This is a genomic window from Mesorhizobium sp. M1A.T.Ca.IN.004.03.1.1, assembly GCF_003997555.1.
Lineage (GTDB): Bacteria > Pseudomonadota > Alphaproteobacteria > Rhizobiales > Rhizobiaceae > Mesorhizobium.
Window position 1 is genome coordinate 113,852 of the sequence record NZ_RZTV01000006.1, and the last position, 55,435, is coordinate 169,286.

Below are 55,435 nucleotides of genomic sequence, written 5' to 3' on the forward strand. Positions count from 1 at the left end.
GCAGCTCTATGGCCGTCTGCTCGGCAACGATGCGCCCGACGCAGCAACCAAGGCCACGCAGTCCTACCGCTACGGCAAGGGCAACTTCCAGCTCCACTACGCGCTGAACAAGCCGCCGGCCTGGCGCGGCGAGGGCCTCGACAAGGTGGCGCTGCTGCATCTGACGCCGGGACTCGATGGTGTGTCGAAAGCCTGCAACGAAGCGGTGCGCGGCCTGTTGCCGGAAGTGCCGACGATCTGCGTCGGCCAGCCCCACGCGCTCGATCCGTCGCGCTGTCCGCCGGGCAAGGCAATCCTGTGGCTGCAGCTTCCGGAAGCGCCGCGCCACATCAAGGGCGATGCCGCCGGCAAGCTCGAGGCCCCAGCCGATGGCCGCTGGAGCGAGGCGCTGCGCGAGCCCTACGCCGACCGCGTCGAGGCGATCCTCGCTCATCACATCGATGGTTTTCGCGACAGCATCATCGCGCGCCGCGCCTATTCGCCTGCCGATCTGGAAGCGATGAACATCAATCTGGTCGGCGGCGATCCCTATGGCGGCTCGTCCACCATCGACCAGTCCTTCCTGTGGCGGCCGTTCAAGGCCAGCCGCAATCACGAGACAGGCATTAAGGGCCTCTACCATATCGGCGCCTCGACGCACCCGGGCGCGGGGCTCGGCGGCGGCTCCGGCTTCCTGCTGGCGGAGAGGCTCTGATGGAACAGAAGCTTCCGGAAAAGCGCCAGCGCATCTCGACCCTCGGCCAGATCGGCCTGCAGCAATTCGCGCCCTATTTGATGAACCGCATCATGGGCCGCTACAACGCCACCCTGCGAGAAGACTTTCGCAAGCAGGGCCTGACCATTCCGCAGGTGCGCACGTTGGCCGTGCTCTCGGTCACCGACGGCATCACCGTCAACGACCTCTCGGTCTATACGGTGATCGAGCAATCGACCTTGAGTCGCACGCTCGACGCGCTGGAAGGCCAGGGCCTCGTGCGGCGCGAGCAGGGCGTCGCCGACAGCCGCTTCCGCCATGTGTTCCTGACCGATGACGGCCGGGCGCTTTTCACCCGCGCCTGGCCGGCCATGCATGATGCCTTCGAAGCGATGTTCGACGGCGTCGACGATGCCGAATATGCCGCGCTGATCGCGATTCTGCAGAAGATGCTGAAGAACATCCGCAAGCACGACATTTGAGTTTGACGTACGCGCCGCCGTCCAAACGGCGGTACGGAAGGAGGCAGAGATGGCCGAACGGTCTTTTGCCAAGGAAGTTGAAAAGCTGAGGCTTGGCGCCGGCCAGGAATTCGCGGGCGAGGGCATCCTCGCCATCACCAAGGCGCTGCTGCAATGCGGCGTCGGCTATGTCGGCGGCTACCAGGGCGCGCCGATCAGCCATCTGATGGATGTGCTCGCCGACGCGCAGGACATTCTGGGCGAGCTCGGCGTGCACTTCGAGGCGAGCGCCTCGGAAGCAACGGCCACCGCCATGCTTGCCGCATCCGTGCACTACCCGATCCGCGGTGCCGCCACCTTCAAGTCGACGGTGGGCACCAATGTCGCCTCGGACGCTTTGGCGAACCTCGCCTCGGGCGGCGTCACCGGCGGCGCGCTGATCATCGTCGGCGAGGACTATGGCGAGGGCTCCTCCATCATGCAGGAGCGCAGCCACGCCTTCGCCATGAAGAGCCAGGTCTGGCTGCTCGATCCGCGCCCGAACCTGCCCTCGATCGTCAAGGCGGTCGAGGATGGCTTCGAGCTGTCGGAGGCCTCCAACACGCCGGTCATGCTGCAGGTGCGCATCCGCTGCTGCCACGTCCATGGCCACTTCATCGCCAAGGATAACAAGCGGCCGCCTATGTCGGTTGCCGATGCGCTGTCGGCCCCGCGCCGCGACACCGGCCGCATCGTGCTGCCGCCTGCCTCCTTCCTGCACGAGAAGGAGAAGGTCGCAAAGCGCTGGCCGGCGGCGGTCGATTTCATCAAGAGCCGCAAGATCAACGAGGTCTTTGGGCCGGACAATGGCTCGATCGGCATCGTCATGCAGGGCGGCATGTACAATTCGGTCGTCCGCGCGCTGCAGCGGCTCGGCCTTGCCGACACCTATGGCGACACCGACGTGCCGCTTTATGTGCTGAACGCCGTCTATCCGCTCGTCGATGACGAGTTCCTTTCCTTCTGCGAGGGCAAACAGGCGGTGCTGGTCGTCGAAGAAGGCCAGCCCAACTATATCGAGCAGGCCTTTGCCGCGATGCTGCACAAGGCAGGGCGCGGCACCAAGCTGGTCGGCAAGGAGCATCTGCCGATGGCCGGCGAATATACCGGGCAGGTGATGCTGGACGGCATTGGCTCCTTCCTGCGCGCCTATGCTCCGCATCTGCTGCCCGGCGAGGTTCGCGCGCCGAACAAGCTGGGCGAGGGCGTCGACACGGCCGATCTCATCAATGTCGTTCCCGGCCGCCCGCCGGGCTTCTGCGTCGGCTGTCCGGAGCGGCCGATCTTCGCTGCGACCAAGCTGGTCGAGCAGGAGCTTGGCAAGCACCACATCGCTTCCGACATCGGCTGCCACCTGTTCTCGATCATGCCGCCCTTCGAGCTCGGCGCCACCACCATGGGCTACGGCCTCGGGCCGGCCTCGGCTTCAGCCTTCAATTCGCCGGAAGCGAAACGCCGCTCGATCTCCTTCGTCGGCGACGGCGGCTTCTGGCATAACGGTCTCACCTCCTCGATCGGCAACGCCGTCTTCAACAAGAATGACGGCGTCATCGTCATCGTCGACAATTTTTACTCGGCCGCCACCGGCGGCCAGGACATCCTGTCCTCGCGCGCCTCGAACCGCACCAAGTCCACAAAACATCCGATCACCGAAGCGGTGAAAGGCATGGGCGTCAAATGGCTGCGCCACATCGACCGCACCTATGACGTCGGCAAGATGCGCGACACGCTGCGCGAGGCGCTGACCACCGAGGAGAAGGGGCCGAAGGTCATCGTCGCCTCGTCCGAATGCATGCTGAACCGCCAGCGCCGCGAGAGGCCGCTGGTCGACAAGGCGGTCAAGGGCGGCGAGCGGGTCGTCAAGCCGAAATTCGGCGTCGACGAGGACGTCTGCACCGGCGACCACGCCTGCATGCGGCTCTCCGGCTGTCCGTCGCTCTCGGTGAAGTCGCTCGACGATCCGCTGCGCGACGATCCGGTCGCTTCGATCGACCAGAACTGTGTCGGCTGCGGCAATTGCGGCGAGGTGGCGGATGCGGCCGTGCTCTGTCCCTCCTTCTACCGCGCCGATGTCGTGCACAATCCGAGCCGCTGGGACCGTTTCCTGGAAAGCGCGCGCCGCGCCGCGATCGGCCGGTTGCAGCGCCGCCGCGAGAGTCGCCGTTTGATGTTCGCCGATGCTTGAGCAGGCTTCACCGCTGCGCCCGAAGCCGGGCGCCTCTGATGACGAGCGGGTGATAAAACTCGCCGTGCTTGCCGTCGGCGGCCAGGGCGGCGGCGTGCTCGCCGATTGGATCACCGACGTCGCCGAGCGCAGCGGCTACATTGCGCAATCGACGTCGGTGGCGGGAGTCGCCCAGCGCACGGGGGCCACGATCTATTACATCGAGATGGCCCGCGACACCGGCCGGCTGCCGGTCTTCGCGCTGTCGCCGTCGCAGGGCGACGTCGACATCTTGATCGCCGCCGAGCTGATGGAGGCTGGCCGCGCCATCATCCGCGGTTTCGTCACGCCCGAGCGCACGACGCTGATCGCCTCCTCGCACCGCATCGCCGCCGTCTCGGAAAAGATCGAGCCGGGCGACGGCCGCGCCTCGTCGGAAAAGGTGCATGCGACGGCCGAGGCGGCCGCCAAGCGCTTCATCGCCTTCGACATGGAAAAGATCGCCGCCGAGCACGGCACGATGATCTCGGCCAGCCTGCTCGGCGCGCTGGCCGGTTCTGACGCGCTGCCCTTCGCGCGCGAAAACTACGAGCAGGCGATCGGCGCCGGTGGCCGTGGCGTGAAGGCCAGCCTTTCCGCCTTCGGCGCCGCCTATGACCGGGCGCGCGGCATCGCGGTCGCGACAGCCGGGGATAACGCAACCGGGAAGCCTGCCGCTCCCGACACCACACCAACGGCGAAGATCAGTGGTCCCGAAACGCTGCTGAAGGGCTGGCAGGAACTCGTCGCCCGCGTTGCGGCGCTGCCCGCGCCGGTGCGCGACATGACCGAGCGCGGCCTGAGGAAGGTCGTCGACTTCCAGGACATCGCCTATGGCGGCGAATATCTCGACCGGCTGGACAAGGCGATCGCGCTGGACAATGCGGAGCGTGGCCATGCGCTGTCGGTCGCGGCGGCGAAACATCTGGCCAACGCCATGTGCTATGACGACATGATCCGCGTCGCCGACCTCAAGACGCGTTCGACCCGCGACAGGCGCGTGCGCAAGGAAGTCGGTGTCAGGGAAGGCTTGGTCCTGCAGGTCACTGAATATTTCCATCCGCGCATCGAGGAATTCTGCGGCACGCTGCCGCTAGCAATCGGCAGTTACATCGAGAACCGCCCGAAGCTCGCCGCCTTCCTTGACCGCCGCATCAACCGCGGCCGCCATATCCGCACCGACAGTTTCACCGGTTTCGCCATGCTCTGGTTCATCGGCGGCCTGCGCCGCTGGCGCCGCCGCCTGCTGCGCCACAAGGTCGAGGTCGAGCATCTGGAGCGCTGGTACGGCTTGGCGCTTGCCCATGCGCGCGAAAACTATGCGCTTGGGCTGGAGATCCTGAATTGCCGCCGCCTGATCAAGGGCTACAGCGACACCCACGCCCGTGCCCAGTCGAAATTCGACCGCGTGCTCTCGGCGCTTGTCATGCTCGAGGGCCGCGAAGACGCCGCCGACTGGATCCGCCGCCTGCGCGAAGCGGCGCTGAAGGACGAAAAGGGCGACGTGCTCGACGGCGCGCTGAAGACCGTGGCGACGCTCGACGACGCCGCCCGATAACGAGGATGTGATCCATCCTCCTCCGACGGATTTCGACCCTGTCGTCCGTTTCACGGCGGTAGGGATGAATCACGGAGACGAACTTTATGCTCACCAAATATTTGCTGCCGTTCGCATTGGCCGCCGGCACTTTGATGCTCTCCGCCGGCGCGCAGGCCATGCCGATGGCAAAGCCCAGCGCTGCGCCGCTGCCGGTCGAGACGATCGGCTGGCGCTGCGGTCCTGGTTGGCACGTGAATCACTGGGGCAGATGCGTGCCGAACGGTCGCCGGTTCATCCGGCCCGTGCGCCACTGGCATCCGGGCTTCCGGTATCACCACCGCTGGCATCCCGGCTATTGGAGCTGGTGATCGCTGTCGGATCGCCATCGACGCCCGCGCCGGCAACGGCGCGGGCTTTTTCGACTTACACGAGGCAGTCATGTCGGAGGGCTTCCCGAAAGCGGTCCTAGACTAATTTGCTGAAGTCCCTCGGCTTCGTCATCCACGGGCGGAGCGGGAGCGAAGCGGACGCGGAGACCCATCCATGCCGTTACCTTTAATCGTAGAATCCAGCGGAGCAGAATTCTGCCTCGCAGCGACGCCTCAACTTCACAGGATGGATGCTAGGATCTGCATGCGTCGCTTCGCTTCCTTGCTCCGCCCGACAATGACGAATGACAGCAGACGCCGCACCTGTCACCGATGGGCAAAGTCGAGGCTCACGCCACCAAATCCCGCATCGGCTTCACCCCTCCTGACTCCGGAAACACCTTGTCGCCGAGCACGGCGGCGGAGAGCCCGAACTGCTCGGCAAGCAACCCCTTCAGCACCGCGCGCACATCGCTGGTTGGCGCGAGGTCGCGGCCTTGGTAGAGCTGAGCCGGCTTCAGCCCCGGCCAGTCGGCGATGACGCGGCCACCTTTGATCGCGCCGCCGGCGAGCAGCACTACCGTGCCGGTGCCGTGGTCCGTGCCGACGGTGCCGTTGACGCGGGCGGTGCGGCCGAATTCGGTGATGGCGACGATCGCGGTGTCCTTCCAGCGCTCGCCGAGCCCTTTCTCGAATTCCTCGAAGGCGCCATCGAGGCCGCCGAGCAGCTTGGCGAGCCGCCCGGTGGCGCCGCCCTCGTTGACATGCGTGTCCCAGCCGTCGAAGGCCAGCGCCGCAATGCGCGGCCCGTCGTCGGCCGCCATCAGTTTCGCCGCGCCTTGCGCGGACTGGCGCATGCCGGCAGCGTTGGCGAGGCCGCCGCGGGGTTTCATCGTGCTGCCATCGAGCTGGTCGCTCATCGCCATGCGGTCGGCGTCGAGGCCCTTCTGCAGCACCGCTGCCAGCACCGGGTCGCGATGGTTGTAGAGGTCGAGCACACGCTCCGCCAGCGCATCGCTGGGCGTCGGCAGCGCCTGCGGCGCCCAGCCGAGCACGGGTGCTGCGCCACGGATCACCAGCGGCATCGATGGGCCCACCGCCAGCCCGCCGAGCTTGGCCACTCTTTCACCTGCCGGGAGGCTGGCTATCGCCCGATTCAGCCAACCGGTTGTGGCGTTGCCAGGGCCCGGCAGGCCGCTCTCCAGCACATCCTGGCCGTCGAAATGCGAGCGGTCGCGGTAGCCGGTCGCGGCCGCGTGCACCGCGGCCGCCTGACCTGCCTTGAACAGCCGCGCGAACACCGGCATCGCGGGATTGATCGCGAAGAAGCTGTCGAGCGGCAGCGCCGCATTGGCGCCGGAGAGCGACAGCGCGATGTCGCCATGCAGGCCGGCATAGTCGGGGTCACCGAGCGGGCCGATCGTCGACAGCCCATCCAGCGCGCCGCGCAATATGATGACGATCAGGCGCGGATCGCGATGGTCGGCGGCGCGGGCGAAGCGTGGCAGACAGGCCCAGGCAAACAGCGCGCCGCCTGTCGTCAGCACGGCGCGCCGAGATGGATTCGGCGTTTCACAAAGAAGACTCATGCCGCTTCTCCATTGTTCACCGGCGTTGAAATTCCGGCGCCATCAGCAGCAGCGCCAGGCCTTGCTGTTTGGACTCGGCGCGCGCGATCGCTTGGCGCGTCTCGGCCGAGGCGGAGGCGCCGATCACGGCGGAAAGCATGTCATCGGGATTGCCGATGTCGCTCGCCTGACGAGCCGCTTGCCAGGCGATGTCGAGGCGCGTCTTGAGGTCTTCGGCGGACGCCCAGCTATCCGTCCGGTCGGAAAAGCGTTCGGCCCGGGCGGTTGCCAGAGCGGCTCGCCCAGCGCCCTTAGCCAGCGCAGCGTTCGTTGCGGCTCTTTCCCGGTGGTGGAGCCGATCGCCCGCCGGACCGCTACGGCATAGTCCAACGGCGAGCGCAATTTTGTCAGCGGCAGCGACCAGGCTTCAGGCAGATCGACCAGTGCAAGCGCGAGCGCGCGCAGGTCGCCGTCCGTCTTGGTGAAGATCTCGGCAAGGCGGTCGACTACAGCCGCCGGCGGATCGTCGGCAATGAAATGGCGGGCAAGCTTGGTAGCGATGTGGCGCGCGGTCGCCGGCTGGCGGGCGATGTCGTTGAGCGCGGCCTCGGCCTGGACCATGCCGCCGGCCGGGTAGGTCTTGCCGAGCAGCACCGCCTCGCCAGGCTGATGCGCATCGGGGTCGAACACAAATGTGCCGGGCTCTCCGAGGCGGCCCTTCCGCCCGGCCATCGTCCAGCCGGTGAGCGCTCCCGCGAAACTCGTGACATCCGCCTGGCTATAGCCGCCGTCGACGCCCAGTGTGTGCAATTCCAGGATCTCGCGGGCGAGGTTCTCGTTGAGGCCGCGGCCGCGCCTTTTTCCGGCGCGCGAATCCGGTCCGGCCGATTGTCGGTTGTCGAGGTAGAACAGCATCGCCGGGTGATGCTCGACGGCCAGCAGCATGTCGGCGAAGCGGCCGAGCACGAAGGGGCGGACAGCCTCGCGCTCGAAAGCGCCGGCGCAGGCCCGCACGAGTTGGCCCTTGGCGGTCGAGACGCAGAAATGGTTCGACCAGAAACCGACCAGTCTTTCGACAAAGCCCGGTGCGGCACCGAGCGCCTTGTCGAAACGGGCTTGCGCTTCATCCCGATAGATATCGGCCTCGACCGGCGGCACGCCTGACTTGCGTTTTGCCTCGGCTGAGCCGTCCGAAGTGTCTGCCGCAGGCTGCATGGCGGGCGCTGGCTTCTCCCGCGCTGCCTTGCGCTCCGCGGCGGCAGCCATGCTGGCCTGGATCGCGGCGGTGCTGTCCAACAAGCCGGCATTTTTTGAATCGTCGGCCGAGACAAGCGCGACATCCAACAGCTCGAGCTCGGCCTTCAGATAACCGCTCGCATCGGCCGCAATCTTGCCGAGATCGTCACCAGGTTTCGCGCCAAGCCCGAAGCGGTTGAGCGCGACCAAGGCTGGATCGGGCGGAACGGCATTTGGAACGGATAGAGCCAACAGAGCCTCCGTCGGGGACCGACGCAGGTCGCGTCGGCGGCAATATCCACGGTCGAAAGGCCTTATGACGCCGGAGTCGGCATGATGAGGCCGGCAGGGGCTTACCAGCGGCGCCAGTAACGATCGCCGTGCCACGGACGCCAGGCCGGGCCGATATAGACGCTTGGGCCACCCCAGTAGTAATAGCCCGGATAGATCACGCGGCGGTTGGGCACGCAGCGACCCCACCGGTTGGGGTGCCAGCCGGGGCCGCAGCCCCAGGCCACATGCTCGACAATCGCAGGCGCCGCAGGCGCCGCAAGCGGCATTGCCGAGGCTGCACTTGCCGCGGCAGTCCCGCCGATGGCAAGCGCAGCCGCAACAGAATATTTCGTCAGACCATTCATGGGATACTCCGAAGTTTCTCGAGGTTGAACCGGCCACGTCGCGTTCGCGTGGCGGCAGGCGTGTCCCTCTTTTTCTTTGAACGGAGACGGCCGGCGCTTTCCGTCGCTCTTATGGCGTATTTTTTGCCGGGATGGGCCGCTGCCTGCCGACATGACGCAATAGGGCGTCGGCCAGCAGCTTACGGTCATCTAGCGGGCTCGACGCGGCGAATTCGACGATGCGCTGTTCCAGCCGGCTGCGGATGGTGGCGTCGGCATTGCGCGCCCGCTCCAGGGCTGCGGCCAGAGCGTTGGCGTCGAGCGTCGGCTGCTGCAAGAGGTTGGCCGCCTCACGCCGCGCCTGCTGTCCGTCGAGGATGACTGCGCGCGACTCGCGCCGAACCTCGCGCAGCGCCTGGCGGAATACCTTGCGGTCGCTGGCGGGAAGCTGACCGCCGGCCGATTCCAGCGAATAGCCGCCTCCGGAACGGCCGATCAGCCAGCCTGCACCGCCGGCGACGGCACCGATCAGGAAGACGTTCAGCACCAGCGATGCCGCGAAAAGACGAGCGCTCATAGGTCCTCCGTGTCGGCGTCGGGACCGGCATCGCCGAACGACGTTGCGTTGGCATCCATCACATAGTGGTCGGACGTGGCATCTGGCGTGACAACGGTGACCAGCGCCAGCCCGACCACGGCGCCGGCAAGGCCGACGCCGGCAAGTCCAAAGCCCAGCCACCAAAACCGGCGGCGCCGCCCCTGGCTGAGCTGCGTGGTGGCCCGTGCGACAATCTCGCCATGCAGCGTCCGGCTTGGGGCCTCGACGTGATGACGGTCGAGAATGGCATCGAGCCTGCCGGCGGTCGCCAGAATGGCGCGACCCTCTTCGCTCTCCGCAAACAGCGTGGCGGCAGCCTGGTCGGCCCGCGGCCAGCGATGCAGGGCGCTGCCATAGGCGTCCGCAAGTGCAGCGAAGCGTTGGACACTCATCGCCCCGTCAGCGGCCTTTCTTTCGTCAGCCATCTCGTTTCCCCTTCCACGGGTCCCAACCGCCGCCAGCTGCTCAGTCATCGCCATCTCCGATGAGCATGGCTTGCAGCGAGCGTCGACCCCGCGCGAGCAGGCTTTCCAGCGCATCGACGCTGACCTGCATGGCGCCGGCGGCCTCGATGTTGGACATCTCCTGATAATAGACGAGCACGATCGCCTCGCGCTGGCGCGGCGCGATGCGCAGCAGCGCCTGCTGGACGCGCCGGCCTTCGTCTCCGGCGTCGGGAAGCGGTGCCTCATCCGCCGCCTCCGGCAGTTCGTCCGTCACCCATTCGCGGCGCCGCCGCAGCCGGTCGTAGCAGAGGTTGAGCGCCACCCGGTGGACCCAGGTGTCGAAACGCGCATGACCCTGGCGCCAGCCCGAGGCATGACGCCAGATGCGCACGAAGGTCTCCTGGGCGACGTCCTCGGCCTCGGCGGCATCGCCGAGCATGCGGGTGGCGAGCGAAAGCAGGCGCGGCAGCTTGCGCGCCACCATCGCCTGCACGGCGGCTTGATCGCCGGCACCGATGCGCCGTACCAGTTCCTCGTCCGGATCGGCGCCCATCAATCGGGGCGCTCCCAATGATCATCGTGCTGCATAACCTCTCGGTCATTGCTCCTGATTGGGAGCGGTTTTGTGGCCCGGCCGTTCCTCGGCGCTCATCACGCCATCGCCGTTCTTGTCGAGCCTGGCGAAGCGCTTGGCCAAGAAGGCGTCGAGCTCCGATTTGTCGACGAAGCCGTCCTTGTTGGCGTCCATCCGCGCGAAGGATTTGGCCGGATCGCCCTTGGCCTTGCGCTGGGTCTGGAACGCCGTCCACTCGGCGAGGCTGACCTTGCCGTCGCCGTCGGTGTCCGCCCGCATGAAAGTCTTTTCCCGGCGCGCCTCGAACTTTTCCAGGGTAATGCCGGGCCTGGCGGAGGCGGACGCGATTGGCGCCGGCTGCGCCGGCGCGGTGGCAGGCGTCGCTGTCTGGGCGGCCGCGGCGGCCTGCAGGCCAAGGGCAACGACAAATATCGAACGGCGGATCATGCTCTCGTCTCCGGTTGCGCATGGCCATTGGCGGCCACGCTTCAGCCGTTAAACGCGGCAACAGGGAAAATCCGTCGGTCGTTTCTGACGAGACAATTAGCAAGAGTCCGGCAAGAAGCCGGGCCGGAGCCGATCGGGAACGAGGGTGAGCGAAACTATTTCCGTTCGTCGACCACCATCAGCTGATCCGGCTTGAAGCCGGCATGTTGCGGGGTCCAGACGTCGCCGTCACGGTTGAACCAGTGGCACAGATACGTGCCCGAGGCAGCGCCATCACTCACCGTCATCTCCGGGCCTCCGGATTTTAGCCTGACGATGTCACCGGTCTTGAAAGTGTTGGGCATTTTGGCCTCCTTGCTAGAGACCGGGAGTTTCCCACCAACAGCGATTCTCGACAATGCCCGAGATTCGCTGCAAAGCCCGGAAGAGCGTGCGTTCCGCTTTCAGCCTCTGGATAAAGGAGGTCGCCTGGCCGCACGCGGCGCGCAGGAGAGGGCATCGTTGCAGCCGCTGCGATCACTCCGGCACGCCGGCGATGCCCAGCGCCTCGACGTAGCGCTCGGCGAACACCTTGTCCAGCCACGGGTTGATCTGTCTCTGCAGGGTGAGCGTGAAGGTCGGGAACGCCTCCATCAGGCGGCGCGCCGCGGCCTGCGCCTCGTCCAGCCGGTTGAGCTTGACCAGCGCCATGATCACCACGCGGTGCGAGGAGCCGTAGTTCGGCATCTCGTGCAGCGCGCGTTCTCCCCATGCCAGCGCTTCCTCGTAGCGCTCGAGCATCAGATAGCTCATCCCGATGCCGGAGAGCGCGATGCCTTTCTCGGGGTCGACCGGACTCAGCCGCATCGCCCTGTGAAAGTGCTCGATCGCCACGAGCGGGCGGCTGGAATGCGCGTTCACCCAGCCGCTGCCGGTATGGCCCTGCGCCGAGTTGGGGTTGAGCAGCAGGGACCGTTCGATCGTGCCCAGCGCCATCTCGTATTCCTTCGCGCTATAGGCGATCACCTGCGCCGCGAAGCGCAGGCTCGTGGGGTCGTCGCGCGCTTCCGCCAGCACCTCGCGCGCCATACGCGCGGCGACTCGCACATCGTCGGGTTCGTGCCAGCACTGGCTCACGGATAAGCTGCGGATATAGGCGCCGAGTGCCTTCGCCAAGGTGAAGCCCGGGTCGATGCTGAGCGCCTCGTTGGTGAGTCGGCGTACATCGGCAAAGCCTTCGCGCGTCATGCTGTAGAAGCGCGGCAGTGCGCGAAGATAGAGGTCGTAGGCGCTGATGTAGTCGGTCGGCTTCATGCGCGCCTGCTTGATCTCCTCCAGCCGGATGCTCGGCTCGACAGCACCGACGACGCTCTCGGTCACCTTGTCCTGCAAGTCGAAGATGTCGCTCACGTCGCCTTCGAAGCGGCCGGTCCAGACATGGTGACCGCTGATCGCGTCAACCAACTGCCCGCTGATGCGCACGCGAGATCCGGCTCTGCGGATGCTGCCTTCGAGCACGTAGCGGACGCCCAGCTCGCGCCCGACCTGGCGCAGGTCGACCGCCCGGCCCTTGTAGGTGAAGGACGAGTTGCGGGCGATCACGAAGAAGGAGTTCACCCGGCTCAATCCCGTGATGATGTCCTCGACCAGCCCGTCGGCGAAGTATTCCTGGTCAGGGTCGCCGCTCATGTTGGTGAAAGGCAAAACCGCGATCGAGGGCTTCTCGGGCAGGGGAGGCGGTGCAGCCACCGAGGCGCTGGCGTCGGTCTCGACGCGGTAGGCGCGCACGGGCCGCTCGATGTTCTTGAGGCGCAGGTTGCCGAGCGGCGTGAAGCCGCAGTCGAGCTTGCCCTGGAGGTGGTCGTAGGCGGTGCCCGAGACGACCACGGTCCCGGGATCGGCGGCGCTTTCGAGGCGGGCGGCGATGTTGACCCCGTCGCCGTAGAGGTCGCCGTCCTCCTCGCAGACCACGTCGCCGAGATTGACGCCGATGCGCAAGCGAATCCGCTCTTCCTCCGGCGTTTCCGCCTCGTGTTCCGCCACAGCCTGCTGGATCGCCACCGCCGATGTCACCGCATTGACGACGCTCGCGAATTCGCAGAGCATGCCGTCGCCGGTGAGCTTGACGATGCGCCCCTGGTTCTCGGAAACCAGCGGTTCGAGGAGGTCCTTGCGGTAGGCCTTCAGCCGCTCGAGCGTGCCGCGTTCGTCGCGCTCCGTCAGGCGCGAATAGCCAACCACGTCGCAAGCCAGGATCGCTGCGAGGTGGCGCTGCGTGCTCATTGCACGGCTCAGCCAGGCGCCTGCACGCGGGCCGTCCCGCGTCCATGTCCTGCCGGTTTCCATGCGCCTCACCTGCACGCTATCCATCTTTCCCAATCTCCGCCCGTCGCTGGAACGGAGAGCAACCTGACCTTGCCCTCACGAGATTCCGCTATCCAGCTTGCGAAGCGTGGAGCGTTCAGTCGCGCGCTACAGCCAACCAACGACCCGCCCACGCAGCCTCTGGGGACGCTGACGCCACTTCCAGAAGGCCGGGGATGTTGGCTGCCCTATGTAACCGGTTGACGCCACCGTGGCGGCGCTTTTGTATCGGCATCACACCGAACACTCACGCTTGGAGGTGCTGAGGTCGGCAAGCGGCGAAATGCTGCCGTACGACGCCGCAGCGTTTCGGCTTAGGGCGATCTTGGGTGGGTTTATGGGCGAACCCAATCCACCCGACAGGTATGGTATTGGAATTACACGCTTTTAGGAAACTGGTGCCGCTTGCGTGACTCGAACACGCGACCCCATCATTACGAATGATGTGCTCTACCAACTGAGCTAAAGCGGCCCGGGAAGCCGCTGGGCTTCCAAGATGCGCCGGTTGATAGACTCAACCGCCAGCTAATTCAAGATGGCTGGCGGCGAAATCCTGCCCTCATGCGCGGCAATTCCGTCGCTTGCCGCTGCGCGACAGCCTCAAGCGCCGCGCCAGCACGGCTTGCGGGCCCGCGCCGGCAGGCGTCCGATTCCGTTGCGGGCCGGTCGGACGGCGGCGACAAAAAATGTTGATTCTTCAACAAAAAACGCCGAAATGGGCATTGGATGCGTCGGCAAGGCAGCCGCCCGCCCGTTGATTGACTGGTCGCCTGCGGCTAACGATCGATAACTGTGAGCGAACGCGCAGAGGGAGCTCGCTTGGACGCCATCGAGAAAGCGATCCGCAACGCCTTCGAGAAAGGCAATCCCGAGGACCGGGCGTTTCGCGAGAAGGTCTATCGCTCGGCCTTTGCCGCGCTCGATCGCGTGCTGCAGGCCAACCCGAATGTGACGGTGGAAGCCGCCATCAACCGCCGCAAGGCGGTGCAGGCCAAGATCACGGAGATCGAATCCGAATTCCTGCCGGCTGTCCAGGCCGTTCCTGACGTGACGCTTCCGCTGGACAGCGGTCCATTCGTCGGCAACGCCGCGCCGGGGCCGGCGGTCGACACGCCGAGCCAGTCTCCCGCGCCGCCGGTGGATGCCCCGCGGGGCCCCGACCAGGGGGCACCGTCGCCGTCGATTACCGTCGACGGTCCGGTGCAGCCCGACACATCGGATGCGCCGCGCTCGCGCGTGCTGCCCCGCGTGCCCGACATCATGCCGGACGAGGCGCTTCCGAACGCGCCGACGCTTGATGACTCCCCCGGAGCGTCCATCGGCAACGGCGCCGAAGTGGCGCCGGATCGCGATGAACGGCGTATCCGTGGCCGACGCCTGCCGCTCACCGCCATCTTTGTCGCGGCGACTCTGCTGGCGGCTGCCGGCATCGGCCTCTATTTCGCCAAGCAGACCGGCGTCTTCAAGACGGCGGCTGAACTCAACACCGGTCCGCCAGAGCCGACCCCGACGCTGGAAGACGAAGACTCCTCGCAGCCAGCCGACACCGGTTCGCCGCAAAAGCCCGGCGAGGCGGATCAGTCGAAGAACTGGATCAACGTCTTCTCGCCCAGCGATCCGACCCATGTCAGCACACCGTCCGACGCCGCCGCAGATGTGATGAAGGACGACACCGGCCAGTTCCTGCGCGTCCGCTCGGGCGCATCCGGCTCGGCCATTGCCTTCGATGTCGGCCAGGGCGTGCTGGAAAAGCTCGCCGGCAAGCATGCCATGTTTGACATCATCGCCCGCTCGGAAGAAGGCAAGGAGACGCAGATCTCGGTCGACTGCAATTTCGGCGAGCTCGGCGATTGCGGCCGCAAGCGCTATGCCGTTGGCCACGAGCGCAACGAATACCTGTTCGACGTGCAGTTCCCGAACAAGCACCCGGGTGCGGCCGGCACCATCGCCGTCAACTCCGACTTCGACAAGCAGGGCAAGTCCGTCGACATCTACGAGATCCGCGTATCGATCGCGGAGTGACCTCGGCATCGGCAGCGAGGGGCTATCTCCAGGGATGCGACCGACCTCCCCTTGATGGGAAGGTCGGCGCGAAGCGCCGGGTGGGGTGAAGCGTCGGCAGATTTCTAGCTGTCGAGCAACGCCTGCAGCGTCTCGATCCGGTCGGCCTCGGCGGAGGGCTTGTCCCAGCGCAACCGTGAGATGCGCGGAAAGCGCATCGCGACGCCAGATTTATGGCGCGTCGAGCGGTTGAGCCCTTCGAAGGCCACTTCCAGCACCAGCCCATTCTTGCGATCGGCGCGCACCGAGCGCACCGGCCCGAACCGCTCGATCGTATGGTCGCGCACATATTTGTCGATTTGCCGCAGCTCCTCGTCGGTGAAGCCGAAATAGGCCTTGCCGACCGGCACCAGCTCTTCCGATCCCTCCGGGCCTGACCAGACCCCGAAAGTGTAGTCGGAATAGAAGCTCGATCGCTTGCCGTGGCCGCGCTGCGCATACATCAGCACCGCGTCGATCGTGTGCGGATCGCGCTTCCACTTGAACCAGGGGCCTTTCGGCCGGCCGGCAAGATAGGGCGAATCCCAGCGCTTCAGCATCACCCCTTCGATGATCGGATGCGGCGGCGCCTGGCGCAGCCGCTCCAGCGTCTCCCAATCCGAAAATTCGACCAGCGGCGAAAGGTCGAAGCGGCTGGCATCGAGCGTCTGGACGAAGGCTCCGAGCCGGGTGCGGCGCTCGGCGAAGGGGAGGCTGCGCAAATCCTCGCCGTTGATTTGCAGCGCGTCGTAGCAGCGCATGAAGGCCGGATATTGCTGCTGGATTTTTGGCGAGACGCTCTTGCGGTTCAGCCGCTGCTGCAGGTCGGAGAAGGTTCCGGTCGCCTCGCGCGGGTCGCCGACCAGCAATTCGCCGTCGAGCGCCGCCTCGAAATCCATCGTCGCGGCGAGGTCCGGGAAGGCGCCGGAAACATCGTCGCCGGTGCGCGAATACAGCCGGCGGATGCCGCCCTCGCACACCGCCTGGACGCGGATGCCGTCCCATTTCCACTCCGCCGCATAATCGGCCGGTTCGAGCTTTTCCAAATCGCCGTCATCGACCGCGTTGGACAGCATCACCGGCCGGAACAATGCGAGCGCCGCGCTTCTCGGTTTTTCCGCCCGGCCTTCCAGCCACGCAAAGAGCGCCGTGTAGGGAGGCGTCAGCCCGTGCCAGAGCTCCTCGATCTCGACGACATCGACTTGGCCGAGATCGGCCAACGCCTGCTTGGCAAGCCGCGCCGACACGCCGATGCGCAACCCGCCGGTAACCAGCTTGATGATGGCGAAGCGCGCAGAGATGCTGGCGCTGTCGAGAAGCCTGGCGAGCACCTGCGGCCCGTCGGAGCGGCTCGCCGCCTGGAGCTTGCCGACCACTTCGGCGAGCGTTGGCGCGTGGTTCGGTATGTGGCCGGCCGGCTGCGGCCAGACCAGCGACACCGTCTCGGCGAGATCGCCAACATAATCGTAGGAATAGCCGAACAGCACGGGGTCCATCCGCTCGACCACCAGCCCGCGCAGCATCGCCGGCTTCACCGCCGCGATCGACAGATCGCCGGTGATCGCCGCCAGCGCCAGTCCGCGGTCGGGATCCTCGACGCTACGGAAATAGTCGGTGAGCAGCGTCAGCTTGCCGTTGCGCGAAGGCGTCAGCACCAGCCGGTCGAGGAGCTCGGCGAAGCGGTTCATCGTTGGTTGCGCCATGCCAATCGCGAGAGCAGGCGCAAGGCGCCCCCCTCTGTCCTGCCGGCCATCTCCCCCTCAAGGGGGGAAATCAGATGCCGCGCCGGCTTTCGCCAATCTCTCGCGTCGCGGGAGATGCGTCGGCGCTGAAACTGCCAATCTCCCCCCTTGAGGGAGAGATGTCCGGCAGGACAGAGGGTGGCGCCGTAGAACTCGGCGGCGGCGATTGGCGAACACTGTTCCATCAATCGCCCTCGTCCTCATACCCAACAAGATGCAGCGGCCGCGCGGCGATGCCCTCCAGCTCGCACCAGCGCACCAGCGCTTCCTCGCGGCCATGCGTCACCCAGACCTCCTCGGCGCCCGTTTCCTTGATCGTGGCGATGAGCTCGTCCCAGTCGGCATGGTCGGAAATGATCAGCGGCAGCTCGACGCCGCCCTGCTTGGCGCGCTGACGGATGCGCATCCAACCTGAAGCGAAGCAGGCGATCGGGTCGGGGAAGCGCCGCGCCCAGCGGTCGGCGAAGGCGGCCGGCGGCCCGACGACTATGGCGCCTTCGAAATCGGCCTTGCCACCGCTTTCCACCGTCGCCGGTTCGAGTTGCCCCAGATCGATGCCCTGGCTCTGGTAATATTCGCTGAGCTTGGCGAGCGCGCCGTGGATATAGATCGGCCTGTCATAGCCGGCCTCGCGCAGCAGCCGCATGACGCGCTGCGCCTTGCCGAGCGCATAGGCGCCGATCAGGTGCGAACGCTCGGGAAATTGCATCGCCGATTTGAGCAGGCGCGCGATCTCCTCATGGTCCGGCGGGTGCCGGAACACCGGCAGTCCGAAGGTCGCCTCGGTGATGAAGACATCGCAAGGCACCGGCTCGAACGGCAGGCAGGTAGCGTCCTTCTGGCGCTTGTAGTCGCCGGAGGCGACGATGCGCAGGCCCTGATGCTCGACGACGATCTGCACCGAACCCAGCACATGCCCGGCCGGATGGAAAGTGACGGAGACGCCGTTGATATCAATCGTCTCGCCAATGACTGCTGCCTGCGTGGTTTCGGCGAAATCCTCGCCATAGCGCAGGCCCATGATGTCGAGCGTTTGCTGTGTGGCAAGCACCGAGCGGTGGCCTGAGCGCGCATGATCGGAATGGCCGTGCGTGATCAGCGCGCGGCTGACCGGCCGAACCGGATCGATGAAGAAATCGCCTGGCGGGCAGTAGAGCCCTTCGGGTCGTGGCTTGAGCAGGTCGCTGGCGCGCATGGCCTTGAACATAGTGGCTGAATTCGACGCGGGAAGCCTGTTGCAACAGACTGCTGACTCGTCCTACAGCCGGCCGCCGGTTCGCACACCGGCGGGACCAATGGAACCATGAAACCACTTCAGGCCTCGTCCGGCTATTTGACCGCCGACCGTCGCGCCGACTTTGCCGAGATGCTGCTGGCCTCCGGCGAGCCTGCGCAGGCGGCGGAGCTTTTGCTTGGCGCGCTGGAGCTGGCGCCGCAATGGGCGGCGGGCTGGTTCCGGCTCGGCGAGATGCAGGAGGCCGCACGTTTTCCCGACCAGGCAGCCCAGGCATGGGCGATGGCCTTGAAGCTCGATCCCGCGGACCGGCTGGGTTCCGCGCTCAAGCTGCAGCTGATCGGCCATGCGCCGGTGGCAGCGGCTCCGCCCAGTGCTTTCGTCGAGACCCTGTTCGATCACTATGCCGACAATTTCGAGCAATCGCTGGTCGGGAAACTCGGTTATGGAATGCCAGAGTTTCTCGATCGCGCCATTCGCGCGGCGAGCCCGGGCCGGTTCCGGCTGGCGCTCGACCTCGGCTGCGGCACCGGCCTGATGGGCGAAAGGCTGCGCCCGATCGTCGACCGGCTGGAAGGCTATGACATTTCGAGCAGCATGTTGCGGAAGGCGCGCGCCAAAGGCATCTACGACAAGCTCTCCAAGTCCGATCTCCAGCATTTCTCTCGACCTGGCTCGAAAGCCGACCTCGTGGTCGCCGCCGACGTGTTCATCTATGTCGGGGCGCTCGAACGCATTGTTGGAGCAGTTGCCAACAGTCTGGTCGATGAAGGCCTCTTTGCGTTCTCGGTCGAGACACTTGCCTGTGGCGATGACTTTGCATTGCTGCCCTCGCGGCGCTACGCGCATTCCGTGGCCTATGTGCGGCGCGTTCTCGCCGACAGCGGGTTTGCGATCCTGTCGCTGGAAAGCACGACCATCCGGCATGACCGCGGCGAGCCAGTAGGAGGCCTTGCGGTGATAGCCCGTCGCAAGCCGGCGGAATGAGGGCGACGGCTGCTCGCGAAAAAGCCCGAATCGCGTGTCGGCTTAGGGGTGGCGATACGGCACGGAGAATTACCATGCGCTGGACCATGGCTGTGTTGGCATCTTGCCTGATGACGGCCGGCTGCGTCGGCGGCACTTCGATGGCGGAGCGCCAGGACGAAAACGTCCAATCCTCGCTGCAATATGACAGCGTGCCCTGCGACCAGCTGCTAGCCAATCGAAACGCGCTGGCGCAGCAATACAATCTGCCGGTCACCGCAAAACCGGCTTTCTCCAATCCGGCGATGGGTTTTGGCCCGTTTACGCCGGACATGCGCTCCAGGGCGCAGCGCGACAGCGACAAGGCGAGCGGCGAGATCGACGCAATGAACCGTTCGATCGAACGGCGCGATTGCGGCAAGCCGAAGAAGAAGGACAAGTTCGCGCTGCCGGGCTCGAAGCCGGCGTCTACTCAGTAACCCGCTTCGCGATCGACGACGTTTTCGAGCTTTTCGCCGCGCTCGAAGGCGGCCATTTGCCGAAGCATGATCGGCACCAGATGGGCCGGGTCCGAGGTCGCCGCCGCATGCGGCGTCACGAACACTTTCGGATGGTTCCACAACGGGCTCGTCTTCGGCAGCGGCTCGACCTCGAACACGTCGAGGCTCGCTTCCTTCAGCGTGCCGTCGTCCAGCGCGCGCAGGATGTCGGCATCCTTCTGCAGCCGCCCGCGCCCGGCGTTGATCAGCACCGAGCCGCCGAGGCCGTTGCGTTTGCGCAATTCCTTCAGAACGGCGTAATTGACGATGCCTTGCGTGCGCGGCGTCAGCGGCAACAGCACCACCAGGATGTCGGTGGCGTTGAGGAAGGGGATCAGCCCGCCTTCGCCGGAATAGGTCGACACGCCCTGCATCGGGTGCTCGGTGCGCGACCAGCCGTTCACGGCGAAGCCTAGCGCCAAAAGCACCGATGCCGCGGCGCGGCCAAGGTTGCCGAGACCCATGATGCCGACCGAGATGTCGCCGGCCGGGCGTTGCGGCGGCTCGTGCCAGGTCTTCTTCTGCTGTTGCGCTCGGTAGAGCATGCCCTGGCGATGGTGGTCGAGCACGCGCCAGACGACATACTCGGTCATGTATTGCGTGAGATTGTCGGCAACGACCCGGACGATCGGCACCTCGGGCAGGCCGGGGTCGGCGAAGATATGGTCGACGCCTGCGCCGATCGAAAAGATGGCGCGCAAATTGGGCAGCGACGACAACAGATTCGGTTTCTGCTTCCACACCACTGCATAAGCGATCGAGGGATCGCTCGGACCATCAGGCTCCAGCACCACCTCGCGCTCGGCCGCGAGCAGTTCGCGCCAGCGCTGCGGGTGAAAGCCGGTGAGGGCAAGCAGAACTTTGCCTTTTTCCATTCGCGCAGTGTCTTTCCTGTATTTCCAGCCTACTCGCTGACGACCCCGGTCGGTGCCGTTTCGATCCGGAACGCGGCCGAGATCAGCGCCCTCGTATAGTCGGTTTGCGGGCGGTCGAAAATCTGTTCGGACGGCCCGGCTTCGACGATCTGACCATTGCGCATGACGATCACGTCATTGGCAAGGGCGCGGATGACCTTCAGGTCGTGGCTGATGAAGAGATAGGCGAGATTGTGCCTGGCCTGCAGGTTGCGCAAGAGATCGACCACTTGCGCCTGCACGCTCATGTCGAGCGCCGAAGTCGGCTCGTCGAGCATGACGAAGCGCGGGTTGAGCACCATGGCGCGTGCGATGGCGACACGCTGGCGCTGGCCGCCCGAGAATTCATGCGGATAGCGGTGACGCGTCTCCGGGTCGAGACCGACTTCCTTCAACACCTCGACGACCTTGTCGTCGCGCTCATCGGGCGAGAGTTTCGGCGCGTGGATCTTCAGCCCTTCCTCAATGATCTCCGCGACCGACATGCGCGGGCTCAAGGATCCGAACGGGTCCTGGAAGACGATCTGCAGCTCGCGCCGCAGCGGCCGCATGGCGCTGAAGGAAAGCTGGTTGATGTCGCGCCCGTTGAAGTTGATCGCGCCCGTGGACGAGATCATCCGCGCGAGCGCCAGGCCTAGCGTCGTCTTGCCGGAGCCGGATTCACCGACGACTCCGAGCGTCTGGCCGGCGCGCACTGTAACGTCGATGCCGTCCACCGCCTTCACATGGTCGACGGTGCGGCGGAAGAAGCCCCGCTTGATCGGGAACCAGACCTTGATGTCCTTGCCGGTCATCACCGCCGTGGCATCGGCATTCGCCGCCGGCGGTTTGCCCTTCGGCTCGGCGGCCAAGAGGTGCTTGGTATAGGCGTGTTGCGGGTTGGCGAAGATCTCCTTGGTCGGCCCGGTCTCGACTATTTTGCCCTTCGTCATGACGCAGACGCGGTCGGCGATCTTTCTGACGATGCCGAGGTCATGGGTGATGAATAGCATCGACATGCGCTTGCGGCTTTTCAGGCCGGCGAGCAGTTCGAGGATCTGCGCCTGCACGGTCACGTCGAGCGCCGTCGTCGGCTCGTCGGCGATCAAGAGTTCCGGCTCGTTGGCCAAGGCCATGGCGATCATGACGCGCTGGCGCTGGCCGCCGGAGAGCTGGTGCGGATAGGCATCGAGCCGCTTCTGCGGGTCGCGTATGCCGACCTCGGTGAGCAGCTCCAACGTGCGAGCGTGGGCCTGGCGATCGCCCAGCCCCTGATGCAGCTTCAGCACCTCGACGATCTGCTGCTCGATCGTGTGCAGCGGATTGAGCGAGGTCATCGGCTCCTGGAAGATCATGGTGATCTTGTTGCCGCGCACGCCGCGCAGCGTCCTTTCGTTGGCGTGGAGCAGGTCGGCGCCGTGGAACAGGATCTTTCCCGAGGGGTGGCTGGCCGACGGATAGGGCAACAGCTTCAGCACCGAGAGCGCGGAGACCGATTTGCCGGATCCGGATTCGCCGACCAGCGCCACCGTCTCGCCCTTGCCGATCTCGAAGGAGACGTGGTCGACGGCAATCGACTGCGTGCCGCCTTGCGCGAAGGCGACACTCAAATCGCGGACGGAAAGCAGAGGCTCGCTCATTTGAACGTCTTGCGCGGATCGAAGGCATCGCGCGTCGCCTCGCCGATGAAGACCAGCAGCGACAGCATCAGCGAAATCACGATGAAGCCGGAGATGCCGAGCCAGGGCGCGTTGAGATTGCGCTGCGCCTGCTTCAGCAATTCGCCGAGCGAGGCCGAACCCGGCGGCAGGCCGAAGCCGAGATAGTCGAGCGAGGTCAGCGTCGAGATCGAGCCTGAGAGCAGGAAGGGCAGGAAGGTCAGCGTCGCCACCATGGCGTTGGGCAGGAGATGACGGAACATGATGGTGAGGTTGGGCACGCCAAGCGCGCGCGCCGCGTTGACATATTCGAAGTTGCGCGCGCGCAGAAACTCGGCCCGCACCACGCCGACCAGCGCCACCCAGGAGAACAGCAGCATCAGGCCGAGCAGGATGAAGAAGCCGGGCGGCAGGATCGCAGAGACGATGAGCAGCAGATAAAGCACCGGGATCGCCGACCAGATCTCGATGAAGCGTTGAAACAGAAGGTCCGTCCAGCCGCCGAAATAGCCTTGCACCGCGCCGGCCGCGACGCCGATCAGCGAGGAGCCGAGCGTCAGGATCAGCCCGAACAGCACCGAGATGCGGAAGCCGTAAAGCACGCGTGCCAGCACGTCGCGCGCCTGGTCGTCGGTGCCCAGCCAATTCCAGTTGCCGACGACGCAGTTCGGATCGGCTTCGCCCTGCGGATACTGGCTGCAGCGCGTCTTCTTGTCGTAAAGCCAGGACGGCTTGGCGGGTGCGGCTTCTGGGATGGCGTTGTTGACCGTTTGATAGGAGTAGCGGACCGGCGGCCAGATCATCCAGCCATTGGCATTGATCTCGTCCTGAATCACCGGATCGCGATAGTCCGTGACGGCATAAAAGCCGCCGAATTTCTCTTCCGGGTAGGCGACCAGAACCGGAAACAGGATCTCGCCCTTGTAGGAGGCGATGATGGGCTTGTCGTTGGCGATCAATTCGGAAAACAGCGACAGCACGAACAGCAACAGGAAGATCCACAGCGACCAGTAGCCGCGCCGGTTCGCCTTGAAGTTTTGCAGCCGCCGCTGATTGAGCGGCGACAACCACGGCCGGGCGGCGCGGGCCGGCTTGGCTTCTGCCGAAGCTGCCGTCATCAGACGTCTCTCCGCTCGAAATCGATGCGCGGATCGACCCAGGTGTAGATCAGGTCCGAGAGCAGGGCGACGAACAGGCCGAGCAGCGAGAAGATGTAGAGATTGGCGAAGACCACCGGATAGTCGCGGTCGATCACCGACTTGAAGCCGAGCAGGCCGAGCCCGTCGAGCGAGAAGATGTTCTCGATCAGCAGCGAGCCGGTGAAGAAGGCCGAGATGAAGGCGCCCGGGAAGCCTGCGATGACGATCAGCATGGCGTTGCGGAAGACATGGCCATAAAGCACCTTGCGCTCCGACAGACCCTTGGCGCGCGCCGTCACCACATATTGCTTGCGGATCTCCTCGAGGAACGAGTTCTTGGTCAAAAGCGTCGTCGTGGCGAAGGCCGACAGCACAAGTGCGGTCAGCGGCAGCGTCATGTGCCAGAAATAGTCGATGATCTTGTCCGGCCAGGACAGCTGGTCCCAATTGTCGGAAACGATGCCGCGCAGCGGGAACCAATCCCAGAACGAGCCGCCGGCAAACAGCACCATCAAAAGGATGCCGAACAGGAAGCCGGGGATGGCATAGCCGACGATCACCACGCCGCTCGTCCAGACATCGAAGGTCGAGCCGTCCTGCACCGCCTTGCGGATGCCGAGCGGGATCGAGATCAGGTAGGAGAGCAGCGTGATCCAGAGCCCGATCGAGATCGACACCGGCATCTTTTCCAGGATCAGGTCGAGCACCGAGATGTCGCGGAAATAACTGTCGCCGAAGTCGAAGCGGGCATAGTTCCACAGCATCATGCCGAAGCGCTCGAGCGGCGGCTTGTCGAAGCCGAACTGCTTTTCGAGCTTCTTGATGAATTCGGGGTCCAACCCTTGGGCCCCGCGATATTTCGAGCCGACATCGCCGGCGACGTCGAAATTGGTGGCGCCCGCGTCGCCACCGCCGCCGCCGAGGCGATCGGTGCCGCCCTGGTTGGTGAGCTTGGCGATGACCTGCTCGACCGGGCCGCCCGGCGCGAACTGGATGACGGCGAAGGAGATCGCCATGATGCCGAACAGCGTCGGGATCATCAGAAGGATGCGGCGCAGGATATAGGCGCCCATCAGATGTTGCCCTCCTTGGGGAAGACCACTGTACCTAGAGGCGTCCCCGAGGCAATCGCTTCAGACCAATTGTCGGCGTCGGCGCCGCCGCTCATCGTCCTGCCGGACATTTCTCCCCGTAAAGTGACGGGGAGAAAGGGGCTGGCCGCGATCTCGGCACGTTCGCCACGGCGCTTGTGATTGGCGAAACCATAGATGAAGGCTTCCCGCTCCCCGTCACTATACGGGGAGAGGATGCCGGCAGGCAGGTGAGGGGCGGCACCGACGCCCGCAAGAAATTCACCCTTTGCCAATTTTCGCCGCCTTGCCCTTGTCGACCCACCACAGCGCTTCGACCGGAAACCCGAAATCGGGCTTCTGCTCGGGAAAGCCGAACATGTCCCAATAGGCGCTTCGGTGATTCGCCAGATACCAACTTGGAATCCAATCGCGCCGAGCGCGCAAGGCCCGATCGAGCGCCCGCATGGCGACGGTGAGGCTCTCACGGTCCTTGGCCGCGCCGACGGCGTCGATCAGCGCGTCTATAGCCGCACTCGCTATGCCCGGCAGGTTCCGAGAGCCTGAGACCGACGCGCTTCGCGAATGGAAGAAGATCTCGAGGTCGTCGCGTGTCGGCGTGGCGCTGAAGGAGAAGGCGGCCGAGATCAGATCGAAATCGAAGGTCGATTGCCTGAGCTGGTATTGGGCGGAATCGACCAGCCGGATCGAAGCGTTGATGCCGATCGCCTTCATATTGGCGACCCAGGGCGAATAGACCTGCACGAAGGTCTCGTCTTCCACGAGGAACTCGGCGGGCAACCGCGCGCCCTTGTCGTTGACGACGAAATCGCTGGAGCGTTTCCAGCCCGCTTCGGCAAGCAGCTTCGCCGCCTTACCAAGCAGTTTGCGGTCGCGTCCCGAGCCGTCCGAGGCTGGCTGCGTCACCGCTTCGCCGAAGGCCTCCGGCGGCAGCTTCTCGCGCAGGGGCTCCATCAGCGCGAGTTCTGGCGGCGGCGGCATGCCTTCGGCGCGAAAGTCGGATTTCTCGAAGCAGGATTGCGAGCGCTCATAGGAGCCATAGAAGAAATTGCGCCGCGTCCATTCGAAGTCGAAGCAGAGCGCGATAGCTTGCCGCACGCGCGGGTCCCGGAACTGCGCGCGCCGTTGGTTGACGGCGGTCGCCTGCATCGACGGCACCGTCTCGGCCGGGAATTCGTGCTTCACCACCTTGCCGGCGGTAAAGGCCGGAAAGTTGTAAGCCGTCGCCCAGACGCGCGAGGTGAATTCCTCGCGATAGAGGATCTCGCCCTTCTTGAAGGCTTCGAAGCCGGCCGTGCGGTCCTGGTAGAACTCGATGCGGATACGCTCGAAATTGTTCTGGCCGCGGTTGACCGGGAGGTCGTTGCCCCAATAATCGGCCAACCGCTCGTACTCGATCCAGGCGCCCGCCGACCAGCGCCCGACCTTGTACGCGCTCGAGCCGAGCGGCGGGTTGAGCTGCGACGAATCGAAGGGGTTGGCCGTGAAGAAGGCCTTCGACAGGATCGGAAACGCGACGACGTTCAGGATGGTACGGGCCGATTGCTTGCCGGAGAACTTGAGCTCGACCGTATGGGCGTCCTTCACCACCGCGTTGTCGAGATGCGTCAACGACAGCGAATAATCCGGATGCCCCTTGTCCTTCAGCAGTTTGAAGGTGAAGGCGACATCGTCGGCGGTGAGCGGCGTGCCGTCATGGAAGCGCGCCTGCGGGCGCAGCGAGAAGGTGAAGCCGTTGCGGTCGTCGGAAATTGTGACCCCGTCGGCGATCAGCCCATAGACGGCGTCAGGCTCGTCGAGCGCCCGCACCATCAGCGAATCGAAGCACATTTCCATGCGCTGCGGCGCATCGCCCTTGGGCACGAAGGAGTTCAGCGTGTTGAACGTCAAAGGGCTCTGGTTTTGGCCCCAGTTGGGCGGCGAGAAATTGAAGGTGCCGCCTTGCGGCGCATCGACGTTGACATAGTCGAAATGCGCGAAGTCAGGCTTGTATTTCAAATCGCCGAACGCCGACAGCCCATGCAATTTGACACCGGTCGGGGTCTGGGCGAAAGCCCGACCCGGCAGCAGCGCTGCGGCAGTCGCCGCCGCGCCGAGCGCCAGGAAGTCGCGACGAGGAAGCAATGTCTGCCGCCTCATCAGTTGCCCCTATATTTGGCGGTCAATGCCTTTTCCTTCGCCGTATCGATCCACCAGGAGTCGATATCGGCGCCACGGTAGGAGGGCTGCTTTTCGGGCATGCCGAACTTGTTCCAATAGGCAAGCCAGACCACCGCGCGGTAGTATTGCGGCACGGTATAGTAGTTCCACAACAGCACGCGATCGAGCGCATGAGTGGCGGCGACGAGATCGTCGCGGTCGGTGGCGAAGATGACGCGGTCCACCAGCGCGTCGACGACCGGATCCTTGATGCCGGAGTAATTGCGCGATCCGGGTGAATCGGCGGACTTCGAACTCCAGAAATCGCGCTGTTCGTTGCCGGGCGAATCCGACTGCTGCAGCACGTTGGTGATGACATCGTAGTCGAAATTGTTGACGCGGTTGACGTACTGGCTGGGGTCGATGATGCGCAGCGTCGCATCGACGCCGATCTTGCGCAGATTGGCGATATAGTTGCCGGAGAGGATCTGATCCGTGTCGGACGTGCCGAGGATCTCGAATTTGAATGGCGCGCCGCTCTTGGCGTTCATCATCTTGCCGCCCTTGATCACCCAGCCGGCCTGGGCGAAGAGGTCGACAGCCTGCTTCAGATATTTCCGCTCCGCTTGCGGTGAGTCGTAGACCGGCAGCTTGAATTCCTGGGTGAACAGTTCAGGCGGCAGCTTGTCGCGATACTTCTCGAGGATTTCGAGTTCCTTGCCTTGCGGCAGACCGCTCGACGCGAGTTCCGTACCTTGGAAATAGCTTTGGGTGCGCGTGTTGGAATTGAAGAACAGCGTTCGGTTCATCGTCTCGAAGTCATAGGGATAGGTTAGCGCCTCGCGGACCCGGCGATCCTGGAACAGCGGCCGGCGCTGGTTCAGCATGAAGGCCTGCATCGGCTCCGGCGAAGTGGTCTTGAATTCCTTTTTGATCACGTCGCCGGCGTTCACCGCCGGAAAGTTGTAAGCCGTCGCCCACCGCCGCGAGCTGTTTTCGGCCTTGATGTCGTCTAGCCCACCCTTGGTAAAGGCCTGCCACGCAGCATTCTCGTCCAGTATGTAGGTGAAGCGCTGGGTGTCGAAGTTCTCCCGGCCGATCTTCACCGGCAGCTTGGCGCCCCAGTAATCAGCCACGCGCTGCCAGACGATCTCGGAACCCGGCTTGAAGCTGGCGATCTTGTAGGCGGCGGATCCCAGCGGCGGCTCGAGAGTCGGCCTGGTGATGTCGCGCTTCTTGCCGCTGGCATCGGTGCCCTCCCACCAGTGCTTCGGCAGGACGACCAGATCGCCGATAATCTTGGGCAGCTCGCGGTTGCCCTTCTGGTTGAAATGAAACTCGACCTCGCGGTCGGAAATCGCCACCGCGTCGGTAACGTTCTCGAAATAGCGGTTGTATTGGGGGGCGTTGGCCTTCAGCACCTGGAACGACCAGACCACATCGTCGACGGTGATCGGCTGGCCGTCATGCCATTTGGCGCGCCGGTCGAGCCGGTAGGTCGCAGAGGAATAGTCGGGCGGGTATTTATAGGCCTCGGCAACCAGCGGGTGGCTGACGCTCCCCTCGTCGGTCGCCTGGTCCATCAGCGTGTCGTAGAGCAGGCCGCCGCCGAACCCGGCGAGCCCCGCGGCCGGCGACCCCGACACGATATAGGGGTTGAAGCTGTCGAAAGTGCCGACAACGACGGAGTCGTGGGCGCCACCCTTGGGAGCGTCCGGATTGACATAGTCGTAGCGTTGGAAATTTTCGCCGTATTTGGACGGGCCGGTCAGCGAGGACGTGGTGTGCCACTCATCAGCGAGGCTGGCCTGCAGGCTGGCGGCGAAGGCGATCGCCAGCATCGATGCGAAAAACGTCCCGGAGCGGCCGACCGTCATGCGTTCTCCTCGTCGCAACAGTACCCACCGGCAATCTAGATCATTTGACGCCGGTGAAAACCGCAAGCGCCGGCTTTTGTCTCAGCATATGCGGCTTTCCGAACAAAAAAGCCGGGACGAACCCGGCTTTTCCAAGGTGTCTTTATGACGAAATGTTTATTGCGCGGGCGCGACCGGCTTGGCCGGGGCGGCACCTTCGGCCGGCTTTGCCGGAGCCGCACCTTCGGCCGGCTTGGCGGGTGCCGCACCTGCGGCCGGCTTCGCCGCGGCGGCGCCTTCGGCGGGCTTGGCTTCCGCCGAAGCGCCCGGCTGCGGCAGCGGCTTCGGATTGTCCGACAGCGTGCGCAGATAGGCGATCACGTTGGCGCGGTCCTCATCCTTCGGCAGGCCGGCAAAGCCCATCGCCGTGCCCTTCACGAACTTCTTCGGCGCGTTGATGAAGTGGTTGAGGTTGTCGTAGGTCCACTTCTCGGCGCCGCCCTTGGAGAAATCCTTCATGCCGGCCGAATAGGCGAAGCCCTCATGCTCGGCGACGGGGCGATCGATGATGTCCCAGAGGTCCGGACCGACCTTGTTGGGGCCGCCCTTTTCGCCGGAATGGCAGGCCTGGCACTTCTTGAAAATGGCGGCGCCCGTCTCGGCATTGGCGGTTGCGAGCAGGTCGGCGATCGGCTTGGCTTCGGCCGCGGGCGCGGCAGCGCCGCCGCCTTCGGCCGGCTCGGCCGCCTCGATGGCGAAGCCCGGCTTCTCGGGAGCGGGGGAGGCAAACAGCCCGTCGGAAACGATGCCCACGGAAAAGACGACGAAACAGGTTCCGAGGAATCCGGCGAGCAGCTTGTTGACTTCGTTGGAATCCATACGCCCCTTGCTCCCTTTTCCGGCGGACCGTCCCGTCCACTCCGTCCGTCGGTATAGCGAAGGCCCCAACGGGCCCGTTAAATCGCGCGGAAACTAGGTCTTTTGCTTCGTCGTTGCAACACCTATAAGGACGCTTCCAGTGAGACGTTTTGCCACTTTTCCATCCGCTTCCCCGGCTGTCCCAGAAGTCCCATGTCGACATTGATCCTGATCCCCGCCCGCATGGCCTCGACGCGCCTGCCGGGCAAGCCGCTGGCCGACATCGCCGGCGCGCCGATGATCGTCCATGTCGCCCGCCGCGGCGCCGAGGCTGGGCTCGGCCGTGTGGTGGTGGCGACCGACACCGAAGCGGTCGCCTCGGCGGTAAGGGATCACGGTTTCGAGGCGGTGATGACGCGCGCGGACCACGAATCGGGATCCGACCGCATCTTCGAGGCCCTCACCCTGCTGGACCCCGAGAAAAAGGTCGAAACCATCGTCAACGTCCAGGGCGATCTGCCGACCATCGATCCTGAGATCATCGGCGCATCGCTGCGGCCCTTCGCCGACCCGTCGGTCGACATAGCCACGCTCGGCGTCGAGATTGTGCGCGACGAGGAAAGGACCAATCCGAACGTGGTCAAGATCGTCGGCTCGCCGCTCTCGGCGACAAGGCTGAAGGCGCTCTATTTCACGCGCGCCACGGCGCCGTGGGGGGAGGGCCCGCTCTATCACCACATCGGCCTCTATGCCTACCGCCGGACAGCGCTGGAACGCTTCGTGGCGCTGAAGCCGTCGCCGCTCGAACGCCGCGAGCGGCTGGAGCAGCTGCGGGCGCTGGAAGCCGGCATGCGCATCGATGCCGAGATCGTCCGGTCGCTGCCGCTCGGCGTCGACACGCCCGACGATCTCGAGCGCGCCAGGCAAATTCTTTCAAACTGAGACATCCGTAAGCGAGACCTTGGCGCATGCCTGAAAAGACCAACAGAATATCCTTCCAGGGCGAGCCGGGCGCCAATTCCGATACCGCTTGCCGCAACATGTTCCCCTCGATGGAGCCGTTGCCCTGTCCCACCTTCGAAGACGCCTTCAACGCGGTCGAGACCGGCAAGGCCGAGCTCGCCATGATCCCGATCGAGAACACGATTGCCGGGCGCGTCGCCGACATCCATCATCTTTTGCCGGAATCGCGCCTGCACATCGTCGGCGAGTATTTCCTGCCCATCCATTTCCAGCTGATGGTGCTGCCGGGCGTGAAACGCGAAGAGATCAGAAGCGTGCACAGCCATATCCATGCCCTTGGCCAATGCCGCAAATACATCCGCAAGAATGGCTGGAAGCCGGTTGTCGCCGGCGACACGGCGGGATCGGCCAAGATGGTCTCCGAGGTCAAGGACCGCACGATGGCGGCACTTGCGCCTGCGCTTGCCGCCGAGCTCTACGGCCTCGACATCATCGAGAAGAATGTCGAGGACACCGACTCGAACGTCACCCGCTTCGTCGTGCTGACCAAGAACAAGCAATGGGCCGAGCGCCCCTCGCTGGAAGCCAAGATGATGACCACCTTCATCTTCCGCGTCCGCAACGTGCCGGCCGCGCTCTACAAGGCCATGGGCGGCTTCGCCACCAACGGCATCAACATGACCAAGCTCGAGAGCTACCAGCTCGGCGCTTTCACAGCGACGCTGTTTTATGCCGACATCGAGGGCCACCCCGATGATCCGCTGGTCAAGCTGGCGCTCGACGAATTGCGCTTCTTCTCGCGCGAGATGCGCATTCTCGGCGTCTATCCGGCAAGCGCGTCGCGCGAGCAGTGGAAGGTCGCCGATTAGGTGGTTCCTAGGACCTTCGAGATTGGCAAAGGCCTTGATGCTTCGTCATCCACGGGCGAAGCAAGGAGCGAAGCGACGCGGCGCAGACCCGAGGATCCATGCCCGGACTTCAACGCGTTAGGACGGTCCAGATTCTGCTCCGCTGCGCCCCTCGACTGAGGTAACGGCATGGATCCCCAGGGTCTGCGCTCCGCTTCGCGTCGCTCCGCCCTGGGATGACGACCTCATGGAGGTCCGCGTCAATCTTAGACGCCGGCGCTCGATCCAATCTCAGCCAAAGCCGAGCGGGACATAGTCGATCTCGAGAAATTTCTCGACCTCAGGCAGCCAGCGGTCGCGCACGAACGCGACGTGGTCGGGATGCTCGTTGTATCTGGTGTAGGCAGCCTGGTCGGCGAACTCCATCGAGAAGCCGAACTGATAGTCGTTCTTCGGGCTCACTTGGCGCAGCGGCTCGAAATGCGTCACACCCTTGATCGCGGTCAGGATCTTCTTGGCATCGTGGAGGAACCGCTTCGCCTCCAGCGAATGCGGCGGATGCTTCAGCGTGAACACGACGGTATGACGGATCATTTCTCGGCTCCTATTCGCTGTCGACCCAGGCGCGGATGAGGTGGTGGGCGATCGCCCCTTTCGGCGGCGTGATCAGGCCGCCCGGGTGCGTCCTCTCCAGCATCGAGCGCACCTCATCGCGGAAGAACCAGCGGCAGTCTTCGAGCTCGTTCAGGTCGGCCTGGATGTCCTCGTTGAGCGGCTCGCCGAAGCAGCCGATCATCAGCGAATAGGGGAACGGCCAGGGCTGGCTGGCGTGGTAGACGACGCGGCCGAGCCGGATTCCGGCCTCCTCCAGCGTCTCGCGGCGCACCGCCGCCTCGATCGTCTCGCCGGGCTCGATGAAGCCGGCAAGGGCCGAATACATGCCCGGCCCGAAATGCCGGCCGCGCCCGAGCAGGCATTTCTCGCGCGTCGCCGTCAGCATGATCGCCACCGGATCGGTGCGCGGGAAATGGTCGGTGCCGCAGGCCGGGCAATGCCGCCTGTAGCCGCCGGCGCGCATCTCCGAGCGATTGCCGCATTTGCTGCAGAAAGCGTGGCTGGCATGCCAGGCGAGCAGCGCAGCGCCCTGCGCCAGCGCGCCGGCCGCCGCTTCGTCTATCAGCCCCTGCATATAGACGGAGCGGTAGTCGATCGCCTTCACCGTTTCCGGCAGATTTTCCGGTTCGATGCCGGCGGGCACGGCCAGCACCGGGCCGCTCTCCGAAAGGCCGAGCAGCACGCCGCCGTCGAGCGAAACCTCGAAGGCCTGGCTTTCCGCCGCTTCGAACCATGGGTCGAATTTGCCGTCGTCGAGCTTCAGATAAAGCCTGCCGCCATGCATCAGCATCAGCCGCGCCGATCGCTCGCCAAGCGCCTTCTCGACCGCGTCGTCGGCGCGGTTTTCCGATTGCCGGTCGATCCGGTTGCCGGCGAAACCGACGAATTGGCTCGGCTCGCGCAAAGGCGCGTCAAACAGACGAAAGTTCATAGGAGACTCGAGGAGGGGCAGGAATGGACACTGATGGCTTTATAGCGCTGCCTTGATCTTTTCGGCAAACCGGCGGATGTCGGAGCGCTCATACGGCTCGCGCATGCCATGCCCCCAGACCGGCCCTGGCCAGCCGGGGTCGCTCTCGCTGCGGGCGATGACATGGACGTGCAGCTGGCGCACGATGTTGCCGAGCGCCCCGGTGTTGATCTTGGTGCAGCCGGTCACCCGCTTCAGCGCGTGCGCCACCATATTGGTCTCGAAGGTCAGCATCGTCTGGTCGAGCGGCGTCAGGTCGTGGATTTCCTCCACGCCCGGCCGCTGCGGCACCAGGACCAGCCACGGCCAGCGGCGATCGTTCATCAGCCGGAGCTCGCACAGGCCGAGCCACATGAGCTGCTCACTGTCCGCCTCCAATCGGGCGTCCAGTGTGAAACCGGCCTTTAGGCCAGGCAGCATGGGCGTTTCCCTCACTTTTCGAGAATGCTTCAAACCCTGAACGCTAGAGCGACGGCAAGGTGGCTGCAAGCGAATCATTGACCGCTCCTGCGGATTTGAAGGTCGTCTGCACCGCATGGCCTGGCCGCTGATCCACTACGACCCTTGCATTTCGCCGCTGAATTGCCGATATGGAGCTTGGGAGGTTGGTGGTGGACGATCCACTCGCCAACCGGGTCAGGTCCGGAAGGAAGCAGCCCTAACGAGCCCGGAACGGGTCATTGTTCCAGCCTCCCGCCTCTTCGCCTTTCTCCCGCGACATTGACGGCGCCGAGCCGTGCGGGCGAGACTATGCGCAGGAATCGGCCGCCTTCCGTCGCGGTCCTTGGAGCTTTTGACGGCGAATGAGCGAAGCCGGAAATTCGGGGCCAGAAAGCCTGGAGACAGGTAAGGCCGGCGCCTATCGCGTGCTGGCGCGCAAATACCGCCCCTCCAATTTCTCCGAACTGATCGGCCAGGAGCCGATGGTCCGCACGCTCACCAATGCCTTCGCCACTGGCCGCATCGCCCAGGCCTGGATGCTGACCGGCGTGCGCGGTGTCGGCAAGACGACGACGGCGCGCATTCTCGCACGCGCCCTGAACTATAAAACCGCCACTGTCGACCAACCCTCCGTCGACCTTTCGACCCCCGGCGAGCATTGCCAGGCGATCATGGAAGGCCGCCATGTCGACGTCATCGAGATGGACGCGGCCTCCCACACCGGCATCGACGACATCAGGGACATCATCGACCGCGTCCGCTACGCGCCGGTCTCGGCCCGCTACAAGGTCTACATCATCGACGAAGTGCACATGCTCTCCACCCAGGCCTTCAACGGCCTGTTGAAGACGCTGGAAGAGCCGCCGCCGCATGTCAAATTCATCTTCGCCACCACCGAGATCCGCAAGGTGCCGATCACGGTTCTATCGCGCTGTCAGCGCTTCGACCTGAGGCGCATCGATGCCAGCGCGCTCGTCGCGCATCTTTCCTCGATTGCCGCGAAGGAAGGTATTTCCGTCGATGATGAGGCTTTGGCGATGATTGCGCGGGCCGCCGAGGGCTCGGCACGCGATTCGCTCTCCATCCTCGATCAGGCGATCGCCCATGGCAGCGGCACCGTCAGCGCCGACGCTGTTCGCGCCATGCTGGGCTTGGCCGACCGCGCCCGTATCATCGACCTGTTCGAGCACGTCATGAAGGGTGATGTTGCAGCGGCTTTGTCCGAATTCCGCGCGCAATACGATACCGGCGCCGATCCGGCCGCGGTGCTCACCGACCTGGCGGAATTCAACCACCTCGTTACGCGTCTGCGGTTCGTGCCGGCCGCGGCCAATGATGCCTCGCTCTCCGAGGACGAGCGGCGGCGCGGCGCCGAATTTGCGAGCACGCTGTCGGTGCGCGTGCTCTCGCGAACCTGGCAGATGCTCTTGAAAGGCATTCCCGAGGTGCAGTCCTCCAACCGTCCAGTCAGCGCCGGCGAGATGGTGCTGATCCGGCTGGCGCATGCCGCCGACCTGCCGACGCTGGACGAAGCGCTGAAATCGCTCGAGGGGGCGGCCCCTGTGCCGAATGGCGCTCCGCGCGCCAATGGAGCGCCGGCAAGCAGTGGCGGCGGCACAAATGCCGTGGCGCCGGCGCGGATGCCGGCCTCTAACGGCGGAGGGCAGACCATGCGGCTGGTCGAGATGCAGCCCGCGCCCGCCGCCTTCGTCCCGGCGCCCGAACCGGTCATCGAAACACCGGCCGTTCCGGTGAAGTCGCTGGCCGACATCGCGGCCCTGGCCGATGCCAACCGCGACATCGCCTTCAAGGTGTTGGTCAAGCGCTGCGTGCGGCTGGTGCGCATCGAGCCTGGCCGCATCGACGTCAGCCTGGCCGACGATGCGCCCAAGATGCTGCTCAACGACCTGACCTCCAAGCTGCGTGCCTGGACCGGCCGCAACTGGCTGGTCTCGCTGTCGAAGGAAGAGGGTAGCAAGACGCTGGCCGAGATGGAGACGACAAAGCGCGAGAACGCCTTCTCCGATGCCAGGAGCGATCCGACCGTCGCCGCCATCCTCGCCCGCTTTCCCGGCGCCAAGATCATCGACGTGCGCATTCCCGATGTGCCGGAAGCGGAAGGCGCTGACGCCGACCTGCCGGTTGAGCCGGCTGCCGACGACGAAGAGATTTAGAGCTGACGAACGCGTCAGGGAAAGAGTACGGACCGGTTTCGGTCAAGATCATACTCGCGTTAACGTAGATTCCAACAAGAGGAAGTTTCACGATGAAGGATCTTCTCGGCCTGATGGGCAAGGCAAAGGAAATGCAGGCCAAGTTCCAGGCCATGCAGGATGAGATCGCCACCCTGGAAGCCACTGGGCAGGCGGGTGGCGGCCTGGTCAGCGTGACCCTGACCGGCAAGTTCGAAATGAAGGCGCTGAAGATCGATCCGTCCTTGCTGAAGGACGACGAGGTGGAGATCCTCGAAGACTTGCTGTTGGCCGCTCACAATGATGCCAAAAATAAGGTCGAGCTGGTCATGCAGGAAAAGACCAAGGCATTGACTGCGGGCTTGCCTATACCGCCCGGAATGAAATTGCCGTTCTAGGGCATCTGCCACCAGTTAATTGATTGTGAACGAAAATTGAGCCCGGGCCGCAATATTAACCATTTTGCCGGCATGCTCACGGGCTCATTTCGCGACATTCATAAAGTTTTACCCAAGTCCAGAGGTTGCTAACCATCTAGCCATCTTTTTGCCTGAAAGAGTCTCATTCTTGCCACATCTCGGGGCGGGCTGGCATCTGGAAATGAGGCTTTTTTGTTGATCGCGACGCGATGGAAGACGCCGCTGCTGCTTATCGGCATCGCCGCTTCCCCCTTGCTCCTGGCCGGCTGCAGCCAGACCGCTTCACATGGCATGTCGGTGGCGAGCCTGACCGACGCCGTCACCCCGAGCTTCCTCAGCTCGCGTTCCTATAAATACTCGATGAAGGACAAGGAGTGCCTGCAAAGGGCGATGTTCTTCGAGTCCAACCGGTCGAGCCGTGACGGCATGATCGCCGTCGGCACGGTCGTGATGAATCGGCTACGCTCGGGACAGCATGGCAGCACGATCTGCGAGGTCGTCGGCGAAAAGGGCCAGTTCGCCCCGGGCGTGCTGACGCGCCCGATGAATTCGCGGGCATTGCCAGATGTCGAAGAAGCCGCCGAGGCAGTGCTGAAAGGCGAGCGCAAGGCCAAGCTCAAGAACACGATGTTCTTCCACACCGCCGGCCTGCGTTTCCCCTACAAGAACATGCACTACACGATGGTGGCCGGCGGCAATGCCTTCTATGAGAAGCGCGGCCGCAACTGGCAGCCGTTGCCGGATGAGCCGATGGTCGCCATGGCCTCCGGCAAGTCGCAGAAGACCGACCCCACCGCTCCGGTCCTCGTCGCTTCCGCCGAGCCGGTGGTCAAGACGATCGTTCATGCTGATCCGGCCAAGCAGGCCGCTACGACCGCGGCTGCCGCGCCAGCGCTTCCGGCCAAGACCACAACCGTTGCTGCCCAGCAGACCTATGTGACGGCCTCCGCCGCGCCAGGGCAGAAGGCCGGCCGCGTCACGGCGAAGCCGATCATGGTGGCGATGCAGGAGCCGATGGAGGAGCCCGACGCCTCCCGCTTCGGCGGCACGTTGAAAGGTCGCTACATCACCTCCGTTCCGAGCGCTCCGCAGGAAGCGGCGATGGGATTCCAGTCGACGCCTGAGAACACCGACGCCATCGGCGCGCTGATTGTCAGCCAGTCCCGGCCGCTCGAAGCCTACTGAGCCAACCCGCCATCAAATGATCCGCCTTGACGGCATGGCGGATCATTTCCTGTTGCGGATGTCACCAAAGCGCTCTGAAAACCGTTTCGCACTTTTCCCGGAATTGCTCTAGATCAGAGCGATGTCGAAAAGAATCGCCGGTCCAGAGATAGAACGCCTGATCCAGCTCCTGGCCAAGGTGCCGGGGCTCGGGCCGCGTTCGGCAAGGCGCGCGGCTCTCCATCTCATCAAGAAGAAGGAGCAGCTGCTCGAGCCTTTAGCCGCAGCCATGGGCGAGGCGGCCGATAAAGTGCGCATCTGCTCGACCTGCGGCAATGTCGACACCTCCGACCCGTGCATGATCTGCACCGATCCACGCCGCGATGCCGGCACGCTTATCGTCGTCGAGGACGTCTCCGATCTCTGGGCGCTGGAACGCGCCGCCGCCATGAATGTGCGCTATCACGTGCTCGGCGGCACGCTGTCGCCGCTCGATGGCATCGGCCCGGACCAGCTCAACATCCGCTCGCTGGTAGACCGTGTCGCCGGCGGCGAGGTGAAGGAGGTGATCCTTGCCGTAAACGCCACCGTCGAGGGCCAGACCACGGCGCACTACCTGACCGATCAGCTCTCGGGTTTCGAGGTCAAGGTGACTAGGCTCGCGCATGGCGTTCCGGTCGGCGGCGAACTCGACTATCTCGACGAAGGCACGCTTGCCGCGGCGCTGCGCTCGAGGACGGCGTTTTGAGGGGAGGGGATTGGTGACTGGCGTTTTTCCCGGAAAGGCCGCACTCCGTCCCACCCCCCTCTGTCTTGCCGGACATCTCCCCCGCAAGGGGGGAGATCAGACGTCACGCCGGCTTTCGCCAATATCCAAGGTCGCAGGAAGAGGCGGGGCACCGAAACAGCCAATCTCCCCGCAAGTGGGGGAGATGTCCGGCAAGACAGAGGGGGGCGCGACAGAACGCGGCTTTTCCAAATTCGGCTTCGCATTTTTCCTTGCGGCGCTTGCCGTCCTCCTCACCCTGCCCGCTCGCGCCACGCCCATCGACAACCAATTCCAGGCCTGGCTGCAAAACGACCTCTGGCCCGAGGCCAAGGCCAAAGGCATTTCCAAAAAGACCTTCGACGCCGCCTTCATCGGCGTGAAGCCGAACCTGAAACTGCCGGATCTCGTCATGCCCGGCGAGAAGCCGGCGACGCCGCAAAAACAGCACCAGGCGGAGTTCGGTCCGCCCGCCAATTATTTCGCCGAGAAGACCATTCGGGCCGTCACCGGCGGAGGACGGTCGCGCGAGAGCGCCAACGCCCGCGTGCTTGGGCTCATCGAGAAGCGCTACGGCGTGCCTGGCGAGATCGTGCTGGCGATCTGGGGTCGCGAGACCGGCTTCGGCGCCGCCAAGATGGCATACGACGCCTTCGAGGTGCTAGGCACCAAGGCGTTCATGTCGACGAAGAAGGATTTCTTCCGCACCGAGGTACTGGCCGCACTAGAGATCGTCGAGCGCGGGCTCGCTCCGGTCAATGCGATGAAGTCCTCCTGGGCCGGCGCGCTCGGCCAGCCGCAATTCATGCCGACGTCCTTCCTCAAGCATGCCGTCGATTTCGACGGCGACGGCCGGCCCGACATCTGGAATTCGACGCCGGACGTGCTCGCCTCCATCGCCAACTATCTTGTCCACTATGGCTGGGTGAGGGGGCGCGGCTGGGGGACCGAGGTGATTGCGCCGGCAAACGTCTCCTGCGCGCTCGAAGGACCCGACCAGGGCAAGAAGATTTCTGACTGGGTGGCGATGGGCATCAGGCGCGTCGACGGAAAGGCGTTTCCGGCCAGTGAACTCAAGGCCGAGGGTTTCCTGCTGATGCCGGCCGGACGCAGCGGCCCCGCTTTCATCGTCACGCCGAATTTGTATGTGCTGAAGCAATACAACACCAGCGATCTCTATGCGCTGTTCATCGGCCACGCCGCCGATCGCATCGCCAAAGGCGACACCACCTTTGCCGGCACCTGGGGGCGGGTGGGCGATCTCCACCGATCCGATATCGCTGCCCTCCAGCAGGCGCTGGAGGCCAAGGGCTACGATGTCGGCAGTGCCGACGGCCTGCCCGGCTTCAAGACACGCCGCTCGATCGGCGTCTGGCAAGCGAAGAACGGCAAGGCCGCCACCTGCTTTCCGGACGCGAACCTGGTCGCGCAGCTGAAATGACGGGCGACTTCCAAGCGGCCAAGATTTGGCAGATTTTTCCCAATCGACGGCTTCGGCTAGCCGGCGCCTGGGTCGACTCGCGGTGGCCCATTCTGGCCCAATAAGCTGTCTCGAAAAATGCGCGTTGCGGGTTCGAACGCCGCCGAATAGGGTGTTGACCAACTGGACAAAAACCACGACGGTAAGGTCGGTGGGCCGTCGATCGGTCCCAAGGAATTCTGCAACCCTGAGCCGGGAACTCAGGTCAACAATCAACAAAACAGGGAACGACTACCATGATGCTGGAAAGGTTTGCTCTTCGCTCTCGTGGCTTGCTCGCGGGTGTGGCGATGTCGGCGCTGCTCGCGGTGCCGGCCTTTGCGGTCACGCCTGCCGACACGCTGGTCGAAGGTTTCGCAATCGACGACATCATCTCGATGGATCCGGGCGAAGCGTTCGAGCTGTCGACCGCCGAGGTTACCGGCAATACTTATGATCTTCTGGTCCGCCTCGACCTCAACGATACTTCCAAGGTTAAGGGCGATCTCGCCGAAAGCTGGAGCGTTTCGGATGACGGCCTGACCTATACCTTCAAGCTCAAGCCCGGCATGAAGTTCGCCTCCGGCAATCCGATCACCGCGGCCGATGTCGCCTATTCCTTCGAGCGCGCCATCAAGCTCGATAAGAGCCCGGCCTTCATCATCAATCAGTTCGGCATCAGTGGCGACAATGTCACCGAGAAGGCGAAAGCGGTCGACGACACCACCTTCCAGTTCGTTGTCGACAAGGCCTATGCGCCGAGCTTCGTGCTGAACTGCCTGTCGGCCACCGTCGCCTCGGTCGTCGACAGCAAGCTGGTCAAGGAGCATGTCGCCGCCGTCACGCCGAGCGCCGACTACAAATGGGACAACGACTTCGGCAACGCCTGGCTGAAGACCGGCTATGCCGGCTCTGGCCCCTACAAGCTGCGCGAATGGCGCGCCAACGAGGCTGTCGTGCTGGAGCGTAACGACAATTACAATGGCGAGAAGGCCAAGCTCGCCCGCGTCATCTACCGCAACATGAAGGAGAGCTCGGCGCAGCGCCTGGCGCTGGAGGCCGGCGACATCGATGTCGCCCGCAATCTGGAACCGAACGATCTCGATGCCATCTCCAAAAACGCCGATCTCACCACGACAAGCGCGCCGAAGGGCACGGTCTATTACATCAGCCTCAACCAGAAGAACCCGAACCTCGCCAAGCCTGAGGTGCGTCAGGCGTTCAAATATCTCATCGACTATGATGCGATGGCCTCGACCATCCTGAAGGGCATCGGCGAGATCCACCAGTCCTTCCTGCCCAAGGGCGACCTCGGCGCGATCGACGACAATCCGTTCAAGCTCGACGTCGCCAAGGCCAAGGAGCTGCTGGCAAAGGCCGGGTTGGCTGATGGCTTCAAAGTGACCATGGACGTGCGCACCGGCCAGCCGACCACCGGCATGGCGGAATCGATCCAGCAGACGCTCGGCCAGGCCGGTATCAAGCTTGAGATCATCCCCGGCGACGGCAAGCAGACGCTGACCAAATACCGCGCCCGCAACCACGACATCTATATCGGCAATTGGGGCCAGGACTATTTCGATCCCAACTCCAACGCGCAGACTTTCGCCTCGAACCCGGACAATTCCGACAGTGCCAAGATCAAGACACTGGCCTGGCGCAATGCCTGGGATATTCCGGACCTGACCAAGGAAACCGAGGCGGCGCTGCTCGAGAAGGACTCCGCCAAGCGCGCCGACATGTACAAGGACCTGCAGAAGAAGGTCCTCGACACCAGCCCCTTCGTCATCATCCATCAGCAGCTGGAGGTGGCGGGGCTGCGCAAGAACCTGAAGGACTTCAAGCTCGGCCCGAGCTTCGACACCAACTTCGTCTGGCCGGTCTCGAAGGAATAGCGCTTTCGGACGCGCCGCGTGAGCGTAGCTGAGAACCAGGCGGCGGCGGGGCGCGGCGGCGCCCGTGCCGTCGCGCTTCTGTCGTCGATCGGCCGCTTCCTGGTCATCGCGGTGACGACCTATCTCGGTCTTCTCGCGGTGACCTTCTTCATCGGCCGCGTCATCCCGATCGATCCGGTGCTGGCCGTGCTCGGCGACCGGGCCCCGACAGCCGTCGTCGAGCGCACGCGCCGCGAGATGGGGCTCGACCTGCCGCTGATCCAGCAGTTCTACATCTACGTCAAAAACGCGCTCAGCGGCGATTTCGGCACTTCGGTGCTGACCACCAATCCGGTGATGTCCGACATCCGCCGCGTCTTTCCGGCGACCATCGAGCTGGCGACGCTCGGCACGATCATCGGCGCCGTCATCGGCGTGCCGCTCGGCGTGCTGGCCGCGGTGCGGCGCGGCAGCCTCATCGACCAGATCGTGCGCATCATCGGCCTTATCGGCTATTCCGTGCCGATCTTCTGGCTGGGGCTGCTCGGCCTCGTCCTGTTCTACGCCAAGCTGCAATGGGTCGCCTTTCCGGCGCGGCTCGACGTCGTCTACGAATACACTTTCACGCCGATCACCGGCTTCTACCTGCTCGATGCGGCCATGCAGGGACAGTGGGATGTCTTCTACGACGCCTACCGCCACATCATCCTGCCGGCCTCCCTGCTTGGCTATTTCGCGCTCGCCTATATCAGCCGCATGACGCGCTCCTTCATGCTGAACGAGATGGCGCAGGAATATATCGTCGCCGCGCGCGCCAAGGGCCTGTCGGAGACGCGCATCATCTGGGGCCACGCGCTGCGCAACGCCGCTGTGCCGATGGTGACGGTGATCGCGCTTTCCTATGCCAGCCTGCTCGAAGGCTCGGTGTTGACCGAGACCGTCTTCTCCTGGCCGGGCATCGGCCTCTACATCACCAATTCATTGCAGAACGCCGACATGAACGCGGTGCTCGGCGGCACCATCATCATCGGCTCGGTCTTCATCGCCATCAACCTTCTGTCGGACCTGCTCTATCGGCTCCTCGATCCACGGACGAAAGTCGAATGAGCGCCGAGACGATGCAAACCCGTCGCGAATGGCTGCTCAGCGAGCGGCCGTCCTCGCGCATGCAGGCAAGGCTCGGCCGCGCCTATGTGGCCTGGCGGCGCTTCACAGCCAACCGGCTCGCGCTCGTCGGTTTGCTCATCATTCTCGCGTTGGTGGTGGTAGCCGCGCTTGCCGGCGTGCTGGCACCCTACTCGCCAACCGTGGGTGACCTGAAGAATGCCCGTCTGCTGGCGCCGAGCGCCGCGCATTGGTTCGGCACCGACGACCTCGGCCGCGATATCTACTCGCGCATCCTGTACGGCTCGCGCTGGACGCTCTATGTCGTCATCCTCGTCGCCATCATCGCCGCGCCCATCGGCCTGCTGGTCGGCACCGTCGCAGGCTATGCCGGCGGCTGGACCGATGCCATTTTGATGCGCATCACCGACATCTTCCTGGCTTTCCCGAAGCTGGTGCTGGCGCTGGCCTTCGTTGCGGCGCTCGGCCCCGGCATCGAGAACGCGGTGCTGGCGATCGCCATCACCTCCTGGCCGCCTTACGCGCGCATCGCGCGCGCCGAGACGCTGACGGTGCGCAATTCCGACTACATCAAGGCGGTGCAATTGATGGGTGCCTCGCCCTTCCGCATCGTGCTGCGCCACATCATGCCGCTCTGCATCTCCTCGCTGATCATCCGGGTGACGCTCGACATGGCGGGCATCATCCTCACCGCCGCAGGCCTCGGCTTCCTCGGCCTCGGCGCGCAGCCGCCGCTGCCCGAATGGGGCGCGATGATCGCGTCCGGCCGCCGCTTCATCCTCGACCAGTGGTGGGTGGCTGCCGCACCAGGCGTTGCCATCCTCATCGTCAGCCTCGGCTTCAACCTGCTCGGTGACGGCCTGCGCGACGCGCTCGATCCCCGGAGCGGCGACCAATGAGTGGCGACCGATGAGCGGCAACCAATGAGCGGCAATTCCGATAGGCAAACGAAAGGCACGCTGCTCGAAGTCGACGATCTGCGCGTCACTTTCCCGACACGCACCGGGATCGTGCAGGCGGTGCGCGGCGTGTCCTTCTCGCTCGGCCGCGAGCGGCTGGGCATCGTCGGCGAGAGCGGCTCCGGCAAGTCGCAGACCGGCCGCGCCATCATGGGCCTGACACCGCCGCAGGCCGAGGTGTCGGCGAAAAAGCTGCGCTTCGACGGCATCGACCTGCTCTCGGTGTCATCCAGCCGGCGCCGTGCGCTGCGGGGAAACCGCATCGCCATGATCCTGCAGGACCCGAAATACTCGCTCGATCCGGTGATGACCATCGGCCGCCAGATCGTCGAGACGCTGCGCACGCATGAGAAAGTTGGAAAGGCCGAAGCGCGCGAGCGCGCGCTGGAGATGCTTCGGGCGGTCCAGATTCGCGATCCGGCCCGTGTCTTCGACCTTCACCCGCATGAGGTCTCGGGCGGCATGGGCCAGCGCGCGATGATCGCCATGATGCTGATCGCCGGGCCGGAACTGATGATCGCCGACGAGCCGACCTCGGCGCTCGACGTCACCGTGCAGCTCGATGTGCTGAACATTCTCGATAGGCTGGTCGCCGAGCGCGGCATGGGGCTGATCTTCATCTCGCATGATCTGCGCCTGGTGTCCTCCTTCTGCGACCGCGTGGTCGTCATGTATGCCGGCAAGGTGGTCGAGCAGCTCAAGGCGTCCGAGCTGCGCGAGGCCCAGCATCCCTATACGCGCGGCCTGCTCAACTGCATGCCGAGGATCGGCTTCGAGCGACACCCGCTGCCGGTGCTCGACCGCAAGCCGGAGTGGGCGGCATGACGGCCGCCATCACCATCGAAGGGCTGGAGGTGATTTTCGACCGCTTCCGCGCGCTGAAGGGCGTTAAACTCGAAGTCAGGGAAGGCGAGTCCTACGGCCTGGTTGGCGAAAGCGGCTCCGGCAAGTCGACCCTGCTCAAGGCAATCACCGGCCTTGCGCCTGTCGCTGCCGGCACCATCGCTATCAACGGCAAGACGCTTGGCAAGACCCGCGACAAGGCCTTTTACCGCGACGTGCAGATGGTCTTCCAAGATCCGTATGGGTCGCTGCATCCGCGCCAGACCGTCGACCGGCTGCTGCAGGAACCGCTCGCCATTCACGCAATCCAGGATGGCGAGAAGCGCATCGAGCGCGCGCTGGACGAAGTCGGCCTCGGCAAGGGTTTCCGCTTCCGCTATGCGCACCAGCTCTCCGGCGGCCAGCGCCAGCGTGTCGCGATCGCCCGCGCGCTGATCCTCGAACCTTCGATCCTTTTGCTCGACGAGCCGACCTCGGCGCTCGATGCTTCTGTCCAGGCCGAGGTGCTGAACCTGCTCGAAGAGGTGCGGCGGCGGCGCAAGCTCACCTTTCTGATGGTCAGTCACGACCTCGCCATCATCACCCATATGTGCGAACGGCTGATGGTGATGCAGAACGGCGAAGCGGTGGAGACGCTGACCGCAAGCCAGCTGATCGGCCACCGCGTGAGCGAGGATTATACGCGCAACCTGCTTCGGGCGAGCGAGGGGTTTGTGAGGGTGTAGTTTTCTCTCGCAGGTTCGCGACGGGGTGCGACCTGGCTTTTAACTCTCCGCAGCAACGATCACGTCTGCTTTGGCGCCATCCCGCACCCGACATGCAGGGCGGAGCGGCAAGGACGGCAAGGCGGACGATGTCGCGTTCCTGCTCATGGTTCCCTCGGCCCGCGGGAAGCCGCTCCCGGCAGCGGCACGTCGCGGCTGCAGCGAGGATAATCGATCGGCCGGAAAAGGAAACTGTTTCTGCCTGACGATCGACTGGCTGGTCGAGATCGATTTCGGCCTTGCGGCAGGTCCAATCGACTGGGCCAATGTGCCGACTTGAGGAAAACCTGAAATAAGGTCAGAAGAGGCTTTGACGGCATCAAAACGGAGCGGGCGCCGGCCCGATGAGGTGTGAGATGAAGAATTCAGCCATTTCCGAACGCAAGAACCAGTCGATCTCGCGCGGCGTCGGCATGACCACGCAGATCTACGCCGATCGTGCCGAGAATTCGGAAATCTGGGACGTCGAGGGCCGCCGCTACATCGACTTCTCGTCGGGCATTGCGGTGGTCAACACGGGTCACCGCCATCCGAAAGTGATCGAGGCGGTCAAGGCGCAGCTCGACCGCTTCACCCACACTTGCCATCAGGTCGTTCCTTACGAGAGCTATGTGCGCCTCGCCGAGCGCCTGAACGGCATGCTGCCCGGCAAGTTCGACAAGAGGACCGTCTTCGTCACCACTGGCGCCGAGGCGGTCGAGAACGCCATCAAGATCGCGCGCAACGCCACCGGTCGCCAGGCGGTCATCGCCTTTTCCGGCGGCTTCCACGGCCGCACCTTCATGGGCATGGCGCTGACCGGCAAGGTCGTGCCTTACAAGGTTGGCTTCGGCGCCATGCCGGCCGATGTCTTCCATGCGCCGTTCCCGGTCGCGCTGCACGGCGTGTCGGTCGCGGATTCGCTTGCAGCGCTCGACAAGCTGTTCAAGGCCGATGTCGATCCGGCCAGGGTCGCGGCCATCATCGTCGAGCCGGTGCAGGGCGAGGGCGGCTTCTACGAGGCGCCGCGCGATTTCATGACGGCACTGCGCAAGACCTGCGACCAGCACGGCATCCTTCTTGTCGCCGACGAGGTGCAGACCGGCTTTGCCCGCACCGGCAAGATGTTCGCGATGGAGCACCATGACGTGGCGCCGGATCTCACCACCATGGCCAAGAGCCTCGCCGGCGGGTTCCCGCTGTCGGCCGTCACCGGCCGCGCCGAGATCATGGACGCGCCTGGACCGGGCGGGCTCGGCGGCACCTATGGCGGCAGCCCGATCGGCGTCGCCGCGGCGCATGCCGTGCTCGACGTCATCGAGGAAGAAAAGCTGTGCGAGCGCGCCAACGCGCTCGGCGCCAGGCTGAAGCAGCGGCTGGCGTCGATCCGCGAGGACGTGCCGGAGATCGTCGACATCCGCGGCCCGGGCTTCATGAACGCCGTCGAGTTCAATGATGTGAAGAAGGGCCTGCCCTCGGCGGAATTAGCCAATGCGGTGCGGCTGAAGGCGCTCGACAAGGGCCTCATCCTGCTCACCTGCGGCGTCTACGGCAACGTCATCCGCTTCCTGTCGCCAATCACCATCCAGGACGGCGTCATGACGGAGGCGCTGGATATATTGGAGACCTCGATCCGCGAGGCGCGCGCGGCCTAAGGGGCGGACGGTGCGAATGATTCTCCTGGCGGCCCAGGCCGGTGCGGCAACTCGCCGTCAGGAGTTCGGATTCTGTAACCAGGCTGGAATATCCATTTTGGCGTGCAGGACCCGCCACACATCGATATGATCGGCCTGTTCGACATAGAAAATCAGGTACGGATAGCGCTTCAATTGCACACTGCGCAGACCGGGTAGTCCAATCGCATAGCTATATCTCAGCGAGCCCGATGCAGGATGGTTGGCTATCACTTTGTAGGCAGTTTGAAGATCCTCGACATAGGCTAGCGCCACGTGCGAACCAGCTTCGCGTGCATAATAATCGACAGTGTCTTCGATATCCCGCAAGGCAAGGGCACGAGGAATAATTGCCTTTACGGCAACCAATTATTGGCCCAGCGCTCGCTTGCGCAGCGCCGCGAAATAGTCGTCACCGACAGGAGCGCCTGGCGCGGACGAAGCGCCTTCAAGAAGCAGACCGCGCAAACGCTGACGATCCTGATCGTGGCGAATCAATTCACGCACATATTCGCTGCTCGTGCCGTAGCCGCGCTCCGTCACCTGCTGATCGACAAAATGCTTCAAGCTGTCGGGCAGTGAGATATTCATCGTGCTCATTCAACCAATGTAAGGCTGATGGCAAAAATTGGCAATCTCTACGCGCTGGCCCTTGCCGGCTCGTCCTGGCTGAAGGCCGCAAGCGCCGCCTTCAGCGCATCCGGCCCGGCTGCCACGGTGTGAGGCGCGGGCGAGAAGCCGGCGCCGAGCATCTTGCGGCCGAGCATGTGGTCGGCCGGGCGGTTGACGGATTCGATGCCCAGCAGCCGGTTGCCGGCATAGTGGTAGATCGAGAACCTGTTCTCGGCCGGCTCGCCCAGCACGACATGGCTGTCGCCGCCTTGCGTCAGGCCGACCATCTGCAACTTCATGTCGCCGATATCCGACCAGAACCAAGGCACGGCCGCGAAGGGTTCGGCATGGCCGACGATGGTGCGCGCGGCAAGCCGCGCCTGGTCGGTGGCGTTCTGCACCGATTCCAGCCGCACGTCGCCGCCGGTGAACCAGTGCCGGTAGGAGGCGGCATCGCCGACGGCGAGGATTTCCGGGATCGAGCTCTGCATATGCTGGTCGACGCGGATGCCGTTGGCGATCGCGATGCCGGCGGCTTCGGCCAGCTCGACATTGGGCACCACGCCGATGCCGATGATCACCAGTTGCGCCGGCAGGCGCTCGCCGCTTGACGTGATCGCGGCCGAAACGCGGCCGCCTTCGCCTTCCAGACGGGCAACCGTGGTGCCGGTGAGCAGGCGCACGCCCATCGCCTCCAGGCGCTGGCGCACATGCGCCGCGATTGCCGGCGCCACGGCGCGGCCGAGAAGCCTGTCGAGCGCCTCGACGACGGTGACCCTGCGGCCGGCGGCCCTCAGCGTCGCTGCGATTTCGAGGCCGATGAAGCCGCCGCCGAGGATGACGACCTCTTCGCTCTGCGCGCTCAACTCGCGGATCAGCCGCGCATCGGCCAGCGAGCGCAGCGACACCACGCCGGCGAGCTCCGCGCCATCGAGCTTGAGGAGGCGCGGCCGCGAGCCGGTGGCCAGCACCAGCCGGTCGAAGGCAATTGTGCCGCCGCCGGAAACGTCCAGCCTGCGCTCGCCACCATCGATCCTGTCGATCCAAACGCCCGGCCGGTAGTCGATGGCATTGCCGGAATAGAAGGCCTCGCCGCGCAAAGGCTGCGGCTTGGCGTCGGCATCCTTGATGAAGGTCTTGGACAGCGGCGGCTTGTGATAGGGCGGCTCGTTCTCGTCGCCGATCAGGATGACCGGCCCGTCATAGCCTTCCTCACGCAGGCTAGCGGCCGCCTGCACGCCCGCATGACCCGCACCGACAATGACCACCCCGTTCTTCATCGCAGCCCTTTTTGCCTTCAAATCTAGGATCTTCCGCCAAGTGGCGATTGTCTGCCGCCGCCGCAAGAGCCGTGGTCCGGGTCGCACCCAGGATGGCCGCCTGTCAATCCGGATGTCCGCCGCATGCGCCGCCTTAAAGTTGATAATTCCAGTTTAGAATAATTCTAAACTGTTGTTTCAATTGAATTTTCTCTGTACCGCCAGTTGACTTCCAGCCGCTCCGCCGCTTTATGGAGGGCTGCGCCGCTGGCGCATTCCTTTGATGTCTGGGCCTTGAACCCTTTCGATTGGAGGCATTTCGGTGTCTTTTGCTGATTGGCCGCGCCATTGCGCGGCAACTTTGCCTTTCCGGTCATTCGTGCTTGCGCTGGCGCCGCGCGCCGGCGGCCGCATGCCTATGTCATTGAATTTTTGAGGAGATGGGATTGATGAAAGCGATAATCACGCCGCGAACTATTGCGCTACGTTGGGGCACCAGGCTTGCCGCGATCGGCGCCACCGCGGCGCTGACGGCGGCCGTGTTCGTGCTGCCGGCGAAGGCCGAAACCGATGCGAAGGCGGTGATCAAGACCTATGCCGACATCGCGCTCGCCAAATACGAGGATTCGCTGATCACGGCTGAGGCGCTCGACAAGGCCGTCGACGCGCTTCTCGCCAAGCCCTCGGCAGAGACGCTCAACGCTGCACGCGACGCCTGGAAGGCGGCGCGCGTGCCTTACCAGCAGACCGAGGTCTACCGCTTCGGCAACAAGATCGTGGACGACTGGGAAGGCAAGGTGAATTCCTGGCCGCTGGACGAAGGCCTGATCGACTATGTCGCCAAGAGCTACGGCACCGAGTCGGACGAGAACTCGCTCTATACGGCGAACGTCATTGCGAACAAGGAGATCGAGATCAACGGCAAGAAGGTCGACGCCTCGAAGCTGACGCCGGAGTTCCTGTCAGGCACGCTGCAGGAAGCCGGCGGCGTCGAGGCCAATGTCGCGACCGGCTATCACGCCATCGAATTCCTGCTTTGGGGCCAGGATTTGCACGGCACCGGTCCAGGCGCCGGCGGGCGCCCGTACACCGACTACGATCTCAAGAACTGCACTGGCGGCAATTGCGACCGCCGCGCGGAATATCTGAAGTCGGCAAGCGACCTTCTGGTCTCCGACCTGCAGGAGATGGTCAACAACTGGAAGGAAGACGGCGCCGCGCGCAAGACCCTCGTCGATGGCGAGCCGAATTCCGGCATCTCCACCATCCTCACCGGCATGGGATCGCTCTCCTATGGTGAACTGGCCGGCGAGCGCATGAAGCTCGGCCTTTTGCTGCACGATCCGGAGGAGGAGCAGGACTGCTTCTCGGACAACACCTACAACTCGCATCTCTATGATGCGATCGGCATCCGCGCCGCCTATCACGCCAACTATACGCGTCTCGACGGCACCGTGGTTTCCGGCCCGTCGGTGTCGGACATGATGAAGGTGGCCGATCCGGCGATCGACAAGGAACTGTCGGACAAGCTCGATACTTCGGTCGCCAAGATGGAAGCGATCAAGGCGCGGGCGCTGGCCGGCGAGGCCTATGACCAGCAGATCGCCGAGGGCAATGCGGAAGGCAACGCCACGGTGCAGGCGGCGATCGACGCGCTGATCGACCAGACCAAGTCGATCGAACGCGCGGTCGGCTCACTCAAGCTCAATGCCATCGCGTTCGAGGGCTCCGACAGCCTTGATGCTCCGGACAAGGTGTTCAAGTAGCACCCGAGCATGATCCCAAAAAGTGGAAGCCGGTTTTTGGACAAGATCATGCTCAATTGAGAAACAAGCCAAACGGCGCCAGAACAGTGCCGCCAGCCAGAGCAAGTGAATGCTGATCTGCCATTGCAACATCATCACCGAGAAGGAGATCGAGCAGACGATCATCGGTCTGCTGGATGAAGATCCCTGGCAGCTTATCGTGCCGGCCAAGGTCTATCATGCCATGCGCAAGCGCGGCCGCTGTTGCGGCTGCTTTCCAAATGTGGTGGAAACGATCATTCGGGTCACCGAGAATTACCACGCCCGTTCAGAGGGGAGCGGCGCGGATATCGTTTCACACCTGGACCGCGTCAGAGGACTGCGCGGCCAATTCGGGAGCAGAACCCATGAAAGGCGAACCGCAGGTCATCGAGCGGCTTAACGAAGCCCTGTTTCTGGAGCTTGGTGCCGTCAATCAGTACTGGGTCCATTATCGTCTGCTCGAAGACTGGGGCTACACCAAGCTGGCGAAGAAGGAGCGGGCGGAATCGATCGAAGAAATGCATCACGCCGACCGGCTGGTTGCCCGCATCATCTTCCTCGAAGGCCATCCGAACCTGCAGTCGGTCGCGCCGTTGCGTATCGGCCAGAATGTAAAGGAAGTGCTCGAATCCGATCTCGCCGGCGAATATGACGCGCGCACCTCCTACAAGCGCTCGCGCGAGATTTGCCAGGATGCGGGCGACTATGTGTCGATGAAACTGTTCGAGGATCTGCTGACGGACGAGGAAGGCCACATCGACTTCCTGGAGAGTCAGCTCGACCTGCTCGCCTCGATCGGCGAGGAAAAGTACGGCCAGCTCAACGCCGACTCGGCCAACGAGGCGGAGTAAGGACATGCGGGAATGCGGCGCCCGATAGATTTTTCGCGCCGCTCATGGCGGGCCGAGATAGCCGGCCTGCTGCTCCCGAGGAACCCGCGATACCGGATCTGGCGCGGTGCCACGCTCCTGCTGGCAATCACGCTTTCTGCTCCCGCCATGGCGGGCGAGCCGGCGGGTCTGCCGACGAGCCGCACAGATCTGACGCCGGAGGATCAGGCGCGGGTGTTGGCGGTCACCAAGCCTACGACCGACTTTACAAAGCCCGAACCGTTCGAGCTGATGCAGGGCGGCGCCGGCACGTCGAGGAAGGGCGTCAACCGCGACGCCTTCTCGCAGCCTTCCGCCAACATCACCTTCGAGGAGGAAGGGACCTTCAAGCTCGGCAATGCGCTTTTCCGCAAGAACTGGGTGTCGTCGCCGTCATCGACCCAGGCGTCCGACGGGCTCGGTCCGCTGTTCAACGAACGCGCCTGCCAGAACTGCCATCTGAAGGATGGTCGCGGCCGACCGCCGGGAAGCGGCGCAGGCTCGACCTCGATGTTCTTGCGGCTGGCGCGCGACGCAAGCAATGCCGAGGAGAGAGCCGAACTTGCCAACCATAAGCTGCTGAATTTCCCCGATCCTGTCTATGGCTCGCAATTGCAGGATCTGGCCGTTCCCGGCCTCAAGGGTGAAGGCCGCATGCGCATCGACTATTCGGAAGAGAAGGTAACGCTGGGCGACGGTGCCGTCGTTTTGCTGCGCAAGCCCCGCTACTCGGTCGAGAATCCGGGCTATGGCCCGCTCGACCCGCGCACGACGTTGTCGCCGCGCCTGACGCCGCCGATGATCGGGCTCGGCCTGATTGAGCAGATCGCCCCGGCCGACATCCTTGCCCTTGCCGATCCGCATGACCGCGACAGCGACGGCATCTCCGGCCGGCCGAACATAGTTCGCGAGGAGTTGAGCGGCGCGATAACTTTGGGCCGCTTCGGCTGGAAAGCTCAGGCCGCATCGATCCGGCAGCAGGCCGCCGATGCCTTTGCCGGCGATATCGGCATCTCGACGCCTGAAGTGCCGAAGCATTGGGGCGATTGCACCGAGGCTGAGAAGGCGTGCCTTACCCTGCCGAATGGCGTCCAAGAGCGCCTGGGCGCGGCGGAAGCGCCGCCCCCGGTCATGGACCTCGTCACCTTCTATTCGCAGAACCTCGCTGTGCCGGCGCGGCGCGACCTCGACAAGCCGGAGGTTCTTTCCGGCAAGAAGCAGTTCTACGAGATGGGCTGCATTTCCTGCCACACGCCGAAATTCGTCACCATGCGCGGCACGCCCAACAAGGCGCAAGCCTTCCAACTGATCTGGCCATATTCCGATTTCCTGCTGCACGACATGGGCGAGGGTCTCGCCGACGGGCAGCGCGTGGGGGAAGCGAGCGGCAGCGAATGGCGCACGCCCCCGCTCTGGGGCATCGGCCTGACCGCCACGGTCAATGGCAACAGCTTCTATCTGCATGACGGCCGCGCGCGGACGCTCGAAGAGGCGATCCTGTGGCATGGCGGCGAGGGCCAGAAGGCGCGCGACCGCTTTGCCGGCGCAGCTGCGGCCGACCGCGATGCGCTGATCAAATTCCTGGAGTCGCTCTGATGTTTAACCGACGTGCCGCCGCGCTTGCCCTTCCTTTCTTGCTGGCCGCGGCCTTGCCGACCCAGGCCGCGGTCAAAGCTTCCGATCTTATCGGACGCGCGATCGACGGCTTCGTCCGCCCGGCCTACGCCAGCCTCGACGATCATGCCGGGACCCTGACCCAGGCGATGCGCCAGCTCTGCAATGCGCCGTCCCAGCAAAATCTCGACGCGGCGCGTACCGAGTTTTCCGCCACAGTCGAAGCCTGGTCGGTGGCCGAGATCATCGCCTTCGGGCCCATCAAGGAAAACAACCGGCTGGAGCGCATGCTGTACTGGCCGGACCGCAAGAGCATCGGATTGAGGCAGGTGCAGTCGACCCTCGTTGCCAAGGATCCATCCGCCGACGATCCGGCGCAACTCGCGCGAAAGAGCGTTGCCATGCAGGGCCTCGGTGCGTTGGAATATGTGCTGTTCGGCGATGGTGCCGAAACGCTTGCCAGTAAGGACGATCCCTATCGCTGCGCCTACGGGGCGGCGGTGGCCAGCAACATCCAGGCGATTGCCGGCGAGGTCCGCGAAGCATGGAGCAAGCCCGATGGTTTTGCCTCGCTCTGGGCCAATCCGGGGCCGAAGAACCCGCTCTATCGTGATGGCACCGAAGCGGTCACGGAACTGGTCGGCGTTTTCATCAATGAGCTGGAAATGATCCGCGACGTGCGGCTCAAAGGTTTTCTTGGCGCGAAGCCCGATGCTGACAAGCCGAAGCAGGCGATCTACTGGCGTTCGCAGAACACGCTGAATTCGCTGGCCGGAAATCTGTCCGGCATCGACAAGCTGTTTCAGGCCTCGAAGCTTGGCGGTGCGCTGCCCGCCGATGCGCGGTGGATGGCCGAATCCATCCACATCCAGCTGACCAACGGCGTGGCGACGGCGAAGTCTGTTAGCGGCCCGATCGACAAGGCGCTCGCCGATCCGGCGCTACGCGACAAGCTCGAGCATCTCGCGCTGATCACCTCCAGCCTCTCGACCCTGATCGGCACCAGGATGACCGCCGAGTTTGGCCTGACCGCCGGCTTTTCGTCGCTGGATGGTGATTGACGCCGTGACGACGCCGCTCATCGATCGCCGCGACTTTCTGCGTGCCGCAGGCGCCGGCTTCGCCGCCGCGATGGCGCCGCGCGCCTGGGCGGAGACGCTTGCAACGGACGCCGTCTTCGCCACGGCCTTCGTCAGGCGCGACGGCAGCTTCGGCGCCGCCGTGCTCTCCGAGGCCGGCAAGATCCTGCACACGCTCGATCTGCCCGACCGTGGCCACGACGTCGCCTTCGATCCGGTGTCGAAACGCTCGATCGTCTTCGCCCGCCAGCCCGGCATCTTCGCGATGGTCTTCGACCACACCGGCCGCGAGAAGCCTTTGACCATCGCCAGCATCGCCGGCCGGCACTTCTTCGGTCACGGCGTGTTCTCGCCCGACGGGGCGCTGCTCTATGCAACGGAAAATGATTTCGACAACGCCACCGGCGTCGTCGGCGTTTATGACGCACGGGCGAAGTTCAGCCGCGTCGGCGAGTTCCCGACCTACGGCATGGGTCCGCACGAACTGCTGCTGCTCGCCGACGGCAGGACGCTCGCCATCGCCAATGGCGGCATCGAAACGCATCCGGATTTCGGCCGCGCCGAGCTCAACATCGCAACGATGAAGCCTTCCTACACGCTGGTCGACCGCGTCACTGGCGACCTGATCGAAAAGCACGAATTGCCGCCGGCGCTGCATCAGCTGTCGATCCGTCACATGGACCGCGACCGGACGGGCACCGTCTGGTTCGGCTGCCAATATCGCGGGCCGGCGATCGACCCGCCGGCGCTGGTCGGCCGCGCCGCGCGCGGCAAGGAGCTCCAGCTTTTGGAAATGCCGCAGGACGTGCTGTCGGGCTTCCGCAACTATATCGGCTCGGTTGCCGCCAATCCCGATGCCGGCACCGTCGCCGTGACCTCGCCGGAGGGTAATTCGCTGGCCGTCATCGATGCCGCCAGCGGACGCGTTGTCGCGACGAAGTCGCTGGTCGAAGTTTGCGGTCTCGCGCCGGACGGCGCCGACTTCATGGCAACGACCGGCGCTGGCGAGATCGTCGGCGGTGCGGGCGGGACGCGCGCCGAACCTGACTATGTCTGGGACAACCACGTGCTGCGCATCGCGGCTGCGGGCTGATCGCTGTCAAGGCCAGCTTCCTGATGTCGCGCTAAAGCCACGCCGCATAACATTTATGCGGCGTGGCTCTTGCGGCGGCGGGCCATGCCGGGCACAGGGAATGTGTTTTGATCCAGTTGGTTAACCGGCCCTATGAAGCTGCTCGCCATCGACTGCGCCGCCAATCTCTGCGCGGCCTGCGTCCACGACGCTGACGCTGGCATCGAGCTTGGCCGCCAGGTGCTCGACCTCGGCAAAGGCCATGCCGAGCATCTGATGGCCGTCATCGAGGCGGCATTGAAGGCCGGCGGGATCGGCTACCAAGGCTTGGACGCTGTAGCCGTCTCGATCGGCCCCGGTTCTTTCACTGGCCTGCGCGTCGGTGTCTCGACCGCGCGCGGCTTGGCCCTGGCGCTGAAAATCCCGGCTATCGGCGTGACGACGCTGGAAGCGTTGGCGGCGGAGGCCGCGAATGCCTTTCCCGGCCGCGCCGTGCTGGCGGCGCTCGACGCCGGCCGCGAGGAACTCCATACGGCGCTTTTCGATGAAGCGTTAATTCTGACTTACGGACCAGGGGTGGCCACGCTTTCCCAAGCGACCCGAATGGCAGTCGATGCGAAAGCGGTTCTCACCGGCACCGCCGCGCCGCTTATTGCGGCAGCGGCCGGGCCGGACTTCGACACCGGGCCGGCCGTTGCCACAGCCGACATAGCGACCTATGCCCGACTGGCCGCCGCGAAAGGGCCAGGCGCAAAGCCGAAGCCGCTCTATCTGCGCGGCACCGACGCCAAGCCGCAGGC

The 55,435-nt window shown here is 64.5% G+C and carries 54 protein-coding genes, 1 tRNA gene, 1 other RNA gene and 1 pseudogene (2 of these 57 cut by a window edge); 29 read left to right on the forward strand and 28 right to left on the reverse strand.

What is annotated here, in order from left to right:
• The 5 genes from EOD29_RS20325 to EOD29_RS20345 form a co-directional block, all read left to right on the forward strand.
• Positions 1 to 694: the end of an NAD(P)/FAD-dependent oxidoreductase gene (locus EOD29_RS20325; RefSeq protein WP_127247599.1), read on the forward strand. It extends 878 nt beyond the left edge of the window; the window shows 694 of its 1,572 coding nt (coding positions 879-1,572); the start codon falls outside the window, past its left edge; it ends in the stop codon at positions 692 to 694.
• On the forward strand, positions 694 to 1,176 hold the full coding sequence (locus EOD29_RS20330) for a MarR family transcriptional regulator (protein ID WP_067324441.1): 483 nt from the start codon (positions 694 to 696) through the stop codon (positions 1,174 to 1,176). The genes EOD29_RS20325 and EOD29_RS20330 overlap by 1 nt, the downstream gene beginning before the upstream one ends.
• Positions 1,177 to 1,225: 49 nt before the next feature.
• Positions 1,226 to 3,379 carry an indolepyruvate ferredoxin oxidoreductase subunit alpha gene (locus tag EOD29_RS20335; protein WP_127247600.1) on the forward strand — a complete coding sequence of 718 codons (2,154 nt, stop codon included), beginning with the start codon at positions 1,226 to 1,228 and terminating at the stop codon, positions 3,377 to 3,379.
• Positions 3,372 to 4,955 carry an indolepyruvate oxidoreductase subunit beta family protein gene (locus tag EOD29_RS20340; protein WP_067324445.1) on the forward strand — a complete coding sequence of 528 codons (1,584 nt, stop codon included), beginning with the start codon at positions 3,372 to 3,374 and terminating at the stop codon, positions 4,953 to 4,955. Before EOD29_RS20335 ends, EOD29_RS20340 begins: the two co-directional genes overlap by 8 nt.
• Before the next feature lie 86 nt (positions 4,956 to 5,041).
• Positions 5,042 to 5,305: a hypothetical protein gene (locus tag EOD29_RS20345; RefSeq protein WP_127247601.1), complete on the forward strand. Its 264-nt coding sequence runs from the start codon at positions 5,042 to 5,044 to the stop codon at positions 5,303 to 5,305.
• A 350-nt stretch (positions 5,306 to 5,655) separates the two neighbouring features.
• Here the strand turns inward: EOD29_RS20345 and EOD29_RS20350 are convergent, their stop codons facing one another.
• The 11 genes and pseudogenes from EOD29_RS20350 to EOD29_RS20395 all read right to left on the reverse strand — a co-directional run bounded on the left by EOD29_RS20350 (position 5,656) and on the right by EOD29_RS20395 (position 13,606).
• Positions 5,656 to 6,894 carry a DUF1501 domain-containing protein gene (locus EOD29_RS20350; protein WP_127247602.1) on the reverse strand — a complete coding sequence of 413 codons (1,239 nt, stop codon included), beginning with the start codon at positions 6,892 to 6,894 and terminating at the stop codon, positions 5,656 to 5,658.
• Between the two features lie 16 nt (positions 6,895 to 6,910).
• Complete coding sequence (locus EOD29_RS37185) at positions 6,911 to 7,297, reverse strand: DUF1800 family protein (RefSeq protein ID WP_348630431.1); 387 nt, start codon at positions 7,295 to 7,297, stop codon at positions 6,911 to 6,913.
• Positions 7,189 to 8,496: pseudogene (locus tag EOD29_RS20355) on the reverse strand (DUF1800 family protein); the annotation flags it as partial. The pseudogene EOD29_RS20355 and the gene EOD29_RS37185, both read right to left, overlap by 109 nt.
• The gene (locus tag EOD29_RS20360; RefSeq protein ID WP_067003691.1) at positions 8,463 to 8,747 is read right to left on the reverse strand and encodes a hypothetical protein; all 285 of its coding nucleotides are present in this window, start codon (positions 8,745 to 8,747) and stop codon (positions 8,463 to 8,465) included. The pseudogene EOD29_RS20355 and the gene EOD29_RS20360, both read right to left, overlap by 34 nt.
• A 109-nt stretch (positions 8,748 to 8,856) precedes the next feature.
• Entirely contained in the window at positions 8,857 to 9,303 is a 447-nt protein-coding gene (locus EOD29_RS20365) for a periplasmic heavy metal sensor (RefSeq protein WP_067003693.1), read from the reverse strand.
• A complete protein-coding gene (locus EOD29_RS20370; RefSeq protein WP_127239504.1) occupies positions 9,300 to 9,749 on the reverse strand; it encodes a hypothetical protein in 450 nt (149 codons plus the stop codon). The genes EOD29_RS20365 and EOD29_RS20370 overlap by 4 nt, the downstream gene beginning before the upstream one ends.
• A 40-nt stretch (positions 9,750 to 9,789) precedes the next feature.
• A complete protein-coding gene (locus EOD29_RS20375) occupies positions 9,790 to 10,323 on the reverse strand; it encodes an RNA polymerase sigma factor (RefSeq protein ID WP_067324453.1) in 534 nt (177 codons plus the stop codon).
• A 45-nt stretch (positions 10,324 to 10,368) separates the two neighbouring features.
• A complete protein-coding gene (locus EOD29_RS20380; protein ID WP_127247603.1) occupies positions 10,369 to 10,791 on the reverse strand; it encodes an acid-shock protein in 423 nt (140 codons plus the stop codon).
• Positions 10,792 to 10,946: 155 nt separating this feature from the next.
• The gene (locus EOD29_RS20385; protein ID WP_067324751.1) at positions 10,947 to 11,135 is read right to left on the reverse strand and encodes a DUF2158 domain-containing protein; all 189 of its coding nucleotides are present in this window, start codon (positions 11,133 to 11,135) and stop codon (positions 10,947 to 10,949) included.
• Between the two features lie 172 nt (positions 11,136 to 11,307).
• Positions 11,308 to 13,053: an adenylate/guanylate cyclase domain-containing protein gene (locus EOD29_RS20390; RefSeq protein WP_067324753.1), complete on the reverse strand. Its 1,746-nt coding sequence runs from the start codon at positions 13,051 to 13,053 to the stop codon at positions 11,308 to 11,310.
• A gap of 477 nt (positions 13,054 to 13,530) precedes the next feature.
• A tRNA-Thr gene (locus EOD29_RS20395) sits at positions 13,531 to 13,606 on the reverse strand.
• Positions 13,607 to 13,953: 347 nt separating this feature from the next.
• Between EOD29_RS20395 and EOD29_RS20400 the strand changes: the two genes are divergently transcribed.
• On the forward strand, positions 13,954 to 15,156 hold the full coding sequence (locus EOD29_RS20400) for a hypothetical protein (RefSeq protein ID WP_127247604.1): 1,203 nt from the start codon (positions 13,954 to 13,956) through the stop codon (positions 15,154 to 15,156).
• A 104-nt stretch (positions 15,157 to 15,260) separates the two neighbouring features.
• Here the strand turns inward: EOD29_RS20400 and EOD29_RS20405 are convergent, their stop codons facing one another.
• Together EOD29_RS20405 and EOD29_RS20415 are read right to left on the reverse strand one after the other, a co-directional pair.
• Positions 15,261 to 16,862: a cisplatin damage response ATP-dependent DNA ligase gene (locus EOD29_RS20405; RefSeq protein ID WP_127247693.1), complete on the reverse strand. Its 1,602-nt coding sequence runs from the start codon at positions 16,860 to 16,862 to the stop codon at positions 15,261 to 15,263.
• A 238-nt stretch (positions 16,863 to 17,100) separates the two neighbouring features.
• Positions 17,101 to 18,111: a ligase-associated DNA damage response exonuclease gene (locus EOD29_RS20415; protein ID WP_066996471.1), complete on the reverse strand. Its 1,011-nt coding sequence runs from the start codon at positions 18,109 to 18,111 to the stop codon at positions 17,101 to 17,103.
• A 108-nt stretch (positions 18,112 to 18,219) separates the two neighbouring features.
• Between EOD29_RS20415 and EOD29_RS20420 the strand changes: the two genes are divergently transcribed.
• Positions 18,220 to 19,137 carry a methyltransferase domain-containing protein gene (locus tag EOD29_RS20420; RefSeq protein WP_127247605.1) on the forward strand — a complete coding sequence of 306 codons (918 nt, stop codon included), beginning with the start codon at positions 18,220 to 18,222 and terminating at the stop codon, positions 19,135 to 19,137.
• A gap of 74 nt (positions 19,138 to 19,211) precedes the next feature.
• Entirely contained in the window at positions 19,212 to 19,595 is a 384-nt protein-coding gene (locus EOD29_RS20425) for a hypothetical protein (protein ID WP_067324462.1), read from the forward strand.
• On the opposite strand, the gene EOD29_RS20430 is transcribed toward EOD29_RS20425, so the two are convergent.
• The 8 genes from EOD29_RS20430 to EOD29_RS20465 all read right to left on the reverse strand — a co-directional run bounded on the left by EOD29_RS20430 (position 19,589) and on the right by EOD29_RS20465 (position 29,310).
• Entirely contained in the window at positions 19,589 to 20,530 is a 942-nt protein-coding gene (locus EOD29_RS20430; protein ID WP_127247606.1) for a glyoxylate/hydroxypyruvate reductase A, read from the reverse strand. The genes EOD29_RS20425 and EOD29_RS20430 overlap by 7 nt on opposite strands.
• A gap of 29 nt (positions 20,531 to 20,559) precedes the next feature.
• Entirely contained in the window at positions 20,560 to 22,188 is a 1,629-nt protein-coding gene (locus tag EOD29_RS20435) for an ABC transporter ATP-binding protein (protein ID WP_067324466.1), read from the reverse strand.
• Positions 22,185 to 23,324, reverse strand: a complete 1,140-nt coding sequence (locus tag EOD29_RS20440) for an ABC transporter permease (RefSeq protein WP_127247608.1) — start codon at positions 23,322 to 23,324, stop codon at positions 22,185 to 22,187. The genes EOD29_RS20435 and EOD29_RS20440 overlap by 4 nt, the downstream gene beginning before the upstream one ends.
• A complete protein-coding gene (locus tag EOD29_RS20445; RefSeq protein WP_066996227.1) occupies positions 23,324 to 24,418 on the reverse strand; it encodes a microcin C ABC transporter permease YejB in 1,095 nt (364 codons plus the stop codon). Before EOD29_RS20445 ends, EOD29_RS20440 begins: the two co-directional genes overlap by 1 nt.
• On the reverse strand, positions 24,418 to 24,711 hold the full coding sequence (locus tag EOD29_RS20450; protein WP_245475375.1) for a hypothetical protein: 294 nt from the start codon (positions 24,709 to 24,711) through the stop codon (positions 24,418 to 24,420). The genes EOD29_RS20445 and EOD29_RS20450 overlap by 1 nt, the downstream gene beginning before the upstream one ends.
• Positions 24,698 to 26,575, reverse strand: coding sequence for an extracellular solute-binding protein (locus EOD29_RS20455; RefSeq protein WP_127247610.1), 1,878 nt, complete (start codon positions 26,573 to 26,575; stop codon positions 24,698 to 24,700). The genes EOD29_RS20450 and EOD29_RS20455 overlap by 14 nt, the downstream gene beginning before the upstream one ends.
• Positions 26,575 to 28,452 carry an extracellular solute-binding protein gene (locus tag EOD29_RS20460; protein ID WP_127247612.1) on the reverse strand — a complete coding sequence of 626 codons (1,878 nt, stop codon included), beginning with the start codon at positions 28,450 to 28,452 and terminating at the stop codon, positions 26,575 to 26,577. The genes EOD29_RS20455 and EOD29_RS20460 overlap by 1 nt, the downstream gene beginning before the upstream one ends.
• 156 nt (positions 28,453 to 28,608) lie before the next feature.
• Positions 28,609 to 29,310, reverse strand: a complete 702-nt coding sequence (locus EOD29_RS20465) for a cytochrome c family protein (protein ID WP_095828034.1) — start codon at positions 29,308 to 29,310, stop codon at positions 28,609 to 28,611.
• Between the two features lie 192 nt (positions 29,311 to 29,502).
• Here EOD29_RS20465 and EOD29_RS20470 point away from each other — a divergent pair, with 192 nt between their 5' ends.
• Both EOD29_RS20470 and EOD29_RS20475 read left to right on the forward strand, forming a co-directional pair.
• On the forward strand, positions 29,503 to 30,231 hold the full coding sequence (locus EOD29_RS20470; protein WP_067324478.1) for a 3-deoxy-manno-octulosonate cytidylyltransferase: 729 nt from the start codon (positions 29,503 to 29,505) through the stop codon (positions 30,229 to 30,231).
• Positions 30,232 to 30,257: 26 nt separating this feature from the next.
• A complete protein-coding gene (locus EOD29_RS20475) occupies positions 30,258 to 31,121 on the forward strand; it encodes a prephenate dehydratase (protein WP_066996244.1) in 864 nt (287 codons plus the stop codon).
• A gap of 270 nt (positions 31,122 to 31,391) precedes the next feature.
• On the opposite strand, the gene EOD29_RS20480 is transcribed toward EOD29_RS20475, so the two are convergent.
• The 3 genes from EOD29_RS20480 to EOD29_RS20490 are packed head-to-tail and all read right to left on the reverse strand — an operon-like array spanning position 31,392 to position 33,105.
• Complete coding sequence (locus tag EOD29_RS20480) at positions 31,392 to 31,694, reverse strand: Dabb family protein (protein WP_127247613.1); 303 nt, start codon at positions 31,692 to 31,694, stop codon at positions 31,392 to 31,394.
• A gap of 10 nt (positions 31,695 to 31,704) precedes the next feature.
• Positions 31,705 to 32,646 carry an NAD(+) diphosphatase gene (gene nudC, locus EOD29_RS20485; RefSeq protein ID WP_095824247.1) on the reverse strand — a complete coding sequence of 314 codons (942 nt, stop codon included), beginning with the start codon at positions 32,644 to 32,646 and terminating at the stop codon, positions 31,705 to 31,707.
• 39 nt (positions 32,647 to 32,685) lie between these two features.
• Positions 32,686 to 33,105: an HIT family protein gene (locus EOD29_RS20490; protein WP_066996253.1), complete on the reverse strand. Its 420-nt coding sequence runs from the start codon at positions 33,103 to 33,105 to the stop codon at positions 32,686 to 32,688.
• A gap of 180 nt (positions 33,106 to 33,285) precedes the next feature.
• Here EOD29_RS20490 and ffs point away from each other — a divergent pair.
• From ffs to EOD29_RS20550, 12 genes are all read left to right on the forward strand, one after another.
• An RNA gene (gene ffs, locus EOD29_RS20495) (signal recognition particle sRNA small type) lies at positions 33,286 to 33,382 on the forward strand.
• A 106-nt stretch (positions 33,383 to 33,488) separates the two neighbouring features.
• Entirely contained in the window at positions 33,489 to 35,300 is a 1,812-nt protein-coding gene (locus EOD29_RS20500) for a DNA polymerase III subunit gamma/tau (RefSeq protein ID WP_127247615.1), read from the forward strand.
• Between the two features lie 92 nt (positions 35,301 to 35,392).
• On the forward strand, positions 35,393 to 35,716 hold the full coding sequence (locus EOD29_RS20505) for a YbaB/EbfC family nucleoid-associated protein (protein WP_066996259.1): 324 nt from the start codon (positions 35,393 to 35,395) through the stop codon (positions 35,714 to 35,716).
• Between the two features lie 216 nt (positions 35,717 to 35,932).
• Positions 35,933 to 36,922, forward strand: coding sequence for a cell wall hydrolase (locus EOD29_RS20510; protein WP_067324486.1), 990 nt, complete (start codon positions 35,933 to 35,935; stop codon positions 36,920 to 36,922).
• A gap of 121 nt (positions 36,923 to 37,043) precedes the next feature.
• Positions 37,044 to 37,649: a recombination mediator RecR gene (recR, locus tag EOD29_RS20515; RefSeq protein ID WP_066996262.1), complete on the forward strand. Its 606-nt coding sequence runs from the start codon at positions 37,044 to 37,046 to the stop codon at positions 37,647 to 37,649.
• Positions 37,650 to 37,833: 184 nt separating this feature from the next.
• Entirely contained in the window at positions 37,834 to 39,108 is a 1,275-nt protein-coding gene (locus tag EOD29_RS20520) for a lytic murein transglycosylase (protein ID WP_127247695.1), read from the forward strand.
• A gap of 275 nt (positions 39,109 to 39,383) precedes the next feature.
• Entirely contained in the window at positions 39,384 to 41,021 is a 1,638-nt protein-coding gene (locus tag EOD29_RS20525; RefSeq protein WP_127247617.1) for an ABC transporter substrate-binding protein, read from the forward strand.
• A gap of 18 nt (positions 41,022 to 41,039) precedes the next feature.
• Positions 41,040 to 42,107 carry an ABC transporter permease gene (locus EOD29_RS20530; protein ID WP_067324491.1) on the forward strand — a complete coding sequence of 356 codons (1,068 nt, stop codon included), beginning with the start codon at positions 41,040 to 41,042 and terminating at the stop codon, positions 42,105 to 42,107.
• Positions 42,104 to 43,024 carry a nickel transporter permease gene (gene nikC, locus EOD29_RS20535; RefSeq protein WP_095799313.1) on the forward strand — a complete coding sequence of 307 codons (921 nt, stop codon included), beginning with the start codon at positions 42,104 to 42,106 and terminating at the stop codon, positions 43,022 to 43,024. The genes EOD29_RS20530 and nikC overlap by 4 nt, the downstream gene beginning before the upstream one ends.
• Before the next feature lie 24 nt (positions 43,025 to 43,048).
• Complete coding sequence (locus tag EOD29_RS20540; protein WP_066996477.1) at positions 43,049 to 43,909, forward strand: ABC transporter ATP-binding protein; 861 nt, start codon at positions 43,049 to 43,051, stop codon at positions 43,907 to 43,909.
• Positions 43,906 to 44,652, forward strand: coding sequence for an ABC transporter ATP-binding protein (locus EOD29_RS20545; RefSeq protein ID WP_067324757.1), 747 nt, complete (start codon positions 43,906 to 43,908; stop codon positions 44,650 to 44,652). Before EOD29_RS20540 ends, EOD29_RS20545 begins: the two co-directional genes overlap by 4 nt.
• Before the next feature lie 395 nt (positions 44,653 to 45,047).
• Positions 45,048 to 46,325, forward strand: coding sequence for a 4-aminobutyrate--2-oxoglutarate transaminase (locus EOD29_RS20550; protein ID WP_067324759.1), 1,278 nt, complete (start codon positions 45,048 to 45,050; stop codon positions 46,323 to 46,325).
• A 57-nt stretch (positions 46,326 to 46,382) separates the two neighbouring features.
• Here the strand turns inward: EOD29_RS20550 and EOD29_RS20555 are convergent, their stop codons facing one another.
• From EOD29_RS20555 to EOD29_RS20570, 4 genes are all read right to left on the reverse strand, one after another.
• On the reverse strand, positions 46,383 to 46,712 hold the full coding sequence (locus EOD29_RS20555) for a type II toxin-antitoxin system RelE/ParE family toxin (RefSeq protein ID WP_067324496.1): 330 nt from the start codon (positions 46,710 to 46,712) through the stop codon (positions 46,383 to 46,385).
• Complete coding sequence (locus EOD29_RS20560) at positions 46,713 to 46,943, reverse strand: type II toxin-antitoxin system ParD family antitoxin (RefSeq protein WP_067324498.1); 231 nt, start codon at positions 46,941 to 46,943, stop codon at positions 46,713 to 46,715.
• Positions 46,944 to 46,981: 38 nt separating this feature from the next.
• Complete coding sequence (locus EOD29_RS20565) at positions 46,982 to 48,235, reverse strand: FAD-dependent oxidoreductase (protein ID WP_067324500.1); 1,254 nt, start codon at positions 48,233 to 48,235, stop codon at positions 46,982 to 46,984.
• 164 nt (positions 48,236 to 48,399) lie between these two features.
• Positions 48,400 to 48,591 carry a hypothetical protein gene (locus tag EOD29_RS20570; RefSeq protein WP_127214990.1) on the reverse strand — a complete coding sequence of 64 codons (192 nt, stop codon included), beginning with the start codon at positions 48,589 to 48,591 and terminating at the stop codon, positions 48,400 to 48,402.
• A 72-nt stretch (positions 48,592 to 48,663) separates the two neighbouring features.
• Between EOD29_RS20570 and EOD29_RS20575 the strand changes: the two genes are divergently transcribed.
• From EOD29_RS20575 to tsaB, 7 genes are all read left to right on the forward strand, one after another.
• A complete protein-coding gene (locus EOD29_RS20575; protein ID WP_206520478.1) occupies positions 48,664 to 49,980 on the forward strand; it encodes an imelysin family protein in 1,317 nt (438 codons plus the stop codon).
• 109 nt (positions 49,981 to 50,089) lie between these two features.
• Entirely contained in the window at positions 50,090 to 50,401 is a 312-nt protein-coding gene (locus tag EOD29_RS20580) for a (2Fe-2S)-binding protein (RefSeq protein ID WP_066996295.1), read from the forward strand.
• Positions 50,367 to 50,852, forward strand: coding sequence for a bacterioferritin (gene bfr / locus EOD29_RS20585; RefSeq protein ID WP_067324504.1), 486 nt, complete (start codon positions 50,367 to 50,369; stop codon positions 50,850 to 50,852). Before EOD29_RS20580 ends, bfr begins: the two co-directional genes overlap by 35 nt.
• A 12-nt stretch (positions 50,853 to 50,864) precedes the next feature.
• A complete protein-coding gene (locus EOD29_RS20590; RefSeq protein ID WP_067324506.1) occupies positions 50,865 to 52,466 on the forward strand; it encodes a di-heme oxidoredictase family protein in 1,602 nt (533 codons plus the stop codon).
• On the forward strand, positions 52,466 to 53,545 hold the full coding sequence (locus tag EOD29_RS20595; protein ID WP_082953862.1) for an imelysin family protein: 1,080 nt from the start codon (positions 52,466 to 52,468) through the stop codon (positions 53,543 to 53,545). Before EOD29_RS20590 ends, EOD29_RS20595 begins: the two co-directional genes overlap by 1 nt.
• 4 nt (positions 53,546 to 53,549) lie before the next feature.
• Entirely contained in the window at positions 53,550 to 54,656 is a 1,107-nt protein-coding gene (locus EOD29_RS20600; protein WP_127247619.1) for a DUF1513 domain-containing protein, read from the forward strand.
• Between the two features lie 132 nt (positions 54,657 to 54,788).
• Positions 54,789 to 55,435, forward strand: partial view of a tRNA (adenosine(37)-N6)-threonylcarbamoyltransferase complex dimerization subunit type 1 TsaB gene (tsaB, locus tag EOD29_RS20605; RefSeq protein WP_127247621.1) — the 5' portion only. It continues 85 nt past the right edge of the window; the window shows 647 of its 732 coding nt (coding positions 1-647); it begins with the start codon at positions 54,789 to 54,791; its stop codon lies off the right edge, out of view.

What these genes read in the sequence shown, in the direction of transcription:
- EOD29_RS20330 (WP_067324441.1), top strand. Translation starts at nt 694, where the DNA reads ATGGAACAGAAGCTTCCGGAAAAGCGCCAGCGCATCTCGACCCTCGGC.
- EOD29_RS20335 (WP_127247600.1), top strand. Translation starts at nt 1,226, where the DNA reads ATGGCCGAACGGTCTTTTGCCAAGGAAGTTGAAAAGCTGAGGCTTGGC.
- EOD29_RS20340 (WP_067324445.1), top strand. Translation starts at nt 3,372, where the DNA reads ATGCTTGAGCAGGCTTCACCGCTGCGCCCGAAGCCGGGCGCCTCTGAT.
- EOD29_RS20345 (WP_127247601.1), top strand. Translation starts at nt 5,042, where the DNA reads ATGCTCACCAAATATTTGCTGCCGTTCGCATTGGCCGCCGGCACTTTG.
- EOD29_RS20350 (WP_127247602.1), bottom strand. Translation starts at nt 6,894, where the DNA reads ATGAGTCTTCTTTGTGAAACGCCGAATCCATCTCGGCGCGCCGTGCTG.
- EOD29_RS20360 (WP_067003691.1), bottom strand. Translation starts at nt 8,747, where the DNA reads ATGAATGGTCTGACGAAATATTCTGTTGCGGCTGCGCTTGCCATCGGC.
- EOD29_RS20365 (WP_067003693.1), bottom strand. Translation starts at nt 9,303, where the DNA reads ATGAGCGCTCGTCTTTTCGCGGCATCGCTGGTGCTGAACGTCTTCCTG.
- EOD29_RS20370 (WP_127239504.1), bottom strand. Translation starts at nt 9,749, where the DNA reads ATGGCTGACGAAAGAAAGGCCGCTGACGGGGCGATGAGTGTCCAACGC.
- EOD29_RS20375 (WP_067324453.1), bottom strand. Translation starts at nt 10,323, where the DNA reads ATGGGCGCCGATCCGGACGAGGAACTGGTACGGCGCATCGGTGCCGGC.
- EOD29_RS20380 (WP_127247603.1), bottom strand. Translation starts at nt 10,791, where the DNA reads ATGATCCGCCGTTCGATATTTGTCGTTGCCCTTGGCCTGCAGGCCGCC.
- EOD29_RS20385 (WP_067324751.1), bottom strand. Translation starts at nt 11,135, where the DNA reads ATGCCCAACACTTTCAAGACCGGTGACATCGTCAGGCTAAAATCCGGA.
- EOD29_RS20390 (WP_067324753.1), bottom strand. Translation starts at nt 13,053, where the DNA reads ATGAGCACGCAGCGCCACCTCGCAGCGATCCTGGCTTGCGACGTGGTT.
- EOD29_RS20405 (WP_127247693.1), bottom strand. Translation starts at nt 16,862, where the DNA reads ATGAACCGCTTCGCCGAGCTCCTCGACCGGCTGGTGCTGACGCCTTCG.
- EOD29_RS20415 (WP_066996471.1), bottom strand. Translation starts at nt 18,111, where the DNA reads ATGCGCGCCAGCGACCTGCTCAAGCCACGACCCGAAGGGCTCTACTGC.
- EOD29_RS20420 (WP_127247605.1), top strand. Translation starts at nt 18,220, where the DNA reads ATGAAACCACTTCAGGCCTCGTCCGGCTATTTGACCGCCGACCGTCGC.
- EOD29_RS20425 (WP_067324462.1), top strand. Translation starts at nt 19,212, where the DNA reads ATGCGCTGGACCATGGCTGTGTTGGCATCTTGCCTGATGACGGCCGGC.
- EOD29_RS20430 (WP_127247606.1), bottom strand. Translation starts at nt 20,530, where the DNA reads ATGGAAAAAGGCAAAGTTCTGCTTGCCCTCACCGGCTTTCACCCGCAG.
- EOD29_RS20435 (WP_067324466.1), bottom strand. Translation starts at nt 22,188, where the DNA reads ATGAGCGAGCCTCTGCTTTCCGTCCGCGATTTGAGTGTCGCCTTCGCG.
- EOD29_RS20440 (WP_127247608.1), bottom strand. Translation starts at nt 23,324, where the DNA reads ATGACGGCAGCTTCGGCAGAAGCCAAGCCGGCCCGCGCCGCCCGGCCG.
- EOD29_RS20445 (WP_066996227.1), bottom strand. Translation starts at nt 24,418, where the DNA reads ATGGGCGCCTATATCCTGCGCCGCATCCTTCTGATGATCCCGACGCTG.
- EOD29_RS20455 (WP_127247610.1), bottom strand. Translation starts at nt 26,575, where the DNA reads ATGAGGCGGCAGACATTGCTTCCTCGTCGCGACTTCCTGGCGCTCGGC.
- EOD29_RS20460 (WP_127247612.1), bottom strand. Translation starts at nt 28,452, where the DNA reads ATGACGGTCGGCCGCTCCGGGACGTTTTTCGCATCGATGCTGGCGATC.
- EOD29_RS20465 (WP_095828034.1), bottom strand. Translation starts at nt 29,310, where the DNA reads ATGGATTCCAACGAAGTCAACAAGCTGCTCGCCGGATTCCTCGGAACC.
- EOD29_RS20470 (WP_067324478.1), top strand. Translation starts at nt 29,503, where the DNA reads ATGTCGACATTGATCCTGATCCCCGCCCGCATGGCCTCGACGCGCCTG.
- EOD29_RS20475 (WP_066996244.1), top strand. Translation starts at nt 30,258, where the DNA reads ATGCCTGAAAAGACCAACAGAATATCCTTCCAGGGCGAGCCGGGCGCC.
- EOD29_RS20480 (WP_127247613.1), bottom strand. Translation starts at nt 31,694, where the DNA reads ATGATCCGTCATACCGTCGTGTTCACGCTGAAGCATCCGCCGCATTCG.
- nudC (WP_095824247.1), bottom strand. Translation starts at nt 32,646, where the DNA reads ATGAACTTTCGTCTGTTTGACGCGCCTTTGCGCGAGCCGAGCCAATTC.
- EOD29_RS20490 (WP_066996253.1), bottom strand. Translation starts at nt 33,105, where the DNA reads ATGCTGCCTGGCCTAAAGGCCGGTTTCACACTGGACGCCCGATTGGAG.
- EOD29_RS20500 (WP_127247615.1), top strand. Translation starts at nt 33,489, where the DNA reads ATGAGCGAAGCCGGAAATTCGGGGCCAGAAAGCCTGGAGACAGGTAAG.
- EOD29_RS20505 (WP_066996259.1), top strand. Translation starts at nt 35,393, where the DNA reads ATGAAGGATCTTCTCGGCCTGATGGGCAAGGCAAAGGAAATGCAGGCC.
- recR (WP_066996262.1), top strand. Translation starts at nt 37,044, where the DNA reads ATGTCGAAAAGAATCGCCGGTCCAGAGATAGAACGCCTGATCCAGCTC.
- EOD29_RS20520 (WP_127247695.1), top strand. Translation starts at nt 37,834, where the DNA reads ATGTCCGGCAAGACAGAGGGGGGCGCGACAGAACGCGGCTTTTCCAAA.
- EOD29_RS20525 (WP_127247617.1), top strand. Translation starts at nt 39,384, where the DNA reads ATGATGCTGGAAAGGTTTGCTCTTCGCTCTCGTGGCTTGCTCGCGGGT.
- nikC (WP_095799313.1), top strand. Translation starts at nt 42,104, where the DNA reads ATGAGCGCCGAGACGATGCAAACCCGTCGCGAATGGCTGCTCAGCGAG.
- EOD29_RS20540 (WP_066996477.1), top strand. Translation starts at nt 43,049, where the DNA reads ATGAGCGGCAATTCCGATAGGCAAACGAAAGGCACGCTGCTCGAAGTC.
- EOD29_RS20545 (WP_067324757.1), top strand. Translation starts at nt 43,906, where the DNA reads ATGACGGCCGCCATCACCATCGAAGGGCTGGAGGTGATTTTCGACCGC.
- EOD29_RS20550 (WP_067324759.1), top strand. Translation starts at nt 45,048, where the DNA reads ATGAAGAATTCAGCCATTTCCGAACGCAAGAACCAGTCGATCTCGCGC.
- EOD29_RS20560 (WP_067324498.1), bottom strand. Translation starts at nt 46,943, where the DNA reads ATGAGCACGATGAATATCTCACTGCCCGACAGCTTGAAGCATTTTGTC.
- EOD29_RS20565 (WP_067324500.1), bottom strand. Translation starts at nt 48,235, where the DNA reads ATGAAGAACGGGGTGGTCATTGTCGGTGCGGGTCATGCGGGCGTGCAG.
- EOD29_RS20570 (WP_127214990.1), bottom strand. Translation starts at nt 48,591, where the DNA reads ATGACCGGAAAGGCAAAGTTGCCGCGCAATGGCGCGGCCAATCAGCAA.
- EOD29_RS20575 (WP_206520478.1), top strand. Translation starts at nt 48,664, where the DNA reads ATGAAAGCGATAATCACGCCGCGAACTATTGCGCTACGTTGGGGCACC.
- EOD29_RS20580 (WP_066996295.1), top strand. Translation starts at nt 50,090, where the DNA reads ATGCTGATCTGCCATTGCAACATCATCACCGAGAAGGAGATCGAGCAG.
- bfr (WP_067324504.1), top strand. Translation starts at nt 50,367, where the DNA reads ATGAAAGGCGAACCGCAGGTCATCGAGCGGCTTAACGAAGCCCTGTTT.
- EOD29_RS20590 (WP_067324506.1), top strand. Translation starts at nt 50,865, where the DNA reads ATGCGGCGCCCGATAGATTTTTCGCGCCGCTCATGGCGGGCCGAGATA.
- EOD29_RS20595 (WP_082953862.1), top strand. Translation starts at nt 52,466, where the DNA reads ATGTTTAACCGACGTGCCGCCGCGCTTGCCCTTCCTTTCTTGCTGGCC.